The organism is Burkholderia savannae (genome assembly GCF_001524445.2).
GTDB classification, from domain to species: Bacteria; Pseudomonadota; Gammaproteobacteria; order Burkholderiales; family Burkholderiaceae; genus Burkholderia; species Burkholderia savannae.
In genome coordinates this window covers 2689596-2745664 of record NZ_CP013417.1, presented here as the reverse complement: position 1 = coordinate 2745664, position 56069 = coordinate 2689596, and the positions used below count along the sequence as shown (strand labels likewise).

Here is a 56069-nt window from a genome sequence, read left to right as displayed (position 1 = left end):
TCGGACGGCGACACGGGCGTCGGCGCGGCGGGCGGCGTGACGGCGCCCGTCGTCGTCGACGCCGCAGCGGGCGTCGCGGCGGGCCCGCTGGCCGCCGGCGGCGCGGTGCTCGCGGCGGAGGCGCTTGCCGGATGGCGGTCGTGCGCGTTGACGAGCCGGTTGATGTCGCGATCGGTCTTGCCGGTGGGCGGCGCGCTGACGACGGTCGGCCGGCGCCGGCGCTCGGCCGCCGCGAGCTTCTCCTTCTGCTCGGGCGACAGCTGCTGGTAAGCCGTCCACGCCTTCTCGCGGGCCTGCGCGGACAACAGGTCCTTCGACACCAGGTAGTTCTCGCGCGCGACGCGGCGCTGCTCGGGCGTCATCCGGACCCACTCGGTCATCCGTTCCTGCAGGCGCTTTTGCGCTTCAGGCGACATCTTCGGGAAGCGCGCCGCGATCTTCAGCCATTTGCGCTTGCGCTCGTCGCTGAACGAATCCCATTGATTCGCGAACGGCGCGAGCGCGACGTGCTGCTGCGGCGTGAGGCGCGCCCAGGAGAGCGGGCTCGACGGCGGCAGCGGCGGGAAGTCGGTCGATAGCGCGCTCGCGGCCGACGCGATCGCCGGCGCGCTCGCCGCCGCCACCGCGGCCGGTTGTGGGTGAAAGCGCGGGTAGGTGGCGGCGTACGCGACGACGAGCGCGATCACGCAACCGAAAAAGACAGCCAATCCCCGTTTTTGACTCACCCGTGCGTTCCTCTTCTTGATGCGTTGGCGTTAGTGAGTGTGCGAAAGATACGCGTTGAACCCGTGGTCGAGATACGCGTTGAGAGGCAGGTTGTCGCTCAGCATCGCGGCGTCGATGTCCGCGAGCTCCGCGGTGCGCTGCATGTCTTCCCAGTACGCGATGCCGACGAGGCCCGCGAGCAGCAGCGCGAGCGGCCACGCGCGGGCGAGCCGGCGCGCGAGCGACTGGCGGCGCGGCTCGTCGGGCGGGCGCAGCTCGAGCGTGCCGGCGCTGCCGGCGAGCGCCGGCACGAGCACGATCGCGGCATCGGGCTTCTTGCGCGCGAGCGCGGCGCGGCGCGCGGCGGCGAGCCGCTCCGTCGTCGCGGCGGGCAGCGAGGCCGCACGCTCGTCGAGCGCGCGGCGCACCTTGAGGGCGAATTCGAGTTCTTCTTTCGTTACGGGAGCGGAGCTCATAGCGTGATTCCTTTGGCCTTGAGCGCCAACGCCAATGTGTGAGTGGCCCGGGAGCAGTGCGTCTTGACGCTGCCTTCCGAACACCCCATGGCGGCGGCTGTCTCGGCGACATCCATATCCTCCCAATAACGCATCAGGAAGGCTTCCCGTTGACGCGCCGGAAGCTTCTGGATTTCATCGTCGATGAGGGCGAGCACCTGCTCGCGCTCGAGCCGCGTCTCGCCGCTCTCTACGCCGTCGCCGTCCGCCGATTCGAGCGTCTCGAGCGGGTCGAACTCGTCGTCGTCGGTGTTGTTCAGCGACGAGAACAGGCTGACCCAGGTGTTGCGCACCTTTTGTCTGCGGAAATAGTCGTGGATCGCGTTCTGGAGAATCCGCTGAAAAAGCAGCGGCAGCTCGGCGGCCGGGCGCTCGCCGTATTTCTCCGCGAGCCGGATCATCGCGTCCTGCACGATGTCGAGCGACGCGTCGTCGTCGCGCACCGCGTATGCAGCCTGCTTGAACGCGCGCCTTTCGACGCCCGCCAGAAAGTCCGCGAGTTCCTTGTCTGATGCCATTCCGTGAAGGTCTGCGCTGCGTTCTTGCGGCGTGAAAAGATCGGAAAAAATTCGTAAAACCCGCGGATGCTAACAAATTTTCGCGGCGCAGGGCATCCTGTTCGGGCTGTCAGGCTGCCGAAACGCGCGTGCGCGACGGTTCGCCGCCGGCGTTGGCCGGGCGCTTGCCGCCGTTGCGACGAGACGATTGATGCGCCGCGGGATTTTCCGCTTGACCGCCTGCCGGGGACCTGCTATCGTTGCCAGTTCGCAACATAAGTGATGGTCACATTTGAGGCTGGCCCATGAAGCCCGCCTTTCAACTGGACGCGCCGCTTGAACCCGAGCCACAAGCCCGGCAGAGAGCACCCGATCAATTTTTTGCCGAAAATTCGAAAGGTCCAAGATGAACATGCCCAGCGCGGAATTCTCCACGTCGGAATCCCTTTCCCCTCAGAAAACCGGCTCCATCGGCGCCACCGTGCTCATGAAGGCACTGGCCGACGAAAACGTCGAATTCATCTGGGGCTACCCTGGCGGCTCGGTCCTCTACATCTACGACGAGCTGTACAAGCAAGACAAGATTCAACACGTGCTCGTGCGCCACGAGCAGGCGGCCGTGCACGCCGCGGACGCGTATTCGCGCTCGACGGGCAAGGTCGGCGTGTGCCTCGTCACGTCCGGCCCGGGCGTCACGAACGCGGTGACGGGCATCGCCACCGCCTACATGGATTCGATTCCGCTCGTCGTGATCAGCGGCCAGGTGCCGACCGCGGCGATCGGCCAGGACGCGTTTCAGGAGTGCGACACCGTCGGCATCACGCGTCCTTGCGTGAAGCACAACTTCCTCGTGAAGGACGTGCGCGAGCTCGCGGAAACCGTCAAGAAGGCGTTCTACATCGCGCGCACCGGCCGGCCCGGTCCCGTCCTGATCGACATTCCGAAGGACGTGTCGAAGACGCCGTGCGAGTACGAGCCCGTCAAGAGTGTGTCGCTGCGCTCCTACAACCCGGTCACGAAAGGCCACTCGGGGCAGATCCGCAAGGCGGTGTCGCTCCTTTTGTCCGCGAAGCGTCCGTACATCTACACGGGCGGCGGCATCATTCTCGCCGACGCGTCGCGCGAGCTGAACCAGTTCGCCGATCTGCTCGGCTATCCCGTCACGAACACGCTGATGGGGCTCGGCGGCTATCGCGCGTCGGACAAGAAATTCCTCGGCATGCTCGGCATGCACGGCACGTACGAAGCGAACATGGCGATGCAGCACTGCGACGTGCTGATCGCGATCGGCGCGCGCTTCGACGACCGCGTGATCGGCGATCCGGCGCACTTCGCGTCGCGTCCGCGCAAGATCATTCACATCGACATCGACCCGTCGTCGATTTCAAAGCGCGTGAAGGTCGACATTCCGATCGTCGGCGACGTGAAGGAAGTGCTGAAGGAGCTGATCGAGCAGTTGCAGACGGCCGAGCACGGCCCCGACACCGAAGCGCTCGCGCAGTGGTGGAAGGACATCGAAGCCTGGCGCGCGAAGGACTGCCTGAAGTACGACCGTGAAAGCGAGATCATCAAGCCGCAGTACGTGGTCGAGAAGGCGTGGGAGCTGACGGACGGCAACGCGTTCGTGTGTTCCGACGTCGGCCAGCACCAGATGTGGGCCGCGCAGTTCTACCGCTTTAACAAGCCGCGCCGCTGGATCAATTCCGGTGGCCTCGGCACGATGGGCTTCGGCCTGCCGGCGGCGATGGGTGTGAAGATGGCGCACCCGGACGACGACGTGCTGTGCATCACGGGCGAGGGCTCGATCCAGATGTGCATCCAGGAGCTGTCGACTTGCTTGCAGTACGACACGCCCGTGAAGATCCTGTCGCTGAACAACCGCTACCTCGGCATGGTCCGCCAGTGGCAGCAGATCGAATACAGCAAGCGCTATTCGCATTCGTACATGGATGCGCTGCCGGATTTCGTGAAGCTCGCCGAGGCGTACGGCCACGTCGGCATGCGCATTGAAAAGACCGCGGACGTCGAGCCGGCGCTGAAGGAAGCGCTGCGCCTGAAGGACCGCACCGTGTTTCTCGACTTCCAGACCGATCCGACCGAAAACGTCTGGCCGATGGTCCAGGCCGGCAAGGGCATCACCGAGATGCTGCTCGGATCGGAAGACCTGTAACGGCGCGACGCGCGCCCGGTGCGCGGGCGGCCGCCTTCACGAAGGGCGGCGCGGCACGCGGCGGTGCGCGGCGCAGGCTAATCGACACGGATATATTCTGGAAGAAGCGAACATGAGACACATCATTTCCGTCCTGCTGGAAAACGAACCGGGCGCGCTGTCGCGCGTGGTCGGTCTGTTCTCCGCACGCGGCTACAACATCGAAACCTTGACGGTGGCGCCGACCGAAGACCAATCGCTGTCGCGCCTGACCATCGTTTCCATCGGCTCCGACGACGTGATCGAACAGATCACGAAACATCTGAACCGCCTGATCGAGGTGGTGAAAGTGGTGGACCTGACCGACGGTGCACACATCGAGCGGGAGCTGATGCTCATCAAGGTGAGGGCAGTGGGCAAGGAGCGCGAAGAAATGAAGCGGATGGCGGACATTTTCCGCGGCCGCATCATCGACGTGACCGAGAAGACCTACACGATCGAATTGACGGGTGCGAGCGACAAGCTCGACGCATTCATTCAGGCGCTGGACGCGGGCTCGATTCTCGAGACCGTGCGCACCGGCAGCTCGGGCATCGGTCGAGGCGAGCGCATTCTGAAGGTGTGACGCCGCCGCGCCGAACGAGCCGGGTGCGCCGTCAGAGCCCGGCTTCACTCACGAATTTCACTGAATCAGCGAAGGAACAATCATGAAAGTTTTCTACGACAAGGACGCCGACCTCTCCCTCATCAAGGGCAAGCAGGTGACGATCATCGGTTACGGCTCGCAAGGCCATGCGCACGCGCTGAACCTGAAGGACAGCGGCGTGAACGTGACGGTCGGCCTGCGCAAGGGCGGCGCGTCGTGGAGCAAGGCCGAGAACGCCGGCCTCACGGTCAAGGAAGTCGCCGAAGCCGTGAAGGGCGCCGACGTCGTGATGATGCTGCTGCCGGACGAGCAGATCGCCGCCGTCTACGCGCAGGAAGTGCATGCGAACGTCAAGCAAGGCGCGGCGCTCGCGTTCGCGCACGGCTTCAACGTCCACTATGGCCAGGTGATCCCGCGCGCGGATCTCGACGTGATCATGGTCGCGCCGAAGGCGCCGGGCCACACGGTGCGCGGCACGTACGCGCAGGGCGGCGGCGTGCCGCACCTGATCGCGGTCGCGCAGGACAAGTCGGGCGCGGCGCGCGACATCGCGCTGTCGTACGCGGCGGCGAACGGCGGCGGCCGCGCCGGCATCATCGAAACCAACTTCCGCGAAGAGACGGAAACCGACCTGTTCGGCGAGCAGGCCGTGCTGTGCGGCGGCACCGTCGAGCTGATCAAGGCGGGTTTCGAGACGCTCGTCGAAGCGGGCTACGCGCCGGAAATGGCGTACTTCGAGTGCCTGCACGAGCTGAAGCTGATCGTCGACCTGATCTACGAAGGCGGCATCGCGAACATGAACTACTCGATCTCGAACAACGCCGAATACGGCGAGTACGTGACGGGCCCGCGCGTCGTCACGGAAGAGACGAAGAAGGCGATGAAGCAGTGCCTGACCGACATCCAGACGGGCGAATACGCGAAGAGCTTCATCCTCGAGAACAAGGCGGGCGCGCCGACGCTGCAGTCGCGCCGCCGCCTGACGGCCGAGCACCAGATCGAGCAGGTCGGCGCGAAGCTGCGCGCGATGATGCCGTGGATCGCGAAGAACAAGCTGGTCGACCAGTCGAAGAACTAAGCTGCGCGACCCATCCGGCGCCCCGAATCGGGGGCCGACGTCAAAAAGCCGCCCGAAGGCACCGGAGCCGAGGGCGGCTTTTGCTATCCTACGGGCTTTGCAATTCATCGAAGAACGAACCATGAACTATCCTCATCCGATCATCGCGCGCGAAGGCTGGCCGTTCATCGCGATCGCGGCCGTCGTCGCGCTGTTGATCCACGCCGTTGGCGGGTTCGGCCTCGCTTGGCCGTTCTGGCTGCTGCTCGTCTTCGTGGTCCAGTTCTTCCGCGATCCGCCGCGGCCGATTCCGACGCAGGCGAACGCGGTGCTGTGCCCGGCCGACGGCCGCATCGTCGCGGTCGAGACGGCGCACGATCCGTATGCGAATCGCGAAGCGCTGAAGATCAGCGTGTTCATGAACGTGTTCAATGTCCATTCGCAGCGCTCGCCCGTCGACGGCGCGGTGCAGAAGGTCGAATATTTCCCGGGCGCGTTTCTGAACGCCGCGCTCGACAAGGCGTCGGCCGAGAACGAGCGCAACGCGGTCGTGATCCAGACGGGGGCGGGCCACACCGTGACGGCCGTGCAGATCGCGGGCCTCGTCGCCCGCCGGATTCTCTGCTACGTGCGCGCGGGCGAGCCCGTGACGCGCGGCCAGCGCTACGGCTTCATCCGCTTCGGCTCGCGCGTCGACGTGTATCTGCCGAAGGGCAGCCGCGCGCGCGTGTCGATCGGCGAGAAGGTGTCCGCATCGTCGACGATCCTCGCCGAACTGCCCGAACAACAGTAATCGGGAAGGCGTATCGATGGCCGCATTCAAACCGCGCCGGCCGCGCAACGGCAACGCTCCGTGGCCGAGGTCGTTTCGTCACAACAAATCGGTCGCGCAGGACGTCGCGCCCGTCGAGAGCCGGCGCGCCGCGCGCCAGCAGTTCCTGAGGACGCGCGGCATCTATCTGCTGCCGAACGCGTTCACGACGGCCGCGCTCTTCTGCGGCTTCTTCGCCGTCGTGCAGGCGATGAACGTGCGCTTCGAAACCGCGGCGATCGCGATCTTCGCCGCGATGGTGCTCGACGGGATGGACGGCCGCGTCGCGCGCATGACGCACACGCAGAGCGCGTTCGGCGAGCAGTTCGACAGCCTGTCCGACATGGTGTCGTTCGGCGTCGCGCCCGCGCTCGTGATGTACGAGTGGGTGCTGAAGGATCTGGGCCGCTGGGGCTGGCTCGCCGCGTTCGTCTACTGCTCGGGCGCCGCGCTGCGCCTCGCGCGCTTCAACACGAACATCGGCGTCGTCGACAAGCGCTTCTTCCAGGGGCTGCCGAGCCCGGCCGCCGCGGCGCTGATCGCGGGCTTCGTGTGGCTCGCGACCGACAACCGCGTGCCGATGAAGCTCGGCTGGCTGCCGTGGGTCGCGTTCGCGCTGACGGTCTACGCGGGCGTGACGATGGTGTCGAACGCGCCGTTCTACAGCGGCAAGGCGCTCGACGTGAGGCACCGGGTGCCGTTCGCGGCGATCCTGCTCGTCGTCGTCGCGTTCGTGCTCGTGTCGTCCGATCCGCCGCTGATGCTGTTCGGCCTGTTCGTGCTGTACGGATTGTCCGGCTACGTGTTCTGGGCCTATATGGCCGTGCGCGGCCGCGCCAATCCGGCGCGCTCGTCGCAGCGGGAGCACTGACGCGCGCTTGCGCGCCGGAATGAGCCCGGTTCGCGCCCGGTTCCTGCCGGAAGCGCACCCGAGACGGCGGCCCGCGGGGCCGCCGTTTTGTTGCGCGAGTCTTGCCCGGGCGGCGCGCGGCGCGGTGTTCCGGCCCTCGGAAAGCCGCCGATTGCGCGCGGCCGGGAATGCCGCTATATTCGACGCCATGACCGCATTTTCCCGCCTCTCCCTTCTTCTAGCCGGTGCGCCGCTACGCGCGCTAGCGCTAGCGCGCCTGCCGCGCTGACCGTTTTCGCCCTCCGTCGAGCTTCGTCTGCTGTCTAGCGTCGCCTGCGGTGGCGGCGCGAGCTTCATCACGTGTGTTTCCCCATTCGACACCTGGAGTCCCCATGACAGACAAGCTGATCATTTTCGACACGACGCTGCGCGACGGCGAGCAATCGCCCGGTGCGTCGATGACGAAGGAAGAGAAAATCCGCATCGCGAAGCAGCTCGAGCGCATGAAGGTCGACGTGATCGAAGCCGGCTTCGCGGCCAGCTCGAACGGCGATTTCGACGCGATCCAAGCGATCGCGTCGCAAGTGAAGGACAGCACGATCTGCTCACTCGCGCGCGCGAACGACAAGGACATCCAGCGCGCGGCCGACGCGCTCAAACCTGCGGACAGCTTCCGGATTCACACGTTCATCGCGACGTCGCCGCTGCACATGGAGAAGAAGCTGCGGATGACGCCCGACCAGGTGTACGAGCAGGCGCGTCTCGCGGTGCGCTTCGCGCGCAAGTTCACCGACAACATCGAGTTCTCGCCGGAAGACGGCAGCCGCTCCGACATGGATTTCCTCTGCCGCGTGCTCGAAGCGGTGATCGCCGAGGGCGCGACGACGATCAACATCGCGGATACGGTCGGCTACGGCGTGCCGGAGCTGTACGGCAACCTCGTGAAGACGCTGCGCGAGCGCATCCCGAACTCGGACAAGGCGATCTTCTCGGTGCACTGCCACAACGATCTGGGGATGGCGGTCGCGAACTCGCTCGCCGGCGTGAAGATCGGCGGCGCGCGCCAGGTCGAATGCACGATCAACGGCCTCGGCGAGCGCGCGGGCAACACGTCGCTCGAGGAAATCGTGATGGCCGTGAAGACCCGCAAGGACTATTTCGGTCTCGAGCTCGGCATCGACACGACGCAGATCGTGCCGGCGTCGAAGCTCGTGTCGCAGATCACCGGTTTCGTCGTGCAACCGAACAAGGCGGTCGTCGGCGCGAACGCGTTCGCGCACGCGTCGGGCATCCACCAGGACGGCGTGCTGAAGGCGCGCGACACGTACGAGATCATGCGTGCGGAAGACGTCGGCTGGACCGCGAACAAGATCGTGCTCGGCAAGCTGTCGGGCCGCAACGCGTTCAAGCAGCGCCTGCAGGAGCTCGGCGTGTCGCTCGACAGCGAAACCGAGTTGAACGCCGCGTTCGCCCGCTTCAAGGATCTCGCCGACCGCAAGGCCGAGATCTTCGACGAGGACATCATCGCGATCGTCACCGAGGAGGAATCGGCGCTCGCGCACGAGCACGAGCACTACAAGTTCGTGTCGCTCGCGCAGCGCTCGGAGACGGGCGAGCGGCCGCAGGCGAAGGTCGTGTTCGCGGTCGACGGCGACGAAGTGGCGGGCGAGGCGAGCGGCAACGGTCCCGTCGACGCGACGTTCAACGCGATCGAGACCGAAGTCGGCAGCGGCGCCGAGCTGCTGCTGTATTCGGTCAACGCGATCACGACGGGCACGCAGGCGCAGGGCGAAGTGACGGTGCGCCTGTCGAAGAGCGGGCGGATCGTCAACGGCGTCGGCACCGATCCGGACATCGTCGCGGCGTCGGCGAAGGCGTACATCGCCGCGCTCAACAAGCTGTATTCGAACGTCGACAAGCTGAATCCGCAGCGCGCGTGACGCGCGATACGCGAGCGCGGCGGCATCGCCGCCGTGCCGCGAACGAACGACGCCCCGCGGGCCGATGGCCTCGCGGGGCGTTTTTTTTACTGCGCGACGGGCCGGCGCATGCCGGCCGGCCCAGGCGCTTACTGCGTCGTCGGGCTGCGGAAGAACGAGCGCAAGCCGCCGCCGCGCGCGTGCTGAACCTGGCGCCGGTAATCGACCGTGATCTCGCGCAGCGGCGCTTCCGCGACGAACGCGTCGATCATCTCGCGCACGTCGTGGTCGATGTAGTCGGCGCGGGTCGCGTCGATGATGACGACCGCGCGATCCGGAATCTGCGCGAGATATTGCTTGATCTGCACCTTGCCGAGGAACGACACGTCCTTGCGGAACGACAGCAGATAGTGGTCGTCGTGCTGCGCGAGCGTCGCCGGGCTGCGCAGATTCGCGCACGCGACGGCCAGCACGCAGCACGCGAGGCCGAGCGCGATGCCGGCGAGGAGGTCGATCGCGAGCACGCCTGCGATCGTCACCGCGAAGGGCAGGAATGCACCCGGGCCCTGCTTCGCGACCGACGTGAAGAGCGCCGGCTTCGCGAGCTTGAAGCCCGTGTGGATCAGGATCGCCGCGAGGCTCGCGAGCGGGATCAGGTTCAGCAGCCCGGTGAGCGCGAACACGCTGACGACGAGCATCATGCCGTGCACGATCGCGGACATCCGGCTTTGCGCGCCTGCATTCACGTTGACCGAGCTGCGCACGATCACCGACGTGATCGGCAGGCCGCCGATCGCGCCCGCGACGAGGTTGCCGATGCCTTGCGCCTTCAGCTCGCGATTCGGCTGCGACGGCCGGCGTTTCGGATCGATCTGCTCGACCGCTTCGAGGCTGAGCAGCGTCTCGAGGCTTGCGACGACGGCAATCGTGATCGCGATGCGCCACACGTCCGGGCTCAGCAGGTACGCGAAGTTCGGGCCGAGGTCGACGGTCTTCAGCGCATTGCCGAGCGCGGCGAACGAAGCGAGCTCGGGCAGCGCGACCCGGTGCTCGGCGGGCGGCGCGAAATTCGGCGAGACGAAGCCGAGCAGAACCGTGGCGCCGATGCCGAGGATCACGACGGCGAGCGGCGCGGGCACGAGGCGCACGAACGCGAAGCGGCGCATCGCGCGGGTCTCCCACACGGCGAGGAGCGCGAGCGACGCGAACGCGATCGCGCTCGACGCGAGCACCGCGTGGCCCGGTGAGTCGCCGTCGCCCGACAGGCCGAGCGCGAACGGCATCTGCTTGACGATGAGCAGGATGCCGATGGCGGCGAGCATGCCTTTGATCACGGGCGACGGCACGTATGCGGCGAACCGGCCGGCCTTCAGGAGACCGAAGCCGAACTGGATCACGCCTGACAGCAGCACGGCGAGCAGGAACGCCTGGAAGCTGCCAAGCTGCGCGATGCCGTCGACGACGATCACGACGAGGCCCGCGGCGGGGCCGCTGACGGATAGCGGCGAGCCGCTCAGCACGGCGACGATGAGGCCGCCGACGATGCCGGACACGAGGCCCGCGAACGGCTCGACGCCGGATGCGTTGGCGATTCCGAGACAGAGCGGCAGCGCGACGAGGAACACGACGGTGCCGGCCACGAAGTCGCGCGGAAACGTGGAAAAGTAAGCGCGTAGATTCTTCATAGTGAACGGAGAAAAACGGGTTGAGGCTTGAGTGCGTGCGGCGGTGCGGGCCTATCAGGCGGCCGCCGCTTCTGCGCGTTCGGCTTGCGGCGCCGGTTCGGCGGCCGCGTAGCCGGACGCGAGTTCCTTGAGACGCCCGTCGGCGAGCGAGAAGATCCAGCCGTGCACGAGCGGGGCGGGATCGGCGTCGCGGATGATCGGCGAGCTGCGCAGCAGGCGGACCTGCTCGAGCACGTTGAGCTCGGCGAGCCGGTCGGCGGCCTGGTCGGGCGGCACGCCGTCGAGCTCCGCGCGATGGCGGCCGGCGAGCGCGCACAGCGGCGCGATCCGGCGGTTCACGTGCGGCAGCTCGTGCGACGGCGGCAGCAGCGACGCGCGCACGCCGCCGCAGCCGTAGTGCCCGCAGACGATCACGTGATCGACCTTCAGCACCTTGACCGCGTACTCGAGCACGCTCGCGCAGTTGTCGTCGTCGGGCTGGAAGATGTTCGCGATGTTTCGGTGAACGAATAGTTCGCCTGGCGCGCTCTGCGTGATGGTTTCGGCCGGCACGCGGCTGTCGGCGCAGCCGATCCACAGCACGCGCGGATTCTGGCCGCGCGACAGCGTGTCGAAGAAGTCGGGCGAGCGCTCGGACGTCTCGCTGGCCCAGGCGATATTGGCGACGAGCATGCTTTTCGGGCGATTCATTGAGGATTCCTTCTTATGCGTGCGGTAGCGGCGACGCAAACATGCATCGGCGCGGAACCATTGGCTTTCTAAATTGAAAGGTTGTTGTGTGTGATATTAGGGGGAACTTGTAATCGGAAGTTCAATTTGAAATATTCTGTTGCAATTTATTTTCAGGGATAGGGCGATTGCACCAACCGTGAAAAGCAAACGGCTGGAAAGAGTGCATGTCGCACCGAAATGGGCGTGAGACGCCCGTCCAGCGGGGATGGGGCGGCAGGGGATTTTTGGGATTTTGATTTCATCGACGCGATAACCACGATATTGCCGCGTCATGAAAGATGACAAAAATTTTAAAAAGCTAATCTGAAAATGATAAAAAAGTCATTTAAGAGCCCGCGTGCATTAAATGACTTCCCGAAAGGGGGGCGCCGGCCGGGCGGCCGGCGGCGGGGGATCAGAACAGCGAGCGGCGGTCGGGATCGTGCAGCGGATCGGGCGTCTTCTGCGTGAGGCGCAGGATGCCGTTGTCGTCGAAGTAGAAGCTGTAGAGCATGTACCAGACGTTGTCTTCGAGGTAGCGATAGGTCCAGACTTCGCGCTTCATCAGCGGAAAGTACGACGTCTCGACCGGACGGCCGAAGTTCACGAGCACGTCGGTCTTGGTCCACTTGCCGATCTCGGCGCGGTAGAACTCGAGCGGTTGCAGCACCTGCCGAACGTTGACGATCCTGCCGTGAGCGTCGATGTCGGCGGCCGTCGTGACCTCGCCCATCGGCTGGGTCGGCCACATCAGGCGTTTGCCGCCGTTCGGCAGATCGTAGACTTCGCGCGGCGGCCCCATCCGAGCGACGATCGCCGACGAATCCTCTCCGGCGCGAAACTGCTGCCACGGCTGCGCGCAGCCGGCGAGAAGCGCCGCCGCGCAAGCGAACAGAACCGGGAGACGAGCGAGCATACGTTTCTCCATGAGGCGGGGATGGCGACGTTTTATCACGGCGGGCCACCGCGTGCGCGTACCGGCCCGGAAAAGTTTGCGCGGCCCGGCATCCGCGGCGGAACGGCGCGGCGAAAGCGATGCCGCGGTTTCGGGCGGCCTCCGGAGCCGAGGGCGGGCGCGGCGGGCCGCGGCCGAGGCGTTGTCCAGCCGACCGTTCGGACGGTCGATGTCCGCCGGCATTCCTCGCGTCGTGCGCTCGTGCGGCTTGCCGGCCCGCCGGGCGCTCGCCTATGATCCAGCGCTCGACGAACCGACTGCGCAGGAAATCACGCAATGTCTTCCTATTGGATGCGTTTTGCCGCCGCCGCCTCGGCGGCGCTTTCATTGGCGATGCCGTTGCCCGCGTCGGCCGGCGCGACGGGCGAGCCGATCCGGATCGCGCTCGTCGAGGGGGTGTCGGGACCGTTCGCGAACGCGGGCGCGGCGGTCGAGCGCAATCTGCGCTTCGGCGTCGAACGCGTCAACGCGCAAGGCGGCGTGCGGCTGCGCGACGGCGTCCATCCGCTCGAACTCGTCGTGCTGGACAGCAAGGGCGGCGTCGAGGAAGCGCTCGTCCAACTGCGCGCCGCGACCGACAAGGGGATCGGTTTCGTCGCGCAGGGCAACGGCTCGGCCGTCGCGGCGGCGCTCGTCGCCGCGCTCGATAAGCACAACGTCCGCGATCCCGGGCATCGCGCGCTGTTCCTCAACTATTCGGCTGACGATCCCGCGCTGACGGGGCGCGATTGCAGCTTCTGGCACTTCCGCTTCGACGCGCATGCCGGTATGCGAATGGATGCGCTTGCCGACGTGCTCGCGCGCGACCGCGCGGTGGGGAAGGTTTATCTGCTGAATCAGGACTACAGTTTCGGGCGCGACGTCAGCGCGCTCGCGCGTGCCGCGTTGAGCGCGCGGCGTCCGGACATCGCGATCGTCGGCGACGAGTTTCATCCGATCGGGCGCGTGAAGGATTTTTCGCCGTACGTCGCGAAGATTCGTGCGAGCGGCGCGGACGCGGTCGTCACGGGCAACTGGGGCAACGATCTGACGCTGCTCGTGCGCGCGGCGCGCGAGCAGGGGCTCGCGACGAAGTTCTACACGTTCTACGGCAACAGCCTCGATGCGCCGGCCGCGCTCGGCGACGCGGGCGTGAAGCGCGTGCTCGCCGTGGCCGATTGGCACCCGAATGCGGGCGGCGCGCAGTCCGACGCGTTCTACCGGGCGTTCCGCGCGCGTTTCCCGGCGCCGCGGGACGACTATCCGGTGCGGCGGATGAGCGAGATGATCGAGATGCTGGCCGCGGCGATGACGCGCGCGGGCTCGGCCGATCCGGTCGCCGTCGCGAAGGCGCTCGAGGGAATGCGGTACGACGACGGATTCCATCCGGCGCAGATGCGCGCGGCCGATCATCAATTGATTCAACCCCTTTATGTGATCGAAATGGACCGCGTCGGCGCGCCGGGCGTGCGTTTCGACAACGCGGGCTCGGGCTACGGCTTCCGGACGGTGCTCGAGCTGCCGCCCACGCGGGGCGCGGCGTCCGCCGCTTGCCGTATGAAACGCCCGTGAAAGGCGGGCTTCGCCGGCCGAGCGACCTGTGCTACAATTTGCGCCGGTTGTAAATCACGGCACGGCCTTTCTTCCGTGTCCGCCTGTTCAGTCGAAAGGAAATCAAATGTCTGTTGCTGATATCAAGAAGTCGGAAGTCGTTGCTCAGTTCGCGCGCGGCACCAACGATACGGGCTCGCCCGAAGTGCAGGTCGCGCTGTTGACGGCGCGCATCACGGAACTGACGGGTCACTTCAAGACCCACGCGAAGGATCACCACAGCCGCCGCGGCCTGCTGCGCATGGTGAGCCGCCGTCGCAAGCTGCTCGACTACCTCAAGGGCAAGGATGCCGACCGTTACCGCGCGCTGATCGAGAAGCTGGGTCTGCGTAAGTAATCGGGGCGTTGCTCGCCTCAGCAAGATGCCTGTGTCAGTCTGCTGATACAGGCATTTTGTTTTTTCGCGGCATGCACGATGCTTGCCGCCGGGCTGTCGAAGCCCACAACCGGCCAGGCGCACAAGGGTTGAGCTTTGTGTCATTCCAGCGCGCTGTTCGCGTCCCGCTCGACGCCGGGCGGCGAGCACGGCGCTGGAATGGCATAAAAAACACACCTCTTCCCATGTGGCCCGGTCGCGCTGCCGCCGTGCCGGCTTTGTCCGCGCACGGCGTCCGATAACGAACGAAAGGAGCGACCATGTCTCTGTTCAACAAAGTCGTGAAGGAATTCCAATGGGGCCAGCACAAGGTGCGCCTCGAAACCGGCGAGATCGCGCGCCAGGCTAGCGGCGCCGTGCTCGTCGATATCGAGGACACCGTCGTCCTCGCGACCGTCGTCGGCGCGAAGTCGGCGAAGCCGGGCCAGGATTTCTTCCCGCTCACCGTCGACTACATCGAGAAGACCTACTCGGCAGGCAAGATCCCGGGCGGCTTCTTCCGCCGCGAAGGCCGTCCTTCGGAGCACGAAACGCTGACCTCGCGCCTCATCGACCGTCCGCTGCGCCCGCTCTTCCCGGAAGGCTTCTATAACGAAGTGCAGGTCGTGATTCACGTGCTGTCGGTGAACCCGGAAATCCCGGCCGACATCCCGGCGCTGATCGGCGCATCGGCCGCGCTCGCCGTGTCCGGCCTGCCGTTCAACGGCCCGGTCGGCGCCGCGCGCGTCGCATACGTGAACAACGAATACGTGCTGAACCCGACGCGCGAGCAGATCAAGGCGTCGCGCCTCGACCTCGTCGTGGCGGGCACGGAGCGTGCGGTGCTGATGGTCGAATCGGAAGCGGAGCAACTGCCTGAAGACGTGATGCTCGGCGCGGTCGTGTTCGGCCACGAACAGATGCAAACCGCGATCGACGCGATCCACGAGCTCGTGCGCGAAGGCGGCAAGGCCGAGTGGGACTGGCAGCCGGTGCCGAAGGACGAGGCGCTCAACGCACGCGTGACCGAGCTCGCCCAGCCGGAACTGCTCGCCGCTTACCAGATCCGCGACAAGCAGGCGCGTTCGACGAAGCTGAAGGAAGTGTACGCAGCGACGTCGGCGAAGCTGGAAGAAGAAGCGACGGCGGCCGGCACGGTCGCGGCCGACAAGGCAACGGTCGGCAACATCCTGTTCGACCTCGAGGCGAAGATCGTTCGCGGCCAGATCCTGAGCGGCGAGCCGCGCATCGACGGCCGCGACACGCGCACTGTGCGCCCGATCGAGATCCGCACGGGCGTGCTGCCGCGCACGCACGGCTCGGCGCTGTTCACGCGCGGCGAGACGCAGGCGCTCGTCGTCGCTACGCTCGGCACGAAGGGTGACGAGCAGATCATCGACGCGCTCGAAGGCGAGTACCGCGAGCGCTTCATGCTCCACTACAACATGCCCCCGTTCGCGACCGGCGAAACGGGCCGCGTCGGCTCGCCGAAGCGCCGCGAAATCGGCCACGGCCGCCTCGCGAAGCGCGCGCTCGTCGCGTGTCTGCCGAGCGCCGACGAATTCGGCTACTCGATCCGCGTCGTGTCGGAAATCACCGAATCGAACGGTTCGTCGTCGATGGCGTCGGTGTGCGGCGGCTGCCTCGCGCTGATGGACGCCGGCGTGCCGATGAAGGCGCACGTCGCGGGCATCGCGATGGGCCTGATCCTCGAAGGCAACAAGTTCGCGGTGCTCACCGACATCCTCGGCGACGAAGATCACCTCGGCGACATGGACTTCAAGGTGGCCGGCACGGCCGACGGCGTGACCGCGCTGCAGATGGACATCAAGATCCAGGGCATCACGAAGGAAATCATGCAGGTCGCGCTCGCGCAGGCGAAGGAAGGCCGCATGCACATCCTCGGCAAGATGAAGGAAGCGGTCGCCGGAGCGAACACGCAGCTGTCGGAATTCGCGCCGCGCATGATCACGATCAAGATCAACCCGGAAAAGATCCGCGACGTGATCGGCAAGGGCGGCTCGGTGATCCGCGCGCTGACCGAAGAGACCGGCACGACGATCGACATCTCGGATGACGGCGTCGTGACGATCGCGAGCACGAACAGCGAAGGCATGGCCGAAGCGAAGAAGCGCATCGAGAACATCACGGCCGAGATCGAAGTCGGTCAGGTGTACGAAGGCACCGTGCTGAAGCTGCTCGATTTCGGCGCGATCGTGAACCTGCTGCCGGGCAAGGACGGTCTGCTGCACATCTCGGAGATCGTCAACGAGCGCGTGAAGGACATCAACGACTACCTGAAGGAAGGCCAGCAGGTGAAGGTCAAGGTGATCCAGACAGACGAAAAGGGTCGCGTGCGTCTGTCGGCCAAGGCGCTGCTGAACGAGGCGGCGGCTCAGACGGACACGCCGCCGCAGCAGTAAGCGGCGACGCAACGGCCGGCAGCGCGAAGGCGCGCCGGCCGTTTTTCATAGGATGGACCGGTTTGCGGAGCGCGCATCGCGTGCGCAAACCCGTCACGATCTTGGAGCGACGTGCATGAAAGCGATCGAAATCACCGAATTCGGCGCGCCCGACGTGCTGAAGCTGACGGAGCGGCCGCAGCCGGAGCCGAGGCGCGGCGAGGTGCTGATCAAGGTGGCGGCGTCCGGCGTCAACCGTCCGGACGTGTTCCAGAGAAAGGGCGCTTATGCGCCGCCTCCCGGCGCATCGGATCTGCCGGGCCTCGAGGTCGCCGGCGAGATCGTCGGCGGCGATCTTTCCGACCCCGCGGCGAACCCGTTCGGCCTGAAGCTCGGCGACCGCGTTTGCGCGCTGCTCGCGGGCGGCGGCTACGCGCAATACGTGGCCGCGCCGCTCGCGCAGTGCCTGCCGGTGCCGAGCGGATTGACCGACGTCGAGGCCGCCTCGTTGCCGGAAACGTTCTTCACCGTGTGGAGCAACGTGTTCGATCGCGCGCAACTGGGTGCGGGCGAAGGCGGCGCGCAGGAGACGCTTCTCGTGCAGGGCGGCTCGAGCGGCATCGGCGTGACGGCGATCCAGATCGCGCATGCGCGCGGTTTTCGCGTGTTCGCGACGGCGGGCACCGACGACAAGTGCCGCGCATGCGAGAAGCTCGGCGCGGAGCGCGCGATCAACTACAAGACCGAGGATTTCGTCGAGGTCGTGAAGTCGCTCACGCACGATCGGGGCGTCGACGTGATCCTCGACATGGTCGCGGGCGCGTACGTGCCGCGCGAGCTGACGGCGCTTGCCGACGGCGGCCGGCTCGTCGTGATCGCGCTCCTCGGCGGGGCGAAGTCGGAGATCAACCTCGCCGAGATCCTGCGGCGGCGTTTGACGATCACGGGCTCGACGCTGCGGCCGAGGCCCGTCGAATTCAAGGCGCGCATCGCCGCGCAGCTGAAGGCGCATGTGTGGCCGCTCATCGAGGACGGGCGCGTGAAGCCCGTCGTCTATCGAGCGCTGCCGGCCGCGCAGGCCGCGGACGCGCATGCGCTGATGGAGAGCAGCGAGCACGTCGGCAAGATCGTGCTCGATTGGGGTGCGAACGCTTGACATCGGTCGTTTGACCGGTTCTCGAGCGCCGCAGTAAAATCGCGAGTTCGCTTCGCCAGATGAACACGACGCCCGGCTTCGGTGCGTCCACGACGAGACAAACGATGTCGAAACAAAGAATCAAGCGGGTGATCGGCAACTGGAAGATGCACGGTCGCCTGAGCGGCAACCAGGCGTTGCTGAACGAAGTCGCGCAGGGCGCGCAAGCGGTGGGCGATAACGTCGGCATCGGCGTGTGCGTGCCGTTCCCGTACCTCGCGCAAGCGCGGGCGCAGCTTCAGGGCGGCCGCGTCGCGTGGGGTGCGCAGGACGTGTCCGCGCACGAGCAGGGCGCCTACACCGGCGAAGTCGCGGCAGGCATGGTGGCGGAGTTCGGTGCGGCTTACGCGATCGTCGGGCACTCGGAGCGCCGTGCGTATCACGGTGAATCGAACGAGACCGTCGCGGCGAAGACGCAGCGCGCGCTCGCTGCGGGTCTGACGCCCGTCGTGTGCGTCGGCGAGACGCTCGCCGAGCGCGAGGCGGGCGCGACCGAGCCGGTCGTCGGCGCGCAACTCGACGCGGTGCTCGCGGCGCTGTCCTCGGACGAGGCGGCGCGCATCGTCGTCGCGTACGAGCCCGTCTGGGCGATCGGCACGGGCAAGAGCGCGACGGCCGAGCAGGCGCAGCAGGTGCACGCGTTCCTGCGCGCACGGCTCGCGGCGAAGGGGGCGGCGCACGTGTCGCTGCTGTACGGCGGTAGCGTGAAGGCCGACAACGCGGTCGAACTGTTCGGCCAGCCCGATATCGACGGCGGCCTGATCGGCGGCGCGTCGTTGAAGAGCGGCGATTTTCTGGCGATCTGCCAGGCAGCGCAGTAAGCGTTCGCACGACGCGGGCGCGCGAAGAATAGCGGGGCGGCCGGCGGGTGCGCCGATTGCTTGAAACCAAACAGGTGAATGTATATGCCGTACTTGAAAGTCTTGATTATCGTGGTCCAACTGCTGTCCGCGCTCGGCGTGATCGGCCTCGTGCTGCTGCAGCATGGCAAGGGCGCGGATATGGGTGCCGCGTTCGGCAGCGGGGCGTCGGGCAGTCTCTTCGGTGCGACGGGCTCGGCGAACTTCCTGTCGCGCACGACGGCCGTTCTGGCGACGATCTTCTTCGTCGCGACGCTCGCGCTGACGTACCTCGGCTCGTACAAGTCGGCGCCGTCGGTCGGTGTGCTCGGTGCGGCTCCCGCGCCCGCGGCGTCGTCGGTTGCGGCATCGCAGGCGCCCGCGGCATCCGCGCCGGCCGCCGTGTCGGCCGCGTCCGCGCCTGGTCAGGACGTGCCGAAATAAATTCAAAAAATTCGCGCTTGTGCGTTGAACAATTTGAGGAAGCGGGTTAGAATTTAAATCTTGAAGCGATTCGCGGGATACAAAGTTCTTCCCGGGTTGCATGCAGTGCCGACGTGGTGAAATTGGTAGACACGCTATCTTGAGGGGGTAGTGGCGAAAGCTGTGCGAGTTCGAGTCTCGCCGTCGGCACCAAAGTTACTCAATGCCAGCCGCTTCGTGTGGCTGGCATTTTTCATTTCTGGGCTACCCTTGCGCTCGGCTTGGGTTCTCCGGTAGTCCGAAATGATCCTTTCCCCGGAACGGTGTTATTCTCCGGAACGCTCGGAACCAACCAATAGAGGATAGCCTTGAACCTCGCAGCCTATTACCCCGTCTTGTTGTTCCTCCTGGTGGGCACTGGTTTAGGTATAGCGCTGGTCAGCATCGGCAAGATCCTCGGTCCCAACAAGCCCGACAGCGAGAAGAACGCGCCCTACGAGTGCGGCTTCGAGGCGTTCGAGGACGCGCGCATGAAGTTCGACGTGCGCTACTACCTCGTTGCGATTCTGTTCATCATCTTCGATCTCGAAACCGCGTTCCTGTTTCCGTGGGGCGTTGCCCTGCGCGAGATCGGCTGGCCCGGTTTCATCGCAATGATGATTTTCCTGCTCGAATTCCTGCTCGGCTTTGCCTATATCTGGAAGAAGGGCGGCCTCGACTGGGAGTGACGGGCTAATCGCCGGTTTGCATGGGCGGCCACGCGTCGCCGCCTGTCTGGAGTGGAAAGCAAATGAGTATCGAAGGGGTCTTGAAGGAAGGGTTTGTCACCACGACGGCTGACAAGCTGATCAACTGGACGCGTACCGGCTCGCTGTGGCCGATGACGTTCGGGCTCGCGTGCTGCGCAGTGGAAATGATGCATGCGGGCGCCGCCCGCTACGACCTCGACCGGTTCGGCGTCGTGTTTCGTCCGAGCCCGCGTCAATCCGACGTGATGATCGTCGCGGGTACGCTCTGCAACAAGATGGCGCCCGCGCTGCGTCGCGTCTACGACCAGATGGCCGAGCCGCGCTGGGTGATCTCGATGGGGTCGTGCGCGAACGGCGGCGGCTACTACCACTACTCGTATTCGGTGGTGCGCGGCTGCGATCGGATCGTGCCCGTCGACGTCTACGTGCCGGGCTGTCCGCCGACCGCCGAGGCGCTCGTCTACGGTGTGATCCAGCTGCAGGCGAAGATCCGCCGCACGAGCACCATCGCCCGTCAATAAAGCATCGAGCACCCCACAACATGGCAAGCAAAATCGAGACCCTCAAGGCGAACCTCGAAGCCGCGCTCGGCGCGCGCGTGGTGAGCCTCGTAGAAGCGGTTGGCGAGCTCACGCTCGTCGTGAAGGCGAACGATTATTTCGAAGTCGCGAAGCAACTGCGCGACGATCGCTCGCTCGGCTTCGAGCAACTGATCGACCTCTGCGGCGTCGACTATCAAACCTACGGCGACGGGGCCTACGAAGGGCTGCGTTTTGCCGCCGTCCTGCACCTGCTGTCGGTCGCGAACAACTGGCGCCTGCGCGTGCGCGTGTTCGCGCCCGACGACGATCTGCCGATCGTGTCGTCGGTCGTCGATGTCTGGAGTTCGGCGAACTGGTACGAGCGCGAAGCGTTCGACCTCTACGGCATCGTGTTCGAAGGCCACCCGGACTTGCGCCGCATCCTCACCGACTACGGCTTCATCGGTCACCCGTTCCGCAAGGATTTCCCGGTTTCCGGCTACGTCGAAATGCGTTACGACCCGGAAGAGAAGCGCGTCGTGTACCAGCCGGTGACGATCGAGCCGCGCGAAATCACACCGCGCGTGATCCGCGAGGATCGCTATGGCGGTCTGAAACATTGAGAGGGCGTCATGGCTGAAATCAAGAACTACACGCTCAACTTCGGTCCGCAACACCCGGCGGCGCACGGCGTGCTGCGCCTCGTGCTTGAGCTCGACGGCGAAGTGATCCAGCGCGCCGATCCGCACATCGGCCTGTTGCATCGGGCGACCGAGAAGCTTGCCGAAAACAAGACGTTCATCCAGTCCGTGCCGTACATGGATCGTCTCGACTACGTGTCGATGATGGTGAACGAACACGGCTACGTGCTCGCGATCGAGAAGCTGCTCGGCATCGACGTGCCGGAGCGCGCGCAGTACATTCGCGTGCTGTTCGACGAAATCACGCGCGTGCTGAACCACCTGATGTGGATCGGCGCGCACGCGCTCGACGTGGGCGCGATGGCGGTATTCCTCTATGCGTTCCGCGAGCGCGAAGATCTGATGGACGTGTACGAGGCCGTGTCCGGCGCGCGCATGCACGCCGCGTACTATCGCCCGGGCGGCGTCTATCGCGATCTGCCGGACGCGATGCCGCAGTACAAGGCGTCGAAGATCCGCAACGAGAAGGCGCTCGCGAGGATGAACGAAGCGCGCCAGGGCTCGGTGCTCGACTTCATCGACGACTTCTTCACGCGCTTCCCGAAGTGCGTCGACGAATACGAAACGCTCCTGACCGACAACCGGATCTGGAAGCAGCGTCTCGTCGGCATCGGCGTCGTGACGCCGGAACGTGCGCTGCAGCTCGGCCTGACGGGTCCGATGATCCGCGGCTCCGGCATTGCATGGGATCTGCGCAAGAAGCAGCCGTATGAAGTGTACGACCGCCTCGACTTCGATATCCCGGTCGGCGTGAACGGCGATTGCTACGACCGTTATCTCGTGCGTGTCGAGGAAATGCGCCAGTCGACGCGTATCGCGAAACAGTGTATTGAGTGGCTTCGTAAGAATCCCGGTCCAGTGATCACCGACAATCACAAGATCGCGCCGCCGTCGCGTGTCGGCATGAAGACGAACATGGAGGATCTGATCCACCATTTCAAGCTCTTCACGGAAGGTTTTCACGTGCCCGAAGGCGAGACGTATGCGGCCGTCGAGCACCCGAAGGGCGAGTTCGGCATCTATCTCGTGTCGGACGGCGCAAACAAGCCGTATCGCCTCAAGATCCGTGCACCGGGCTACGCCCATCTGTCCGCGCTCGACGAAATGGCGCGCGGGCACATGATCGCCGACGCCGTCACGATCATCGGTACGCAGGACATCGTGTTCGGCGAAGTCGACCGCTGACGGTCGCGCCGCTCGCGGGCCCGGCCGGGCCGCGCGCGGCGAGTCACACGCGGCGCGCGCCTCGGGCTCGCCGTCGCAACAAGCTGTCAACAGTGAGCGCCAGGTCTGCCGCATCGGTCATGCGGCAGGTTGTTCGTGCGGTAGGAATTGAAAGAGTCGTGTCTGAAAATGATCTCAGCTGAAGGCCTGAAAGAAATCGATCGAGCGATCGCGAAGTACCCCGCCGATCAGAAACAGTCCGCTGTGATGTCGGCGTTGGCCGTCGCTCAGGAAGAGCATGGCTGGCTGTCGTCCGAACTGATGCAGTTCGTCGCGGACTATCTCGGCATGCCGGCCATTGCGGTCCAGGAAGTCGCGACGTTCTACACGATGTACGAGCTCGCGCCCGTCGGCAAGCACAAGATCACGCTCTGCACGAACCTGCCGTGCCAGCTCGGGCCGCACGGCGGCGCCGAAGCGACGGCCGACTATCTGAAGCAGAAGCTCGGCATCGATTTCGGCGAGACGACGCCCGACGGCAAGTTCACGCTGAAGGAAGGCGAGTGCTTCGGCGCGTGCGGCGATGCGCCGGTGCTGCTGCTCAACAACCACAAAATGTGCAGCTTCATGAGCCGCGAGAAGATCGACCAGCTGCTTGAGGAGCTCTCGAAATGACGTCCCTCCACGATCGTCACATCAAACCGCTGATCCTCGCCGGCCTCGACGGCGAGAACTGGCATCTCGAAGACTACGTCGCGCGCGGCGGCTACAAGCAGCTGCGCCGCATCCTCGAAGAAAAGATTCCGCCCGAGCAGGTGATTGCCGACGTGAAGGCGTCGGGGCTGCGCGGCCGCGGCGGCGCGGGTTTCCCGACCGGCCTGAAGTGGAGCTTCATGCCGCGTCAGTTCCCGGGCCAGAAGTATCTCGTCTGCAATTCGGACGAAGGCGAGCCGGGCACGTTCAAGGATCGCGACATCCTGCGCTGGAATCCGCACGCGCTGATCGAAGGCATGGCCATCGGCGCATACGCGATGGGCATCACCGTCGGCTACAACTACATCCACGGCGAGATCTTCGAAGTGTATCGGCGCTTCGAAGCGGCGCTCGAGGAAGCGCGCCGCGCGGGCTTCCTCGGCGAGAAGATCATGGGCTCGGATTTCTCGTTCCAGCTGCACGCGCACCATGGTTACGGCGCGTACATCTGCGGCGAGGAAACCGCGCTCCTCGAATCGCTCGAAGGCAAGAAGGGCCAGCCGCGCTTCAAGCCGCCGTTCCCGGCGAGCTTCGGCGTCTATGGCAAGCCGACCACGATCAACAACACCGAGACGTTCGCCGCGGTGCCGTTCCTGCTCGCAGTCGGTCCGCAGAATTATCTCGAGATGGGCAAGCCGAACAACGGCGGCACGAAGATCTTCTCGGTATCGGGCGACGTCGAGCGTCCGGGCAACTATGAAGTGCCGCTCGGCACGCCGTTCGCGACGCTGATGGAGCTCGCGGGCGGCATGCGCGGCGGCAAGAAGATCAAGGCGGTGATTCCGGGCGGCTCGTCGGCGCCGGTGATTCCGGGCGACATCATGATGCAGACCGATCTGGACTACGACTCGATCGCGAAGGCGGGCTCGATGCTCGGCTCCGGCGCGGTGATCGTGATGGACGAGACGCGCTGCATGGTGCGTTCGCTCCTGCGCCTGTCGTACTTCTATTACGAAGAGTCGTGCGGCCAGTGCACGCCGTGCCGCGAAGGCACGGGCTGGCTGTACCGCGTCGTGAACCGCATCGAGCACGGCGAAGGCCGCCAGGAAGACCTGGATCTGCTGAACTCGGTCGCGGAGAACATCATGGGCCGCACGATCTGCGCGCTCGGCGACGCGGCGGCGATGCCGGTGCGCGGGATGCTCAAGCACTACTGGGACGAGTTCGCGTACCACGTCGAGCATAAGCGCTGCATGGTCGGCGGCCACGCGCACGCGGCCGCGGCCTGACGGCGCAACCCGATTGCAGAATTCGAGCGCCCGGTCGAGCGGACGCGGGCGAGCGGTAATAGGTTAAGGACCATTCACCATCATGGTTGAACTTGAAATAGACGGCAAGAAGGTCGAGGTGCCCGAAGGCAGCATGGTGATCCAGGCTGCGCACAAGGCGGACACGTACATTCCTCACTTCTGCTATCACAAGAAGCTGTCGGTTGCGGCCAACTGCCGGATGTGTCTCGTCGAAGTCGAGAAGATGCCGAAGGCCGTGCCCGCGTGCGCGACGCCCGTCTCGGCCGGCATGATCGTCCATACGCAATCCGACAAGGCCGTGAAGGCGCAGCAGTCGGTGATGGAGTTCCTGCTCATCAACCATCCGCTCGACTGCCCGATCTGCGATCAGGGCGGCGAATGCCAGCTGCAGGATCTCGCGGTCGGCTACGGCAAGTCGACGTCGCGTTATGCGGAAGAAAAGCGCGTCGTGTTCCACAAGGACGTCGGCCCGCTCATCTCGATGGAAGAGATGTCGCGCTGCATCCATTGCACGCGCTGCGTGCGCTTCGGCCAGGAAATCGCCGGCGTGATGGAGTTCGGCATGCTGGGCCGCGGCGAGCATTCGGAAATCACGACGTTCGTCGGCAAGACGGTCGACTCCGAGCTGTCGGGCAACATGATCGACCTGTGCCCGGTCGGCGCGCTGACGAGCAAGCCGTTCCGCTACAGTGCCCGCACGTGGGAGCTGTCGCGCCGCAAATCGGTGAGCCCGCACGATTCCGTCGGCGCGAACCTCGTCGTGCAAGTGAAGAACAACCGCGTGATGCGCGTGCTGCCGTTCGAGAACGAAGCCGTCAACGAGTGCTGGATCTCGGACAAGGACCGCTTCTCGTACGAAAGCCTGAACAGCGACGAGCGCCTGACCAAGCCGATGATCAAGCAGGGCGGCGAGTGGCGCGAAGTCGACTGGCAGACCGCGCTCGAATACGTCGCGCGCGGCCTGAAGGGCATCAGCGACGACCACGGCGCGTCCGCGCTCGCCACGCTCGCGAGCCCGCACAGCACGGTCGAGGAACTGTTCCTGCTCAAGCAGCTCGCGCACGAGCTGAAGACGCCGAACGTCGACTTCCGTCTGCGTCAGACCGATTTCTCCGCGGCCGCGCAAGGCGCGCCGTGGCTCGGCATGCCGATCGCCGATCTGTCGGATGTCGATGCCGCGCTCGTCGTCGGCTCGTTCCTGCGTCGCGATCATCCGCTCTTCGCGGCGCGTCTGCGCCAGGCGGCGAAGAGCGGCGCGAAGCTGCACCTGCTGCACGCGACGGGCGACGACGCGCTGATCCCCACCGCGCAACGCATCGTCGCCGCGCCGTCGGCATGGCTCGACACGCTTGCGGGCATCGCGGCCGCCGTCGCGCAGGCGCGCGGCGTCGCGCTGCCGGACGCGCTCGCGGGCGTCGACGCGTCGGCCGCGGCGCAAGCGGTCGCGCAATCGCTCGTCAACGGCGAGCGCCGCGTCGTGCTGCTTGGCAACAGCGCGGTCCAGCATCCGCAATTCGCGCAGATCCACGCGATCGCGCAGTGGATCGCGGACAACACGGGCGCGACGCTCGGCTTCCTGACGGAAGCGGCGAACACGGTCGGCGCGCACCTCGTCGGCGCGCTGCCGGGCGCGAACGGCCTGAACGCGCGCGACGCGTTCGCGCAGCCGCGCAAGGGCTACGTGCTCCTGAACGTCGAACCCGAATTCGACACCGCCGATCCGGCGCAGGCGATCGCCGCGCTGAAGCAGGCGGAGACGGTCGTCGTGCTGTCGCCGTTCAAGTACGGCCTCGATTACGCGGACGTGCTGCTGCCGATCGCGCCGTTCACCGAGACGGCCGGCACGTACGTGAACGCGGAAGGCCGCGCGCAGTCGTTCAACGGCGTCGTGCGTCCGCTCGGCGACACGCGCCCCGCGTGGAAGGTGCTGCGCGTGCTCGGTAGCCTGCTCGGCCTGCCGAACTTCGAATACGAGACGTCGGAAGAAGTGCGCCTCGCCGCGCTCGGCGACGGCGAGATCGCGCCGCGCCTGTCGAACAAGACCGCGGCGGCGCCGGCGCGCGCGGCCGCGAAGGCGGCCAACGGGGGCCTCGAGCGCCTCGCCGACGTGCCGATCTATCATGCCGACGCGCTGTCGCGCCGCGCGGGCGCGCTGCACCTGACGGCCGCCGCGAAGACGGCGCACAAGGTGGGCCTGCCCGCCGCGCTGTTCGACAAGCTCGGTCTGAAGAACGGCGACGCGGTGCGCGTGCGCCAGGGCGATCGCACGGTGCAGTTGCCGGCCGTGCGCGACGAGAATCTTGCGGAAGCCGTCGTTCGCGTGTCGGCGGCCACGCCTGCCGGCGCAGCGCTCGGCAGCCTGTCCGGTGAACTGGTGGTGGAGAAGGCGTAAATGAGCTTGTTCGATACGATCAACTCGGGCGGAGCCCAGCTTCTCGGCGTCGCATGGCCGACGGTGTGGGCGCTCGTGCGCATCCTCGTCGTCGCCGTCGCGATCCTGCTGAGCGTCGCGTACCTGATTCTGTGGGAGCGCAAGCTGATCGGCTGGATGCACGTGCGTCTCGGTCCGAACCGCGTCGGCCCTGCGGGCCTCTTGCAGCCGATCGCCGACGTGCTGAAGCTGCTGCTGAAGGAAGTGATTCATCCGACGGCCGCGAGCCGCTGGCTGTATCTGATCGCGCCCGTCATGACGGTCGTGCCGGCGTTCGCCGTGTGGGCGGTGATCCCGTTCCAGGCGGGCGCGGTGCTCGCGAACGTCAACGCGGGGCTGCTGTACGCGATGGCGATCTCGTCGATCGGCGTCTACGCGGTGATTCTCGCCGGCTGGGCGTCGAACTCGAAGTACGCGTTCCTCGGCGCGATGCGCGCGGCCGCGCAGATGGTGTCGTACGAAATCTCGATGGGCTTCGCGCTCGTGCTCGTGCTGATGACGGCGGGCAGCCTGAACCTGTCGGAGATCGTCGGCTCGCAGCAACACGGCTTCTTCGCGGGCCACGGCGTCAACTTCCTGTCGTGGAACTGGCTGCCGCTGCTGCCCGTCTTCGTCATCTATTTCATCTCGGGCATCGCCGAGACGAACCGCCACCCGTTCGACGTGGTGGAAGGCGAGTCGGAAATCGTCGCGGGTCACATGATCGACTACTCGGGGATGGCGTTCGCGCTGTTCTTCCTCGCCGAGTACATCAACATGATCGTGATCTCGGCGCTTGCGGCGACGCTGTTCCTCGGCGGCTGGGATGCGCCGTTCGAATTCCTGTCGTTCATTCCGGGCATCTTCTGGCTGGTGCTGAAAGTCTTCGCGCTGCTGTCGGTGTTCATTTGGGCCCGTGCGACGTTCCCGCGCTACCGCTACGACCAGATCATGCGCCTCGGCTGGAAGGTATTCCTGCCGGTCTGCGTGATCTGGGTGATCGTGGTCGGTTTCTGGATGATGTCGCCGCTGAATATCTGGAAATAAGGGGCGGACGAAATCATGACGGCAATCCAACATTTTTTTAAGACCTTCTTCCTGACCGAGCTGCTGAAGGGGCTCGCGCTGACGGGGCGCTACACGTTCAAGCGCAAGTTCACCGTGCAGTTCCCCGAGGAGAAGACGCCGATTTCGCCGCGCTTTCGCGGGCTGCACGCGCTGCGCCGCTACGAGAACGGCGAGGAGCGGTGCATCGCGTGCAAGCTGTGCGAAGCGGTGTGCCCGGCCATGGCGATCACGATCGAATCGGAGACGCGCGCGGACAACACCCGCCGCACGACGCGCTACGACATCGACCTGACGAAGTGCATCTTCTGCGGTTTCTGCGAGGAGAGCTGCCCAGTCGATTCGATCGTCGAGACGCAGATCCTCGAATACCACGGCGAGAAGCGCGGCGATCTGTACTTCACGAAGGAAATGCTGCTCGCGGTGGGTGATCGCTACGAGAAGGAGATCGCGGCCGCGAAGGCCGCCGATGCGCGGTATCGCTAATCCGATGCGCCGGCCCGGGAGCGGGCCGGCAAGCTGCGGCGAAGCCGCGGCACGCCCGGCGGTGCCAGCCAACCGCGCCTGACAATGGCCTAATGATGAACCGGTAATCATGGACTTCACGACCGTACTCTTCTACATCTTCTCGCTGCTCCTCGTGGTGTCGGGGCTGAAGGTGATCACTTCGCGCAACCCGGTGGCGTCTGCGCTCTTCCTCGTGCTCGCGTTCTTCAACGCGGCCGCGATCTGGATGCTGCTCGAGGCCGAGTTCCTCGCGATCCTGCTGGTGCTCGTCTACGTGGGCGCGGTGATGGTGCTGTTCCTCTTCGTCGTGATGATGCTCGACATCAACGTCGACGTGTTGCGCCGAGACTTCAAGCGCTTCGTGCCGATGGCGACCGTGATCGGCGCGATCATCGTCGTCGAGACGGCGCTGATCCTCTGGCGCGGCTACGGCGCGACGGCCTCGCCCGTGCGCGACATGGCCGCGGGCGCGCTCGCCGGCATGCCGAACACGAAGCTGATCGGCAAGGTCATCTACACCGACTACATCTTCGCGTTCGAAATCGCGGGGCTCGTGCTGCTCGTCGCGATCATCGCCGCAGTCGCGCTGACCGCGCAGAAGGGCAAGGACAGCAAGCGCCAGCGCGTGTCCGAGCAGGTGAAGGTGCGCCGCGAGGATCGCGTGCGCCTCGTGAAGATGCAAGCCGACAAGCCGCAGCCGGAAACCGCCGCGAGCGACGCCGCGTCGGGCGGGAACAACGGCTAAGCGGAGGAGAAGAATCTATGTTGACCTTGGCTCATTACCTCGTGCTCGGCGCGATCCTGTTCGCGATCGCGATCGTCGGGATTTTCCTGAACCGCCGCAACATCATCATCATCCTGATGGCGATCGAACTGATGCTGCTCGCGGTGAACACCAACTTCGTCGCGTTCTCGCACTACCTGGGCGACGTGCACGGCCAGATCTTCGTGTTCTTCGTGCTGACCGTCGCCGCAGCGGAAGCCGCGATCGGCCTCGCGATTCTGGTGACTCTGTTCCGTAAGCTCGACACGATCAATGTCGAGGATCTCGATCAGCTCAAAGGTTAATTTCAGGCAACGCTGTTATGTCAACGACACTCAATGAAAACCTGCTGCTGGCGATTCCGCTCGCTCCGCTGGCCGGCTCGCTGATTGCGGGGCTGTTCGGCAACGCGGTGGGCCGCAAAGGCGCGCACCGCGTGACGATTCTCGGCGTCGCGATCTCGTTCATCCTTTCCGCGATGGTGTTCTTCCAGGTGCTGGACGGCGCGAGCTACAACGCGACCGTCTACGAATGGATGAACGTCGGCTCGCTGAAGCTCGAGGTAGGCTTCCTCGTCGACACGCTGACCGCGATGATGATGGTGGTCGTCACGTTCGTGTCGCTGATGGTGCACGTCTACACGATCGGCTACATGTCGGAAGAGGACGGCTATCAGCGCTTCTTCTCGTACATTTCGCTCTTCACGTTCTCGATGCTGATGCTCGTGATGAGCAACAACTTCCTGCAGCTGTTCTTCGGCTGGGAAGCGGTGGGGCTCGTGTCGTACCTGCTGATCGGCTTCTACTTCACGCGTGAGAGCGCGATCTACGCGAACATGAAGGCGTTCCTCGTGAACCGCGTCGGCGACTTCGGCTTTTTGCTCGGCATCGGCCTCATCCTCGCGTACGCGGGCTCGATGAACTACGGCGAAGTGTTCGCGAAGCGCGCGGAACTCGCGGCGCTGCATTTTCCGGGCACCCAGTGGGGCCTGCTGACCGTCGCGTGCATTTGCCTCTTCATCGGCGCGATGGGTAAATCCGCGCAGTTCCCGCTGCACGTGTGGCTGCCCGACTCGATGGAAGGCCCGACGCCGATCTCCGCGCTGATTCACGCGGCGACGATGGTGACGGCCGGCATCTTCATGGTCACGCGCATGTCGCCGCTCTTCGAGCTGTCCGACGCCGCGCTGTCGTTCATCACGGTGATCGGCGCGATCACGGCGCTCTTCATGGGCTTCCTCGGCATCGTCCAGAACGACATCAAGCGCGTCGTCGCTTACTCGACGCTGTCGCAGCTCGGCTACATGACGGTCGCGCTCGGCGTGTCCGCGTACCCGGTCGCCGTGTTCCACCTGATGACGCACGCGTTCTTCAAGGCGCTCCTGTTCCTCGGCGCGGGCTCGGTGATCATCGGCATGCACCACGATCAGGACATGCGCAACATGGGCGGCCTGCGCAAATACATGCCGATCACGTGGATCACGTCGCTCGTCGGCTCGCTCGCGCTGATCGGCACGCCGTTCTTCTCGGGCTTCTACTCGAAGGACTCGATCATCGACGCGGTGAAGCTGTCGCACCTGCCGGGCTCGGGCTTCGCGTATTTCGCGGTCGTCGCGAGCGTGTTCGTCACCGCGCTGTATTCGTTCCGGATGTACTTCCTCGTCTTCCACGGCGAAGAGCGCTTCCGTCATCCGAAGGAATTCGGCAACAACCACGGCGCCGAATCGGCCGCGCATCACGGCCATGATGATGACCATGGTCACGGCCACGCGCACGAACCGCACGAAACGCCTTGGGTTGTCTGGCTGCCGCTCGTGCTGCTCGCGATTCCGTCGGTCGTCATCGGTGCGATCGCGATCGGCCCGATGCTGTACGGCGACTTCTTCCAGCACGGCGTCGCGTTCGACAAGGTGATCTTCATCGGCCAGAACCACCCGGCGCTCGCCGAGATGGCGGAGGAGTTCCACGGCTGGGCGGCGCTCGGTCTGCATTCGATCTCGTCGCTGCCGCTCTGGTTCGCGCTCGCGGGCGTCGTCGTCGCGTGGTTCCTGTACCTGAAGCGCCCGGATCTGCCGGCCGCGATCCGTCGCGCGTTCGGCCCGATCTACACGCTGCTCGACAACAAGTACTACATGGACAAGATCAACGAGGTCGCGTTCGCGAAGGGTTCGGTCGCGATCGGCCGCGGTCTGTGGAAGGAAGGCGACGTCGTGGTGATCGACGGCCTCGTCAACGGCAGCGCGCGCTTCATCGGCTGGTTCGCCGGCGTGATCCGCTTCCTCCAATCCGGTTACATCTATCACTACGCGTTCGCCATGATCATCGGCATGCTGGGGCTCCTGACCCTGTTTGTAACGCTCGGCGGCAAATAAGGCGGGGACGACTAATGCACTCTTTTCCGATTCTCAGTACCGCGATCTGGTTGCCGATCGTCTTCGGCCTCATCGTGCTCGCGGTCGGCTCCGACAAGAATCCGGGCGCGGCGCGCTGGATCGCGCTGATCGGCTCGCTCGCCGGCCTCGCCGTCACGATCCCGCTGATCACGGGCTTCGACTCGAGCACCGCCGCGCTGCAGTTCGTCGAGCAAACGAGCTGGATCGAACGTTTCAACATCACGTATCACCTGGGCGTCGACGGCATCTCGATGTGGTTCGTCGTGCTGACCGCGCTCATCACGGTGATCGTCGTGATCGCCGGCTGGGAGGTGATCACCGAGCACGTGTCGCAGTATCTCGCCGCGTTCCTGATCCTCTCGGGGATCATGATCGGCGTGTTCTCGTCGGCTGACGGCCTGCTGTTCTACGTGTTCTTCGAGGCGACGCTGATTCCGATGTACATCATCATCGGCGTGTGGGGCGGCCCGAACCGCGTGTACGCGGCGTTCAAGTTCTTCCTGTACACGCTCGCCGGCTCGCTGCTGATGCTGGTCGCGCTGATCTACCTGTACACGGAAACGCATTCGTTCGACCTGGCTACGTGGCAGAACGCGAAGATCGCGATGACGCCGCAGGTGCTGCTCTTCATCGCGTTCTTCCTCGCGTTCGCGGTGAAGGTGCCGATGTGGCCGGTGCACACCTGGCTGCCGGACGCGCACGTGGAAGCGCCGACGGGCGGCTCGGTCGTGCTGGCCGCGATCATGCTGAAGCTCGGCGCATACGGTTTCCTGCGCTTCTCCCTGCCTATTACGCCGGACGCGAGCCACTTCTTCGCGCCCGTCGTGATCGCGCTGTCGCTGATTGCGGTGATCTACATCGGCCTCGTCGCGATGGTGCAGGCGGACATGAAGAAGCTCGTCGCATATTCGTCGATCGCGCACATGGGCTTCGTCACGCTCGGCTTCTTCATCTTCAACCAGCTCGGCGTCGAAGGCGCGATCGTCCAGATGATCTCGCACGGCTTCGTGTCGGGCGCGATGTTCCTTTGCATCGGCGTGCTGTACGACCGCGTGCACTCGCGCCAGATCGCCGATTACGGCGGCGTCGTCAACGTGATGCCGAAGTTCGCCGCGTTCGCGATGCTGTTCTCGATGGCGAACTGCGGCCTGCCGGGCACGTCGGGTTTCGTCGGCGAGTTCATGGTGATCCTCGCCGCCGTCCAGTTCAATTTCTGGATCGCGTTCGGCGCGGCGTTCACGCTGATTCTCGGTGCGGCGTACACGCTGTGGATGTACAAGCGCGTGTACTTCGGCGCGGTGGCGAACGATCACGTTGCGAAGCTGAAGGACATCAGCCGCCGCGAATTCACGATGCTCGCCGTGCTCGCCGCGTTCACGCTGCTGATGGGCCTTTATCCGAAGCCCTTTACCGACGTGATGCACGTTTCCGTGGAAAACCTCCTCTCCCACGTCGCGCAGTCGAAACTGCCGCTGGCCCAGTAAGCCCGAGCGGAGGATACAAAGATCATGCAAAACGCACCTATGAATGTCCTGTTGCCTGATGCGCTGGTGATGGTCGCCATCGTCGTCGCGTGGCTGAACGACACCTTCGTCGGCGCGGCCGGCCGCCGCCTCACGTATCTGATCGCGGTCGTCGCGTCGGCCGCGGCGGGCGTGTGGTTCGCGCTGCAAGCGCTCGACCCGCAGCAGTACTACTTCTTCTCGCGGATGGTCGTCGTCGATTCGTTCGCGAGCGCGATGAAGGCGGTGGTGTCGATCGGCTTCGCCGTGACGCTCGTCTACTCGCGCAGGTATCTCGAGGATCGCGACCTGTTCCGCGGCGACGTGTTCCTGCTCGGCATGTTCTCGCTGCTCGGCCAGCTCGTGATGATCTCGGGCAACAACTTCCTGACGCTGTACCTCGGCCTCGAGCTGATGTCGCTGTCGCTGTACGCGGTGATCGCGCTGCGCCGCGACGCGGCGCAATCGAGCGAAGCGGCGATGAAGTACTACGTGCTCGGCGCGCTCGCCTCGGGTTTCGTGCTGTACGGGATCTCGATGCTGTACGGCGCGACGGGTTCGCTCGAGCTGAACGAAGTGCTGAAGGCGGTCGCATCGGGCCGCATCAACGACGCGGTGCTGCTGTTCGGCGTGATCTTCATCGTCGCGGGCGTTGCGTTCAAGCTCGGCGCGGTGCCGTTCCACATGTGGGTGCCGGACGTCTACCAGGGCGCGCCGACCGCGATGACGCTCTTCGTCGGCGGCGGCCCGAAGGTCGCGGCGTTCGCGTGGGGCCTGCGCTTCCTCGTGATGGGCCTGTTGCCGCTCGCGGTCGATTGGCAGGAAATGCTCGTGATCCTCGCGGCGCTGTCGCTCATCGTCGGCAACATCACCGGCATCGTCCAGCGCAACATCAAGCGGATGCTCGCGTACTCGGCGATCTCGAACATGGGCTTCGTGCTGCTCGGCCTGCTCGCGGGCGTCGTCAACGGCAATCCGGCGTCGGCGGCGAGCGCGTACAGCTCGGCGATGTTCTACATGATCGTCTACCTCGTGACGACGCTCGGCTCGTTCGGCGTCGTGATGCTGCTCGCCCGTCGCGACTTCGAAGCCGAAACGCTCGACGACTTCAAGGGTCTCAACAAGCGCAGCCCGGTGTTCGCGTTCGTGATGATGGTGATGATGTTCTCGCTCGCCGGCATTCCGCCGGCGGTCGGCTTCTACGCGAAGCTCGCAGTCCTCGAGGCGACGGTCAACGCCGGCCTCACGTGGCTCGCCGTGCTTGCCGTCATCACGTCGCTGTTCGGTGCGTTCTACTATCTGCGCATCGTCAAGCTGATGTACTTCGACGCGCCGCAGGACACGACGCCGATCGCGGGCGACGCGTGCAAGCGCGCGATCCTCGTGCTGAACGGCCTCGCCGTCGTCGTGCTCGGCATCGTGCCGGGCCCGCTGATGACGGTCTGCCTGCAGGCGATCAGCCACACGCTGCCGCTGTAATGTCGGCGGCCGGCTGGTTCATCGTGCTGTTGGCGCTCGCCGGCGCCAACTTGCCGTTCCTGAATCAGCGCCTGTTCGCCGTCGTGCCGCTCAAGAGCGGGGCGACGGCGAAAAAGAGCGCATGGCTGCGGATCGGCGAGCTGATCGTGCTGTATTTCGTCGTCGGCGCGCTGGGCTTCTGGCTCGAATCGCGCGCCGGCAACCGCTTCGAACAGGGCTGGCAGTTCTACGCGATCACCCTCAGTCTTTTCGTGGTGTTCGCGTTTCCCGGCTTCACGTTCCAGTATCTCGTCAAACGGCGCTGACGGCGTAGGCCGTCGCGCCCCACTGCGGAGCCGCCGATGGCCGACTTGCCGAATCACGACGCCACCCTCACCGAAACTTGCATCGAAAGCGAAGCCGTCTACGACGGCTCGTTCCTGAAGGTCAGGCGCGATACGGTGCGCCTGCCCGACGGCAAGCATGCGACCCGCGAATACGTGACGCATCCGGGCGCCGTGATGGTCATTCCGCTCTTCGACGACGGCCGTGTGCTGATGGAGAGCCAGTACCGCTATCCGATCGGCAAGGTGATGGCCGAATTTCCGGCGGGCAAGCTCGATCCGGACGAAGGCGCGCTCGCATGCGCGGTTCGCGAGCTGCGCGAGGAAACCGGCTATAGCGCGCGCGAGTACGTGTTCCTCACGCGAATTCATCCGATCATTTCGTATTCGACGGAATTCATCGACGTCTATCTCGCGCGCGGCCTGACGGCGGGCGAGCGCAAGCTCGACGACGGCGAGTTCCTTGAGACGTTCACGGCGACGTTGCCGGATCTGCTCGAATGGGTGCGCACCGGCCGGATCAGCGACGTCAAGACGATCATCGGCACGATGTGGCTGGAGAAGGCGATGTCCGGCGCGTGGCCGCTCGGCGACGCGATCCGGCCATAAAGTCGGGCCGAGCGGGACATTTTGCGAAGGGATACAATCGGTGCGACGGTTCGCTCGATCGCGTCCTTTTTCGAACTGAATTTAGCACGATCGTTCAAAAAATTTCCATTTGCGATACACTGGCAGCACGCCCTGATTCAGCATGAAGGTCCTCGATTTACAGTGCCCGCAAGGCCATCGGTTCGAAGGCTGGTTCGCGTCGGCCGATGAGTTCGAAGCGCAGTTGTCCCGCAAGCTGGTCGAATGCCCGGTTTGCGGTGCGACCGAGGTCAGCCGCATGCCGTCCGCGCCGCGCCTGAATTTGTCGGGTGCGACGCAGGCGCAGCCGGTCGATCCGCGCGAACTGCAGGCGCAGGCGATGCGTGCGCTGCGCGAGGTGCTCGCGAAGACCGAGAACGTGGGCGAGCGCTTCGCCGAGGAAGCGCGGCGCATTCACTACAACGAAGCGCCCGCGCGCAACATTCGCGGCGTGACCACGCCCGAAGACGCGCAAGCCTTGGCCGAAGAGGGCATCGACGTGATGCCGCTGCCGGTTCCCGCCGCGCTGAAAGAGCCTTTGCAGTGATCGATCGCTGATCGCTGTGCGGCCGCAGGCGGCCGCCGGCGCGGTCAGAGGAGACACTGCGCATGGATCTCGATTATTCCCCCGCCGACGACGCGTTCCGCGCCGAAGTCCGCGCCTGGCTCGAGGCGAATCTGCCTCGCGCGCTGCGCGACAAGGTTCTCAACCACAAGCGTCTGAATCGCGACGATTTCGCGAGCTGGCACCGGCTGCTCGGTGCGCGAGGCTGGTCCGCTTCCGCGTGGCCCGCCGAGTACGGCGGTCCCGGCTGGAACGCGACGCAGCGCCACATCTGGGACGAGGAGTGCGCGCGAATCGGCGCGCCGCCCGTGCTGCCGTTCGGCGTGTCGATGGTCGCGCCGGTACTGATGAAGTACGGCAGCGAAGCGCAAAAGCGCCACTATCTGCCGCGAATTCTCGACGGCACCGACTGGTGGTGCCAGGGCTACTCGGAGCCCGGCTCGGGCTCGGATCTCGCGTCGCTGCGCACGCGAGCCGAACGCCGCGGTGATCATTACGTCGTCAACGGCCAGAAGACCTGGACGACGCTCGGCCAGTACGCCGACATGATGTTTTGCCTCGTGCGCACCGATCCCGAAGCGAAGAAGCAGGAAGGGATCTCGTTCCTGCTGATCGACATGAAATCGCCCGGCATCACCGTGCGCCCGATCATCACGCTAGACGAGGATCACGAAGTCAACGAAGTGTTCTTCGAGGACGTGAAGGTGCCCGTCGAGAATCTCGTCGGCGAGGAAAATCGCGGCTGGACCTATGCGAAGTATCTGCTCGGGCACGAGCGCAGCGGGATCGCGCGCGTCGGCGCGTCGAAGCGCGAGCTCGATTTCCTCAAGCGCATCGCGTCGCGCGAGCGCAAGAACGGCAAGCCGCTCATCGCCGATCCCGTGTTCGCCGCGAAGATCGCCGCGCTCGAGATCGAGCTGATGGCGCTGGAAGTGACGGTGCTGCGCGTCGTCAGCAGCGAGGCGAGCGGGCGCGGGCCGGGGCCCGAGGCGTCGATGCTGAAGATCAAGGGCACCGAGATCCAGCAGGCGCTGACCGAGCTGATGGTCGACGCGATCGGGCCGCTCGCCGCGCCGTTCGACGCGCCGTTCCTCGAAGGCGAGCGCGAGCACAGCGTCGCGGGCGACGACGACGCGGCGCCGCTCGCCGCGTATTACTTCAACTACCGCAAGACGTCGATCTACGGCGGTTCGAACGAAATCCAGAAGAACATCATCGCGCAGATGATTCTCGGACTGTGAGGAGCGCCGCCATGAACTTCACCTTCAGCGAAGAACAACAGCAATTCGCGGACGCGCTGCGCCGCTATCTCGACGAGCGCTACGGCTTCGACGCGCGGCGCGCGATCGTCCATTCGGACGCGGGCGTATCCGCCGACCAGTGGCGCGCGTTCGCCGAGCTCGGCCTTACCGCGCTGCCCGTGCCCGAAGCGCACGGCGGCTTCGGCGGCGGCGCCGTCGACATGCTCGTCGCGACGCAGGAGCTCGGGCGCGCGCTCGTCGTCGAGCCCTATTGGGCGACGGCGGTCGGGATCGAGGCGGTGCGCGTCGCGGGCTCGGGCGGCGGCGAGGACGCCGCGCTCCTCGAGCGTGTCGCGCAGGGCGACGCGAAGCTCGCGGTCGCGTTCCACGAGCCGCACGCGCGCCACGATCTGTTCGCGATCGAGACGACCGCGCGGCCCGACGGCGAAGCATTCGTGCTGAGCGGCGTCAAGTCGGTCGTCCGGCACGGCGCGCAGGCGGACGTGCTGATCGCGCCCGCGCGGCTGCCGAACGGCGCGATCGGTCTGTTCGCCATCGCACGCGGCGCGGCGGGCGCGGACGTCGTCGACTACCGGACGATCGACGGCCAGCGCGCGGCGACGATCCGCCTGTCGAACACGCCCGCGCGCGCGCTCGCGGGCGGCGAGCGTGACGCGGCCGCACTCGAGCGGATCGCGGATTACGGGATCGTGCTGTTGTGCGGCGAAGCGATCGGCGCGCTCGACGCGCTCAACCGCGCGACGCTCGACTATACGAAGACGCGCCAGCAGTTCGGCGTGCCGATCGCGCGCTTCCAGGCGCTGCAGCACCGGATGGTCGACATGCTGATCCACGCCGAGCAGGCGCGCTCGCTCACGTATCTCGCGGCGGTGCGCTACGCGAGCGACGATGCGAACGCGCGCCGCAAGGCGGTGTCGGCGGCGAAGGTCCGCGTCGGCCAGGCCGCGCGCTTCGTCGGCCAGCAGGCAGTGCAACTGCACGGCGGGATGGGCGTCACCGATGAAGTCGCGGCCGCGCATCTGTTCAAGCGCCTGTCGATCATCGAAACGACGCTCGGCGACGTCGATCATCACCTCGCACGCTTTGCGTCGCTGCCGGATTTCGCGGCGCTGCAGGATGCCTGAGCGGGCGGCGCCCCCCGCCCGTTTCATTTCACGGAGAAGCTCGATGGGTATCAGTTACGAAGACCTGGAAGTCGGCGGCAGCACTGAAGTCGGCAAGCATCGATTCACGGACGACGAGATCGTCACGTTCGCTCAGGCGTACGATCCGCAACCTTTTCACGTCGACTCGGAAGCGGCGAAGGCGTCGATGTTCGGCGGGCTCGTCGCGAGCGGCTGGCACACGTGCTCGGTGTTCATGGGCATGCTCGTGCGCAACGTGCTGCAGGGCTCGACGAGCATGGGCTCGCCCGGCATCGAGGAGATCCGCTGGATCAAGCCGGTGCGCGCGGGCGACACGATCACGATGTACAGCAAGGTCCTCGACAAGCGGCTGTCCGCGAGCCGGCCGGATCGCGGGATCGTGACGACCGAATGGGAGGGCGTCAACGAAGCGGGCGAGACCGTCATCACCGTGCGCTCGAAGGTGATCTTCGGGTTGCGTTCGCCGCAGGGGGGCGCATGACGGCGGGCGCGAGCGATCCGCCGCTCGTCGCGTCGGCCGATGCGCTGCGCGCGCGGGTCGGCGGGGCGCCGCTCGCGAGCGGCTGGATCGACGTCGGCCAGGCGCGCGTCGACCGGTTCGCCGCCGCGACGGACGATCATCAGTGGATCCACGTCGATCCCGAGCGCGCCGCGCGCGAGTCGCCGTTCGGCGGCCCGATCGCGCACGGCTTCCTTACGCTGTCGCTGATTCCGGCGCTGATGACGGACACGCTGCGCTTCGAGCAGCGGATGGGCGTGAACTACGGCCTGAATCGCGTGCGCTTCCTGAAGCCGGTGCCGGTCGGCTCGCGCGTGCGTGCGCTCTTCGCGCTGAAGGAGACGGGGCCGGCGAAGCAGGGCGGCGTGCAGGCGGTCTGGGCGGTGTCGGTGGAGGTCGAGCTGGGCGGCGAGCCGGTGCCGGCCTGCGCGGCCGAGTTCATCACGCTGCATTATTTCTGAGCGGGGTTCGCGCGGCGCAGGTGAGTGTGGTTTGACGCACGGACATGCGACCTTTCGGAAACATATCGTGCCCTTACAACGATCAGGAAGGGGACGATGATGAACCGATCACAGCGGGTTCTCGCCGTATGCGCCGCCGCGTGGGCGCTCGCCGCCGGCGGCACGGCGCGGGCATGGGCCGCGCCCGCCGACGTCACTGTCTATCCGGCGGGCAATGGCGGCGACCAGGCCGACGCGCTGCAACGGGCGCTCGATGCGTTGCAGACCGGCCAGCGCCTCGTGCTCGCGCCGGGGCAGTACGCCGTCGGGCGTTCGCTGATCGTGAGGAACACGCAGGTCGTGGTGTCCGGCTACGGCGCGACGCTCGTCGCGACGAACGACGCCGACCAGACCATCGAGATGCGCGGCCAGAATTCGACGCTCGTCGGCGTCACGCTGGTCGGCACGGGCACGACGCGGCTGTCGACGCCGGAATCGGCGAAGGTGGACGTGACGGGCGCGGGCGTTCAGGTGCTCGACGTCACGGTGCGCGGCGGCGCGAGCGCGGGCATCTTCGTGTTCGGCGGCGCGGACGTCGCCATTGTCGGCAACACCGTCCAGGACACGCTGGCCGACGGCATCCACGCCACGTACGGTTCGCGCAACGTGCTGGTGCGCGACAACACGGTGCGCAACACCGGCGACGACATGGTCGCGGTCGTCAGCTACCAGGCGGACGGCAAGCTCAGCAGCAACGTGCTGATCCAGAACAACAAGCTGCTCGGCAACTACTGGGGGCGCGGCGCGACCGTGGTCGGCGGAGCGGACGTGACGATCACCGGCAACACGGTGCAGAACGTGCAGAAGGCCGCCGGAATCCTCGTGGGGCAGGAGGACGGCTGGAACACCTACGATGCGCGCAACGTCATCGTGTCGAACAACACGGTGTCGGAGATCGAATTGCCCGATCCGAACAACACGCGCTCGCCGGCCTACATGGCCGCGATCGACGTCAACACCTGGTCGGGCAAGGCGACGGGCGTGTCCGTGACCGACAACCGGATTTCCCGAGTCCAGTACGCCGGCATACGAGCGCTCGGCAACGTCTGCCAGTTGCGCGTGTCGCGCAATGCGCTCGCGTCGATCGGCGACACGCCGATCGCGTTGCAGCAGGCGCCGGGCTGCGCGGCGGGCCAGATCGTGTGCGTGGCGAATACGCTCGACGGCGCCGCACTCGCGTCGCCGGCAGGGTGCTCGGCGACGGACGGCTTGACGATCACCGGAGCGAACGTCGCGCGCCTGCCGCAGGTGCGCGAGTACTTGCGGCAGGCGCCGACGTCGTCCGCGGCGAAGGCGGGCGCCGTCGCATCGGGCGTGCGAGGGGCCGGCGCTTAGCGGCTTTGGTCCGCGCGTGGATTGCCGCCCATTCGCGGTGGCGCATCGCGGTTCTTTCCGCGACGGACGTGTGGGGCCGCGCGTTGCGTCGGCGCGGGAGCCGGAGTGGACGCGGCGCGTCGCGGCGGCGTCGAGGGACGGTGGCGGGGCGGCCGCGCGCATGGCCCGCCGGGTGTTCGCTTCGCGGCGCGAAGCCCGCCTCAGGCGGGCGGCGGCGCGTGACGTGCGAGCTCGAGCTTCGCGATCGCGTTGCGATGGACCTCGTCCGGCCCGTCCGCGAAACGCAGCGTGCGGGCCGACGCGTACGCATACGCAAGCGGGAAGTCGTCGCTGACGCCGCCGCCGCCGTGCGCCTGGATCGCCCAGTCGATCACCTGGCACGCCATGTTCGGCGCAACCACCTTGATCATCGCGATCTCGCCGCGCGCGCCCTTGTTGCCGACGGTGTCCATCATGTACGCGGTCTTCAGCGTGAGGAGCCGCGCCTGTTCGATCATGCAGCGCGCTTCGGCGATCCGCTCCTGCGTGACCGTCTGCGCGGCGACCGGCTTGCCGAACGCGATCCGCTCCGACGCACGCCGGCACATCAGCTCGAGCGCGCGCTCCGCGAGCCCGATGAGCCGCATGCAGTGATGGATGCGGCCCGGCCCGAGCCGGCCCTGCGCGATCTCGAAGCCGCGTCCTTCGCCGAGCAGCAGGTTCGACGCCGGCACGCGCACGTTCTCGAGCGTGATCTCCATGTGGCCGTGCGGCGCGTCGTCGTAGCCGAACACGTTGAGCGGCCGATGCACGGTGACGCCGGGCGCCTCCGACGGCACGAGGATCATCGATTGCTGCGCGTGGCGGGGCGCGTCGGGGTCCGTCTTGCCCATCACGATATAGAGCTTGCAGCGCGGATCGCCCGCGCCCGACGACCACCACTTGTGACCGTTGATCACGTAGTCGCCGCCGTCGCGCTCGATGCGGGTCCGGATGTTCGTCGCATCCGACGACGCGACTTCGGGCTCCGTCATCAGGAACGCCGAGCGGATCGCGCCGTCGAGGAGCGGCTCGAGCCACGCCGCCTTGTGCGCGTCGGTGCCGTAACGCTCGAGCGTCTCCATGTTGCCGGTGTCGGGCGCGTTGCAGTTGAAGACTTCGGGCGCCCACGGCACACGGCCCATGATTTCGCAAAGCGGCGCGTACTCGAGATTCGTGAGACCCGCGCCGCGCGTCGAAGCGGGCAGGAACAGGTTCCACAAGCCCGCCGCGCGCGCCTTCGGCTTCAGCGTCTCGATCAGCTCCACCGGCTGCCATGCGTTGCCGGCGCGCCGGTTGCGCGCGATCTCTTCGTGGAACGCGCGCTCGTTCGGATAGATGTGCTCGTCGAAGAACGCGTTGAGCCGCGCGCGCAGCGCGTCGACTTTCGGGGAGTAATCGAAATGCATGGCTGCCTCGCTGGTCGGTCGGTTCGGTGAGGGAAGGGCGCGCCGCTAACGCGTGCGCTGCGCGTAGCGCCACGCAAGCTCGGCCATCGGCCGCGCGCGCCGGCCGGCATCGAGCGCCTGCGCGCTCGATGCGGTGCCGTCGACGACGCGCTTCATGATGCCTTGCAGGATCGCCGCGATCCGGAACATGTTGTATGCGAGATAGAAGTTCCAGTTCTCGGGAATCGTGAGGCCCGTGCGCTCGCAGTAACGCGCGACGTAATGCGTTTCGTCGGGAATTCCGAGCGCCGGCAGATCGAGCCCCGCGATGCCGCGAAAGCTCTCCGGCGCGACGTGCCACGCCATGCAGTGATACGCGAAGTCGGCGAGCGGATCGCCGAGCGTCGACAGTTCCCAGTCGAGCACGGCGAGCACGCGCGGCGCGTGCGGATCGAAGATCAGGTTGTCGAGCCGATAGTCGCCGTGCACGATCGACACGCGCGCGTCGGTTTCGGCTTCCGGGCGCAGATGCCGCGGCAGCCAGTCGATCAGCCGGTGCATCGCGTCGATCGGCTCGGTCTCCGACGCGAGGTACTGCTTGCTCCAGCGCGCGATCTGGCGCGCGAGATAGTTGCCGGCCTTGCCGTAGTCGGCGAGCCCGACCGTGTGCGGATCGATCGAATGCAGCGCGGCGATCACGCGGTTCATTTCGTCGTAATGGCGGCCGCGCTCGGCGGGCGTCATGCCGGGCAGCGACGGGTCCCACAGCACGCGGCCGTCGACGAACGCCATCACGTAGAACGCGCGGCCGATCACGCTTTCGTCGTCGCAAAGCGCGAGCATCCGCGCGACGGGCACGTCCGTGCCCGCGAGCGCGGCCATTACCCGATACTCGCGCTCGATCGCGTGCGCGGACGGCAGCAGCTTCGCCGCGGGCGCGGGTTTCGCGCGCAGCACGTAGCTGCGCGCGGGCGTGACGAGCTTGAACGTCGGATTCGACTGGCCGCCCTTGAACTGCTCGACGGAAAGCGGGCCGGCGAAGCCGTCGACGTGCTTCGCGAGCCACGCGGCGAGCGCGTCGGCGTCGAAGCGCTGCGCGTCGCCGACGGGGCGCGTGCCTTCGAATGCGGCGTAATCGGTCGGCTTGGACTGCGGATCGTGCTCGGCTGCCATCGTCTCCTCCGGGGCCGTTCGACGCGCCTACTCGCGCGTGCTCTGCAAGAACTGGTGGTACAGCACTTCCATCGTCGTGTTGCGCATGTCGCGGTGCAGTGCCTCGGGCGGCGAATAGTTGACGAGCCGCACGACCCAGTCGTCGTCGCGCTCGCCGACGTCGAGCGCGTTGATGCAGCCCGCCGACTGTGACAGCGTGCCGATGAAGAGCCGATGCCCGGGCACCGTCGCATGCGAGAGCAGCGCGCAATTCACGCCGCCGTGCAGCACGAGCAGCACCGTGTCCCACGACGGATTCGCGCGCAGTGCGGCGAGCGGCGGCAGCACGCGGTCGATCAGCTCGCCGATCGTCTCGCCGCCGAGAAAGCGCGTGTGCTCGGCGACGATGCCGTCGAGCACGCGCAGGAACGCGGCTTCCTGTTCCTCGGGCGGGATGTCGGCGAGAAAGCCGCCGCGGATCTCTCGCCACGCGGGCTCGATATCGATGTCGAGCTGCTGGCCGGCCTCGGCAAGCACGCGCTGCGCGGTCTCGATCGTGCGCGGCAGGCCGCTCGTGATCACGCGGTCGAAACGCACGTTCTGCTCGGCGAACGCGCGCCCGGCGGCGCGCGCTTGCATGCGGCCGCGCTCGTTGAGCGGCACGGCGTCCTGGTCGAACGGGCGGCCGCTCGCATCGAAATAGGTGACGTCGCCGTGGCGCATCAGATAGATGCGGCGGCGCTTCGGCAATTGATAGGGCATGGGTGGACGTTAGCGTTTGTAGATAGGAGCGCGCTTGTCGAGGAACGCGGTGATGCCTTCGAGCGCGTCCGCATGGTGCAGCGACGCGACGAAGTGATCGCGCTCGGCGGCGAGATGCGCGGCGAGCGGCTGCGTCTGCGCGTCGGCGATCAGCGATTTGATCCGCGCGAGCGCGTTCGGCGACATCCTGCCGAGCTCGTCGGCCCACGCGATCGCCTCGTCGCGCGCGGCGCCCGGCTTCGTCAGGCGGTTCACGACGCCGAGCGCATGCAGCCGCGTTGCGGCGGCCGGCTTGCCCTCGAACAGGATCTCGGCCGCGAGCGCGCGGGGCAGCGCGCGCGCGAGGAACCACGAGCCCCCGCCGTCGGGCGTGAGCGCGACGCGTGCGTACGACATCACGAACTTCGCGTCGTCGGCGGCGACGAGGAGATCGCACGCGAGCGCGAGCGAGAAGCCCGCGCCGGCCGCCGCGCCCTCCACGGCGGCGATCACGGGCTTCGTCACCGTGTTGATCGCGGTGACCCATTCGCCGAGCAGATCGATGCTCGCCGCCTGCACGGCGGGCTCCTTCGCGCGATTGTCGAGCAGCCGGTTCAGGTTGCCGCCCGCGCAGAAAAAGCGGTCCGCGCCGGTCAGCACGACCGCGCGGATCGACGGATCGCGCTCGGCGGTATTGAGCGCCTCGAGGCCGGCCGCGTACATGTCGGGGTGAAGCGCGTTGCGCGCGCCGGGGTTGGACAGCGTGAGGACGAGCGTCGATTCGCTTTCCGGCGGGCGCGACGCGAGCAGTTCTGCGCTCATGCGGTGAGTCTCCTTGAATGCGACAGGCGTCGGGCGCGATGCGCCGCGCTCGCGCGCCGCGCGGGCGGACATCGTCCCGGCCGGCTTGGCCGGCATGTTTTGAAGCGGCGCTCGAAACGCGCGGCGCGTTTCGAAGTTGCTTTAGACTAGCATGAACGTGCTTTTCGGCGTCACGCCGACCGACGCGCGGGATACATCGCGCGCGGCCCTTTTCCCATGAAGAAGGAGACTTCGATGCTGCGGCTCTGTGGCTTACCGTTGTCCAACTATTACAACAAGGTCAAGTTCGTACTGCTCGAGCACGACATTTCGTTCGACGAAACGCTCGTCAAGCTGCCGATCGATGATCCCGCGCTGTTCGTCGACACGCCGCTCGGCAAGGTGCCGTATCTGCTCACCGAGCACGGCGCGATCAGCGAATCGCAGGCGATCGTCGAATACCTCGCCGCGATCCATCCCGACAAGCGCATCTTTCCGGCCGATCCGTTCGCGGCGGCGAAGGCGCGCGAGATCACGGCCGTGCTCGAGCTGTATCTCGAATGGAACGTGCGCGAGCTGTTTCCGCAGGCGTTCTTCGGCGGCCAGGTGAGCGACGGCACGAAGGCGCACGTCGAGAAGCGCATGCCGCGCGCGCTGGACGGTTTCAAGCGGCTCGCGAAATTCTCGCCTTACGTGCTCGGCGACGCGTTCTGCATCGCCGATATCGCCGCGTTCATCCATTTGCCGGTCGTCGCGCTCGCGACGAAGGCTGTCTACGGCCGCGATTTCGTCGCCGACGCGGGGATCGACTGGAAGTCGTACGTGAAGCGCATCGAGGAGGCGCGGCCGGCCGCGAAGCGCGTGAGCGAAGAGCGCAAGGCGTTCATCGCGGGGCTCGCGAAGGATAGCTGACGCGACGACGGGCGTGATGGGGGCGTGATGCGGGCGCGACGCGCGAAGGCGGTTCGCCGTCGCGCGCGTCGCGTGTCCTTGCCGCGTCGCGCGCGGCGGCGCGAGCCGTTGGGCCGCTCGAGCGCGCGCGGAGCACGGACGATTGCGGCGACGCGCGCGAAAGTCGCGCACGCGCCGGATCGTCGTGACTTACAAGCGTGCGAGCCGTTCGAGCGCGGTCGCGAGCGTTGCCTCGCGCTTCGCGAAGCAAAAGCGCACGACGCCCGATTCGTGCGGCTCGTGATAGAACGCCGACACCGGAATCGCGGCGACGCCGATCTCGGCTGTCAGCCATTTCGCGAATTCCGCCTCGGGCAAATCGCTGATCGCCGAATAATCGACGCACTGGAAATACGTGCCCGCGCACGGCAGCAACTTGAAGCGCGTGTTCGTGAGCCCGGCCCGGAAGAAGTCGCGCTTTTTCTGATAGAACGCGGGCAGCGTCAGGTACGGCTCGGGGTCGCGCAGGTATTCGGCGATGCCGAACTGCATCGGCGTGTTCACCGTGAACACGTTGAACTGGTGCACCTTGCGGAACTCGGCCATCAGCGGCGCGGGCGCGGCGACGTAGCCGATCTTCCAGCCCGTCACGTGGAACGTCTTGCCGAAGCTCGACACGACGATGCTGCGCGCCGCGAGCTCCGGATGGCGGGCGACGCTTTCGTGTCGCGCGCCGTCGTAGACCATGTGCTCGTAGACCTCGTCGGACACGATCAGCAGATTGGTGCCGCGCACGATGTCCTCGAGCGCGCGCATGTCCGTTTCGCGCCACACGGTGCCCGTCGGATTGTGCGGCGTGTTGATCAGGATCGCGCGCGTCTTCGGCGTGATCGCCGCGGCGAGCTTGTCGAACGGAATCGCATAGTCGGGCGCGTCGAGCGTGACGAACACGGGCGTCGCGCCCGCGAGCGCGATCGACGGCAGATAGCTGTCGTAGGTCGGCTCGACCACGATCACTTCGTCGCCCGGATGCACGGCGCAAAGGATCGCGGTCAGGAGCGCCTGCGTCGCGCCCGCCGTCACGGTGATTTCGGTCGCGGCGTCGTAGCGGCGGCCGTAGAGCCGCTCGATCTTGTCCGCGATCGCCTCGCGCAGCGGCGCGACGCCCGCCATCGGCGGATACTGGTTGTGGCCGTCGCGCATCGCGCGCGCGACCGCGTCGACGATGCGAGGATCGCAATCGAAATCGGGGAAGCCCTGGCCGAGGTTGACCGCGCCTTTTTCGGCGGCGAGCGCGCTCATGACCGTGAAGATCGTCGTGCCGACGTCGGGCAGGCGGGAGAGGAGAGTGGGCGTAGTAGGCATGTCGTGCGGTGCGTTCATCGTGGCTTGCGCGAAAAGTGTCGGGGCGGCGCGTCGCTCATGCCGGCTCGGATGCGTCGGCTGCGAGCGCGCTGGCCGCGAACGGCGCGGGCTGCGCGATCCGGAATCCGAAATCGCGCTCGGTGCGGCGTGCGAGCTTCAGAAGCGCGCGGTCCTTCGATATGAGCCAGTCGGCGCGCGCCGCGTAGGCGAGTTCGAGGAATTTCTGGTCGTCGCGATCCTTGCACTTCGGCAGCGGGCGTGGCGGCGCGTCTTCGGCGGGCGATGCCGCCGCCGCGTCGCCTGACGGCGGCGCGCTCGCGCGGCGCGTTTGCGCGTCCGGCGCGTGCCGGCCGTCCGGTCCGCCCGGCGCATTCCGGGCATCGGGTGCGTGCGCGGGCGATGCGGCCGCCGACGCGCCGTCGGCGTTCGTCGCGGCTGACCCGCGCGATTCGCGCGATTCGCCGCGATCGGGCCCCGCGACGCGCTCCGACAGGCGCGCGAGCGCCGCGAGCGCGGCCGCCTTGTCGACCGCGCGCGCCTTGAACTGCGGGTAGTCGAGCACGCGTTCGAGCTCGACCAGGCAGCGGACGTCGATGAGCGCCGTGATGGCGCCCGTTTCAAGGGCATCGCGGATCGGGCGGGCGGCGGGGTCGTCGAACACGAGGATGTCGATCCAGACATTCGAATCGAGCACCACGCGACGACCGGCGCGGGAAGCGTCGGGGCTGGGCATTCGTTACAATCGGTGGTTTTCGTCTGATTGCGCGGCACGGCGTGCCGGCGAGCCCCTATGATAATCGTTCTCTCCCCGGCGAAATCGCTCGACTACGAAACCCCGCCTCACGTTCGCACCCACACGCTGCCCCAGTTCGCCGACGACGCGGCCGAGCTGATCGGCGAGCTGCGCCGCCTGTCGCCGCAGCAGATCGGGACGCTGATGAGCATTTCCGATCCGCTCGCGCGCCTGAATTTCCAGCGCTACGCGGAGTGGTCGCGCACGTCGACGCCCGCTAACGCGAAGCAGGCGGTGCTCGCGTTCAACGGCGACGTCTACGAAGGCTTCGACGCGCGCTCGCTGTCGGCCGACGATCTCGACTACGCGCAGCGGCACGTGCGTGTGCTGTCGGGGCTCTACGGGCTGTTGCGGCCGCTCGACCTGCTGCAGCCGTACCGGCTCGAAATGGGCACGCGCTTCGCGAACGCACGCGGCAAGGATCTGTACGCGTTCTGGGGCGGGCGGATCACGCAGGCGCTGAACGCCGAGCTGAAGTCGCGCGACGGCGCGTCGCGCGTGCTCGTCAATTGCGCGTCGGCCGAGTACTTCAAGTCGGTGAGGCCGAAGCTGCTCGATGCGCGCGTCGTCACGCCGGTGTTCGAGGACTGGAAGGACGGCCGCTACAAGATCATCAGCTTCCACGCGAAGCGCGCGCGCGGGCTGATGGCGCGCTACATCGTCGAAGGGCGGATCGGCGCGCCCGACGCGCTGAAGGATTTCGCGTCGGAAGGCTATGCGTTCGACGAAGCCGCGTCGAACGACGACACCTACGTGTTTCGCCGGCGCGTCGGCGCTTGAATTCTCGGCGGCCGGGCAAGCCGGCCGCGACGCACATCCGGCGGCCCGGCGCGGCCGCCGCAACCAGGAGATGCCATGACTCTCTCGATCACGAGCAATTTCGACGCGGGCGCGATCGATGTCCTGTCGTGCGAGCGCGCGGATGCGATCCGGCTGCGCGTGCGCGGCGACAATCGCGCCGAGTTCGCGCAGTGGTTCTATTTCCGCCTGACGGGCGCGCGCGGCGAGCGCTGCGTGATGACGTTCGAGAACGCGGACGCGTGCGCGTATCCGGCCGGCTGGCGCAACTATCGCGCGGTCGCGAGCTACGACCGGGTCAACTGGTTTCGCGTGCCGACTTCGTTTGACGGCCAGGTGCTGACGATCGACCATACGCCCGATTTCGACAGCGTCTATTACGCGTACTTCGAGCCGTACAGCGAAGAGCGGCATTCGGAATTTCTCGGCGCGGTTCAGCAGATGCCGCACGCGAACGTCGTCGAGCTGGGCCGCACCGTCGAAGGGCGGCCGATGTCGCTCGTCGTGCTCGGCACGCCCGACGAAGCGGGCGTCGCGAAGAAGAAGGTGTGGATCATCGCGCGCCAGCATCCGGGCGAATCGATGGCGGAATGGTTCGTCGAAGGGCTCGTGAAGCGGCTTGTCGGCTGGGGCGACTGGTCGGGCGATCCGGTCGCGCGCAAGCTCTACGATCGCGCGACGTTCTACATCGTGTCGAACATGAATCCGGACGGCAGCGTGCGCGGCAACCTGCGCACGAACGCCGCCGGCGCGAACCTGAATCGCGAATGGATGGAGCCCGACGCCGAGCGCAGCCCCGAGGTGCTCGTCGTGCGCGACGCGATTCATGCGATCGGCTGCGATCTCTTCTTCGATATCCACGGCGACGAAGATCTGCCGTACGTGTTCGCGGCCGGCTCGGAGATGCTGCCGGGCTTCACCGAGCAGCAGCGTGTCGAGCAGTGCGCGTTCATCGGCGCGTTCAAGCGCGCGAGCCCCGATTTCCAGGACGAGCACGGCTATCCGCCCGGCAAGTACAAGGAAGATGCGCTCAAGCTCGCGTCGAAGTACATCGGCCATCGGTTCGGCTGCCTGTCGCTCACGCTCGAGATGCCGTTCAAGGACAATGCGAACCTGCCCGACGAGCACGTCGGCTGGAACGGCGCGCGCAGCGCGTCGCTCGGTGCGGCGATGCTGGGCGCGATTCTCGAGCACGTGCAGACGTTCGCCTGAGCGCGCGCTTGCGCGTGTGAGGGGCGCGCGTTCGAGCGGATTCGGGCGCGCATGAAAAAGCCGGAGCGCGACGCCGCACTCCGGCTTTTTTGTCGGGCCGATGGCGGCCGAGCGCGACGCGGCGCCAGACGCCTCTATCGGCCGTGCGGTCGTCCGTGGGGGCGTCCGTGCGGTCGCGCGGCCCGACCTCCGATCGGAGGCTTCACGACTTTCGCGTCGACCGCTTCTTCACGGTTTTCTTCGTCGCGCCGGACTTCTTCGTCGACGCCGACCGTTTGCCGCTCTTGCCCGTGGCTTTCGCCTTGATCTTGCCTTTGCCCGAGTGCGCGCGAAGCTTTTTCTTCGACGACGTCGCGCGCTCGACGCGCGGCTTCGCGGGCGGCACGGGATCGTTCCAGCTGAACGCGAGCATCTGCGTGCCGACGTAGCCGCAGCGGAACTTCAGGTGCTCCGGCTCGCCGCCGCTGCTGCGCACGCCGAGGCCCTCGACGGTCACGATGTTGTCGACCTTCACGCGCTGCTTGCCTTCGTCGAACGAATCGTTCCAGGGCGTGATCGATGCGTTGCCGCTGTCGAACGCGTTCGGCGGAAATTCGACATGGTCGAAGGCGCTCGACGTGCCGGCGATGAAGTTGCCGTGCGCGGCGCAGTCCGCGACGAGCGGATCGGCATGCATTTCGTTGACGTACTTGTTGATGAGTTCGGCGCGTTGATCGAGCAAGTCGGCGAACGCGGGCGCGGCAAACGTGAGCGACAGGCCCGCGACACAGGCCGTCAGCTTGCCGAGCGCGCCGAGCAGGCGATGCGAGGCGGGAAAGCTGTCCATCTAGAAGGTATGAGATAAGCGCGATAGAGACACCAGGCACATGAGATGCCCGATGAAGAGCAGGGTTCCATCTTAGCGTAATTTTCCGGCGCGGCAGTAGAGCGGTTGTCCGCATGGCCGAGCGCGCACGCGTCGGCGCGCCTGCCGTCAGACGGCCAAGCTCATGCGCGCGGCCCGCCGAGCCGATAGCGGCGCACGTCGGAGGTCGTGACCCACGCGGGCCGGTAGACCGCGATCAGCGCGGTCGCCATGCCGGTGAACCACGCTTCGCCGAGCGCGAGCAGCAATGCGTTGAGCGCATAGCCGGATGGCACGACGACGAGCGTGCCTTCGGCTAGCGCGATCTGCACCCCGGCCGCCGCGGCCGCGACGACGCCCACGGCGATCGCCGGCGATACGAAGCCCTGGCCGACGATGAGCGCGGGCAGGTTGTGCGGCAGCCACGCGAGCGCGGCGCGCTGCAGCAGCGTCGACACCGCGACGGGCAGCGCGCCGTATACGAGATAGGTGAGTCCGACGCCTTGCCACGTCGCGTCGAACACGACGGCCGCGACGCCGATCACGGCGGCCATCCCGACGAGCGCGAGGGTCCAGTCGAACAGCGTGACGAGCAGCGTCGCGCCGAGCAGATGCATGACGAGGCCGTCGTCGAGCCACGCATTGGATGCCCATAGCACCGCGATCGTGGTCACGAGCGCGAGCCACACGTGCTGCAGCGTCGCATCCTGCAAACGGCCGAACGGGCGCTTCCACAGCGCGAGGGCGAGCAGGGCCACGGCGGCGATCCAGCCACCGACAGCGACCCAGAACGGAAGCGGCGTGTAGAGGAAACCCATGTTTTTATATTACTCGTTGAATACGAAAGATGGGAATGGATTCACCCTCTACACGGGTTTTACCGGCTATTCGTTCGCTTTGAACGGCGCGGGCGGTTCGGCCGCGACGAGCGGCTCGGCAGACGATTCGTTTTCTGCGACAAGCGGGTACTTGTGCTGCGGTTTCGCCACGCGCAGCGGCACGGGGCCGGCCGCGCCGTGCACGGGCTTCGGCGAGCTGTCGCGCGCGGACAGCAGCACTTCGAGATGCGGCGGTAGCCAGCCGTTGTAGATCGCGACCGCGGCGGCGCGATTTGTCGCACCCAGTTGCTGGAAGATGCTGGCCAGATGAATCTTGACGGTGCCTTCGCTGATGCCTAGCGTGCGCGCGATCATTTTGTTCGTGCTGCCCATGTGGACGAAACGCATGATCTGCGCCTGGCGCGGCGACAGCAGGCTGCACGGCGAGCGCTTCCTGCGCGGGAGCTGGCTCACGATCGCATCGACGCGGCCGTCCCTCGCACGTGAGGCCGGCTCGGTGAGGTTGAGCGCGCTCGGCGGGACGTAGCGCCCGCCGAGCAGCACCATTTCCAGCGCGAGAACGATGAGGTGCGGGCGCGTCGAACGTGGAATGACGCCGAGCACGCCGGCGTCGAAGAGCGCCTGCGCGTGCTCGGGTGACGCGTCGTCGGTGAGCGCGGCGACGGGCGTCGGCGCGCAGGCCTGACAAAGCGCGTGCAGGTCGCCGAGCCGCTTGATGTCCTGCCAGTCGACCGCGATCAAGTCGAAGCCCTGTTGTTTGATGAGCTGCTGTGCCTGCCGCCAGTCCTTGGCGTCGTTGTAGCCGGCATGCCGGTCGATTTGACGCAGCAGGGTTTTCAAGCCGTCACGACGCTCAGCGTCAGAATTAAGCACCAGAAACCTCATGTAATGCCTCCGCTTATCCGATTGATCGAGAAAACGACGAGTGCCATCTCCGCAATAATGACAAATACATTACAAAATGTCGGCCTAGCTGAAAGTCATAAGAAAAATTCAGACAAGCAAAAACGCGAAGGCCGCCTCGAGCGGGTGCTCGAGGCGGCCTTCGGCTGACTTTTCGCGCCGGTCGGCGCGGCGCTTTAGTGGAAATGCGGCTGCGCGGGCGTCGCGTCCTCCGGCATCTCCGCGTGGACGATTTCGCCGAGCGGGTCCGCGTACAGCGGGACGCCGCAATCGTCGCAGTATTCGGGTTCGAAACGGCCGGCGTGGCGCCTGATGTCGGTCACGCCCGCTTCCTTCAGCAGCGAAGCGATTTCTTCGAGCGGCCCGTCGGCGGGCGATTCGGCTTCGAGCGTCGCTTCGTCGACCGGCGTCTCGCCGTTCTCGCGGCCATAGAGCGGCCAGACGACGCCATAGATGACATCGTTGCTGCCGCGGCGAGTGAATGCGACGCGATATTCGTCGATCCGGCGCTCGCCGAAGCCGGCGATCACGGCGCGCAGTTCCTGCGGCGCGGCGCCGATCGTGTCGAACAGATAGCGGATCGCGGTGCGCACGGTATGCGGACGGATTCGCTCGTCTGCGTCGCGGCACGCGGAGTAGTACGCGTCGGGCAGCAGGCTCTCGAATTCGCAGCCGGGCAGCGCGGCGGACAGGTTGACGCCGCCTTGCGCGGCCCATTGCTCGAGGCATTGGCCGCGCTCGATGCGCGAACCGTGCTCTTCCTCCTGCCAGCGGAAGAGCGGGGCGCCGGCGGGCGCGGCCACGACGGCGAGCAGGAAGCGCGGATCGGCGAGAATCGGCGACGTTTCGGGCAGGTCGCCGAAGCTCAGCTTGACCGGATGGTTGCCGAGCGCCGCGTGCGCGAGTTGCTGGGCGAGGCGATAAGTCTCGACGTGATGGCGCGGCAACTGGTCGATGCTGTAGAGAAAGGGAGCCATCGCGACGAGCGTGTCTTGCGCGAGCACGTGCGCTTGCAAATGGGTGCGCAACACGTCGGCGATCTCGGTCTTGAGCGAGCCCGACGGAATCATGTAGCGGGTCCACGCGAGCACTGGGACGGCGACGAGGAGCGCTTCGTACGGCTTGCCGTCGTGCTCGACGGACAGCGATTCGCTGTGCGTCTCGGCCATGTCGGCGAGAGCGCCGTAGGCGTCCGGATGATTCTGCTGGAGATGATCGAGCGCGGCATCGAGTGTGGTCTGATTGCCGTTGCGGACGATCTTTGCGAGCAAGGCGTCGAGCTTGGCTTCCCAGAAGCGATCTTCGACGCGGCTGCCGGACGCAAACAGCGCGAGCGACAGACCGACCAGTTTGTCGGCATCGGGAGGGAGGCGTTTAGCGGTTCGCTGGCGCATAGATTGACATGGTTGGATGCGAGGAACCTGTCATTTTAGTCCGTTCCGCGTTTGTTCTGCGGTTTGCCGGCCTTCTGGCAGTCTTCTGTATAGAAAATATGCGAGGGCGCTCGGAGTGTGAATCTATGAGGGACAAAAAATTTATCGAAACCCCCTTGCGGGGTACGGAGCTTATGCCTACAATCACGCCTCTTTCGCGCCAAGCCGAACGCGGCGCGAGAGGGGAAGCGGGAAGTTCCGATGCCGAGGTGGTAAGGTCGAAGCGGTAGCCGGCCGGCGGCACGGAAAGGTGATCAGGGCGGAGCGCGACGCGGTAGTAAAAAAGTTGTTGACGCGCTGCGAATAAGTGATCATAATCTCGTTTCTCTGCTGCAGACAACGCAGCGCTGCTGAGAAGGCGGCAGAAAGTAGTGAAGTCTTCTCGCAGATGTGCTCTTTAACAATGAACAGCCGATAAGTGTGGGCGCTTGATGGAAGCGGGCGATCCTTGGATCGCAAGCAAAAGTATCAAGAGTCTCACACTAAAGTAAGTCAGGTTTATGGAGCAATTCATATACCTGTCAGCTTTGAGTGAGCGACCGGTTGGAAACAACCGAAAACAGTAACAGGAATTGAACTGAAGAGTTTGATCCTGGCTCAGATTGAACGCTGGCGGCATGCCTTACACATGCAAGTCGAACGGCAGCACGGGTGCTTGCACCTGGTGGCGAGTGGCGAACGGGTGAGTAAAACATCGGAACATGTCCTGTAGTGGGGGATAGCCCGGCGAAAGCCGGATTAATACCGCATACGATCTACGGATGAAAGCGGGGGACCTTCGGGCCTCGCGCTATAGGGTTGGCCGATGGCTGATTAGCTAGTTGGTGGGGTAAAGGCCTACCAAGGCGACGATCAGTAGCTGGTCTGAGAGGACGACCAGCCACACTGGGACTGAGACACGGCCCAGACTCCTACGGGAGGCAGCAGTGGGGAATTTTGGACAATGGGGGCAACCCTGATCCAGCAATGCCGCGTGTGTGAAGAAGGCCTTCGGGTTGTAAAGCACTTTTGTCCGGAAAGAAAACCTTTGGGCTAATACCCTAGGGGGATGACGGTACCGGAAGAATAAGCACCGGCTAACTACGTGCCAGCAGCCGCGGTAATACGTAGGGTGCGAGCGTTAATCGGAATTACTGGGCGTAAAGCGTGCGCAGGCGGTTTGCTAAGACCGATGTGAAATCCCCGGGCTCAACCTGGGAACTGCATTGGTGACTGGCAAGCTAGAGTATGGCAGAGGGGGGTAGAATTCCACGTGTAGCAGTGAAATGCGTAGAGATGTGGAGGAATACCGATGGCGAAGGCAGCCCCCTGGGCCAATACTGACGCTCATGCACGAAAGCGTGGGGAGCAAACAGGATTAGATACCCTGGTAGTCCACGCCCTAAACGATGTCAACTAGTTGTTGGGGATTCATTTCCTTAGTAACGTAGCTAACGCGTGAAGTTGACCGCCTGGGGAGTACGGTCGCAAGATTAAAACTCAAAGGAATTGACGGGGACCCGCACAAGCGGTGGATGATGTGGATTAATTCGATGCAACGCGAAAAACCTTACCTACCCTTGACATGGTCGGAATCCTGCTGAGAGGCGGGAGTGCTCGAAAGAGAACCGGCGCACAGGTGCTGCATGGCTGTCGTCAGCTCGTGTCGTGAGATGTTGGGTTAAGTCCCGCAACGAGCGCAACCCTTGTCCTTAGTTGCTACGCAAGAGCACTCTAAGGAGACTGCCGGTGACAAACCGGAGGAAGGTGGGGATGACGTCAAGTCCTCATGGCCCTTATGGGTAGGGCTTCACACGTCATACAATGGTCGGAACAGAGGGTCGCCAACCCGCGAGGGGGAGCCAATCCCAGAAAACCGATCGTAGTCCGGATTGCACTCTGCAACTCGAGTGCATGAAGCTGGAATCGCTAGTAATCGCGGATCAGCATGCCGCGGTGAATACGTTCCCGGGTCTTGTACACACCGCCCGTCACACCATGGGAGTGGGTTTTACCAGAAGTGGCTAGTCTAACCGCAAGGAGGACGGTCACCACGGTAGGATTCATGACTGGGGTGAAGTCGTAACAAGGTAGCC

The 56069-nt window shown here is 65.8% G+C and carries 53 protein-coding genes, 1 tRNA gene and 1 rRNA gene (2 of these 55 cut by a window edge); 39 read left to right on the top strand and 16 right to left on the bottom strand.

Annotation, left to right across the window (positions count from 1 at the left end):
* The 3 genes in view from WS78_RS13560 to WS78_RS13550 are tightly spaced (at most 30 nt apart) and all read right to left on the bottom strand, a layout consistent with a single transcriptional unit that may run on beyond the window.
* On the bottom strand, positions 1 to 725 hold the 5' portion of the coding sequence (locus tag WS78_RS13560) for a DUF3106 domain-containing protein (protein ID WP_059574630.1). 28 nt of this gene lie to the left of the window's left edge; the window shows 725 of its 753 coding nt (coding positions 1-725); the start codon lies at positions 723 to 725; the stop codon falls past the left edge of the window.
* A gap of 30 nt (positions 726 to 755) precedes the next feature.
* A complete protein-coding gene (locus tag WS78_RS13555) occupies positions 756 to 1181 on the bottom strand; it encodes a DUF3619 family protein (protein WP_038747303.1) in 426 nt (141 codons plus the stop codon).
* Entirely contained in the window at positions 1178 to 1738 is a 561-nt protein-coding gene (locus WS78_RS13550; protein ID WP_038747300.1) for an RNA polymerase sigma factor, read from the bottom strand. The genes WS78_RS13555 and WS78_RS13550 overlap by 4 nt, the downstream gene beginning before the upstream one ends.
* A 385-nt stretch (positions 1739 to 2123) precedes the next feature.
* On the opposite strand from WS78_RS13550, the gene WS78_RS13540 reads away from it, so the two are divergent.
* The 6 genes from WS78_RS13540 to WS78_RS13510 all read left to right on the top strand — a co-directional run bounded on the left by WS78_RS13540 (position 2124) and on the right by WS78_RS13510 (position 9170).
* Positions 2124 to 3887, top strand: a complete 1764-nt coding sequence (locus WS78_RS13540) for an acetolactate synthase 3 catalytic subunit (RefSeq protein WP_059574629.1) — start codon at positions 2124 to 2126, stop codon at positions 3885 to 3887.
* A 112-nt stretch (positions 3888 to 3999) separates the two neighbouring features.
* Positions 4000 to 4491: an acetolactate synthase small subunit gene (gene ilvN, locus WS78_RS13535; protein ID WP_004186134.1), complete on the top strand. Its 492-nt coding sequence runs from the start codon at positions 4000 to 4002 to the stop codon at positions 4489 to 4491.
* Positions 4492 to 4573: 82 nt separating this feature from the next.
* Positions 4574 to 5590 (top strand): ketol-acid reductoisomerase, encoded by a 1017-nt coding sequence (ilvC, locus tag WS78_RS13530; protein ID WP_038747295.1) that lies wholly within the window; start codon positions 4574 to 4576, stop codon positions 5588 to 5590.
* Positions 5591 to 5711: 121 nt separating this feature from the next.
* Positions 5712 to 6362 (top strand): phosphatidylserine decarboxylase, encoded by a 651-nt coding sequence (locus WS78_RS13525; protein ID WP_038747292.1) that lies wholly within the window; start codon positions 5712 to 5714, stop codon positions 6360 to 6362.
* Positions 6363 to 6378: 16 nt separating this feature from the next.
* Positions 6379 to 7251, top strand: coding sequence for a CDP-diacylglycerol--serine O-phosphatidyltransferase (pssA, locus tag WS78_RS13520; RefSeq protein WP_038747289.1), 873 nt, complete (start codon positions 6379 to 6381; stop codon positions 7249 to 7251).
* Positions 7252 to 7622: 371 nt separating this feature from the next.
* Complete coding sequence (locus WS78_RS13510) at positions 7623 to 9170, top strand: 2-isopropylmalate synthase (protein ID WP_038747284.1); 1548 nt, start codon at positions 7623 to 7625, stop codon at positions 9168 to 9170.
* A gap of 128 nt (positions 9171 to 9298) precedes the next feature.
* Here WS78_RS13510 and WS78_RS13505 read toward each other — a convergent pair whose 3' ends face one another.
* The 3 genes from WS78_RS13505 to WS78_RS13495 form a co-directional block, all read right to left on the bottom strand.
* A complete protein-coding gene (locus tag WS78_RS13505) occupies positions 9299 to 10834 on the bottom strand; it encodes a SulP family inorganic anion transporter (protein WP_059574627.1) in 1536 nt (511 codons plus the stop codon).
* 54 nt (positions 10835 to 10888) lie between these two features.
* Positions 10889 to 11524: a carbonic anhydrase gene (locus WS78_RS13500; protein ID WP_038747279.1), complete on the bottom strand. Its 636-nt coding sequence runs from the start codon at positions 11522 to 11524 to the stop codon at positions 10889 to 10891.
* 436 nt (positions 11525 to 11960) lie between these two features.
* Positions 11961 to 12473 (bottom strand): hypothetical protein, encoded by a 513-nt coding sequence (locus WS78_RS13495; protein WP_038747277.1) that lies wholly within the window; start codon positions 12471 to 12473, stop codon positions 11961 to 11963.
* Between the two features lie 303 nt (positions 12474 to 12776).
* Here WS78_RS13495 and WS78_RS13485 point away from each other — a divergent pair, with 303 nt between their 5' ends.
* The 29 genes from WS78_RS13485 (at position 12777) to WS78_RS13340 (ending at position 40816) form a co-directional block, all read left to right on the top strand.
* Positions 12777 to 14051 (top strand): branched-chain amino acid ABC transporter substrate-binding protein, encoded by a 1275-nt coding sequence (locus WS78_RS13485; protein ID WP_059574624.1) that lies wholly within the window; start codon positions 12777 to 12779, stop codon positions 14049 to 14051.
* Between the two features lie 106 nt (positions 14052 to 14157).
* Positions 14158 to 14427, top strand: a complete 270-nt coding sequence (gene rpsO / locus WS78_RS13480; protein WP_038747271.1) for a 30S ribosomal protein S15 — start codon at positions 14158 to 14160, stop codon at positions 14425 to 14427.
* Between the two features lie 299 nt (positions 14428 to 14726).
* Positions 14727 to 16868, top strand: a complete 2142-nt coding sequence (pnp, locus tag WS78_RS13470; RefSeq protein WP_038747269.1) for a polyribonucleotide nucleotidyltransferase — start codon at positions 14727 to 14729, stop codon at positions 16866 to 16868.
* Between the two features lie 115 nt (positions 16869 to 16983).
* Positions 16984 to 18003, top strand: a complete 1020-nt coding sequence (locus WS78_RS13465; protein ID WP_059574622.1) for an NAD(P)H-quinone oxidoreductase — start codon at positions 16984 to 16986, stop codon at positions 18001 to 18003.
* 59 nt (positions 18004 to 18062) lie between these two features.
* Positions 18063 to 18863, top strand: coding sequence for a triose-phosphate isomerase (tpiA, locus tag WS78_RS13460; RefSeq protein WP_197419469.1), 801 nt, complete (start codon positions 18063 to 18065; stop codon positions 18861 to 18863).
* Between the two features lie 84 nt (positions 18864 to 18947).
* Positions 18948 to 19325, top strand: a complete 378-nt coding sequence (gene secG, locus WS78_RS13455) for a preprotein translocase subunit SecG (protein ID WP_038747374.1) — start codon at positions 18948 to 18950, stop codon at positions 19323 to 19325.
* Between the two features lie 107 nt (positions 19326 to 19432).
* A tRNA-Leu gene (locus tag WS78_RS13450) sits at positions 19433 to 19517 on the top strand.
* A 155-nt stretch (positions 19518 to 19672) separates the two neighbouring features.
* Positions 19673 to 20032 (top strand): NADH-quinone oxidoreductase subunit A, encoded by a 360-nt coding sequence (locus WS78_RS13445; RefSeq protein WP_004186624.1) that lies wholly within the window; start codon positions 19673 to 19675, stop codon positions 20030 to 20032.
* A 62-nt stretch (positions 20033 to 20094) separates the two neighbouring features.
* Complete coding sequence (locus WS78_RS13440; protein ID WP_004186402.1) at positions 20095 to 20574, top strand: NuoB/complex I 20 kDa subunit family protein; 480 nt, start codon at positions 20095 to 20097, stop codon at positions 20572 to 20574.
* 20 nt (positions 20575 to 20594) lie between these two features.
* On the top strand, positions 20595 to 21197 hold the full coding sequence (locus WS78_RS13435; protein ID WP_038747263.1) for an NADH-quinone oxidoreductase subunit C: 603 nt from the start codon (positions 20595 to 20597) through the stop codon (positions 21195 to 21197).
* 9 nt (positions 21198 to 21206) lie between these two features.
* Positions 21207 to 22460 carry an NADH-quinone oxidoreductase subunit D gene (locus WS78_RS13430; protein ID WP_038747262.1) on the top strand — a complete coding sequence of 418 codons (1254 nt, stop codon included), beginning with the start codon at positions 21207 to 21209 and terminating at the stop codon, positions 22458 to 22460.
* Between the two features lie 168 nt (positions 22461 to 22628).
* A complete protein-coding gene (nuoE, locus tag WS78_RS13425) occupies positions 22629 to 23114 on the top strand; it encodes an NADH-quinone oxidoreductase subunit NuoE (protein WP_038747259.1) in 486 nt (161 codons plus the stop codon).
* Entirely contained in the window at positions 23111 to 24421 is a 1311-nt protein-coding gene (gene nuoF / locus WS78_RS13420; RefSeq protein WP_038747256.1) for an NADH-quinone oxidoreductase subunit NuoF, read from the top strand. Before nuoE ends, nuoF begins: the two co-directional genes overlap by 4 nt.
* A gap of 82 nt (positions 24422 to 24503) precedes the next feature.
* Positions 24504 to 26834 (top strand): NADH-quinone oxidoreductase subunit NuoG, encoded by a 2331-nt coding sequence (gene nuoG, locus WS78_RS13415; RefSeq protein WP_038747253.1) that lies wholly within the window; start codon positions 24504 to 24506, stop codon positions 26832 to 26834.
* Positions 26835 to 27899: an NADH-quinone oxidoreductase subunit NuoH gene (nuoH, locus tag WS78_RS13410; RefSeq protein ID WP_038747250.1), complete on the top strand. Its 1065-nt coding sequence runs from the start codon at positions 26835 to 26837 to the stop codon at positions 27897 to 27899. It abuts the gene before it with no gap.
* 15 nt (positions 27900 to 27914) lie between these two features.
* The gene (gene nuoI / locus WS78_RS13405; RefSeq protein ID WP_038747248.1) at positions 27915 to 28403 is read left to right on the top strand and encodes an NADH-quinone oxidoreductase subunit NuoI; all 489 of its coding nucleotides are present in this window, start codon (positions 27915 to 27917) and stop codon (positions 28401 to 28403) included.
* Positions 28404 to 28512: 109 nt separating this feature from the next.
* The gene (locus WS78_RS13400) at positions 28513 to 29169 is read left to right on the top strand and encodes an NADH-quinone oxidoreductase subunit J (protein ID WP_038747247.1); all 657 of its coding nucleotides are present in this window, start codon (positions 28513 to 28515) and stop codon (positions 29167 to 29169) included.
* A gap of 17 nt (positions 29170 to 29186) precedes the next feature.
* Positions 29187 to 29492, top strand: a complete 306-nt coding sequence (nuoK, locus tag WS78_RS13395; protein WP_004185739.1) for an NADH-quinone oxidoreductase subunit NuoK — start codon at positions 29187 to 29189, stop codon at positions 29490 to 29492.
* 17 nt (positions 29493 to 29509) lie between these two features.
* Positions 29510 to 31558 carry an NADH-quinone oxidoreductase subunit L gene (gene nuoL, locus WS78_RS13390; protein WP_059574620.1) on the top strand — a complete coding sequence of 683 codons (2049 nt, stop codon included), beginning with the start codon at positions 29510 to 29512 and terminating at the stop codon, positions 31556 to 31558.
* A 14-nt stretch (positions 31559 to 31572) separates the two neighbouring features.
* Positions 31573 to 33063 (top strand): NADH-quinone oxidoreductase subunit M, encoded by a 1491-nt coding sequence (locus WS78_RS13385; RefSeq protein ID WP_038747244.1) that lies wholly within the window; start codon positions 31573 to 31575, stop codon positions 33061 to 33063.
* Positions 33064 to 33102: 39 nt separating this feature from the next.
* Complete coding sequence (nuoN, locus tag WS78_RS13380; RefSeq protein WP_059574618.1) at positions 33103 to 34560, top strand: NADH-quinone oxidoreductase subunit NuoN; 1458 nt, start codon at positions 33103 to 33105, stop codon at positions 34558 to 34560.
* Positions 34560 to 34865 (top strand): DUF2818 family protein, encoded by a 306-nt coding sequence (locus tag WS78_RS13375; RefSeq protein ID WP_059574616.1) that lies wholly within the window; start codon positions 34560 to 34562, stop codon positions 34863 to 34865. The genes nuoN and WS78_RS13375 overlap by 1 nt, the downstream gene beginning before the upstream one ends.
* A gap of 36 nt (positions 34866 to 34901) precedes the next feature.
* Positions 34902 to 35492, top strand: coding sequence for an NUDIX domain-containing protein (locus tag WS78_RS13370; protein WP_038747238.1), 591 nt, complete (start codon positions 34902 to 34904; stop codon positions 35490 to 35492).
* A gap of 142 nt (positions 35493 to 35634) precedes the next feature.
* Positions 35635 to 36057 carry a DUF1178 family protein gene (locus WS78_RS13365; RefSeq protein WP_059574614.1) on the top strand — a complete coding sequence of 141 codons (423 nt, stop codon included), beginning with the start codon at positions 35635 to 35637 and terminating at the stop codon, positions 36055 to 36057.
* 62 nt (positions 36058 to 36119) lie between these two features.
* Complete coding sequence (locus tag WS78_RS13360; RefSeq protein ID WP_038747232.1) at positions 36120 to 37316, top strand: acyl-CoA dehydrogenase family protein; 1197 nt, start codon at positions 36120 to 36122, stop codon at positions 37314 to 37316.
* Positions 37317 to 37327: 11 nt separating this feature from the next.
* On the top strand, positions 37328 to 38461 hold the full coding sequence (locus WS78_RS13355) for an acyl-CoA dehydrogenase family protein (protein ID WP_038747229.1): 1134 nt from the start codon (positions 37328 to 37330) through the stop codon (positions 38459 to 38461).
* A gap of 43 nt (positions 38462 to 38504) precedes the next feature.
* Complete coding sequence (locus tag WS78_RS13350) at positions 38505 to 38963, top strand: MaoC family dehydratase (protein ID WP_038747227.1); 459 nt, start codon at positions 38505 to 38507, stop codon at positions 38961 to 38963.
* A complete protein-coding gene (locus WS78_RS13345; protein ID WP_059574612.1) occupies positions 38960 to 39442 on the top strand; it encodes a MaoC family dehydratase in 483 nt (160 codons plus the stop codon). The genes WS78_RS13350 and WS78_RS13345 overlap by 4 nt, the downstream gene beginning before the upstream one ends.
* 96 nt (positions 39443 to 39538) lie before the next feature.
* A complete protein-coding gene (locus tag WS78_RS13340; RefSeq protein ID WP_059574610.1) occupies positions 39539 to 40816 on the top strand; it encodes a right-handed parallel beta-helix repeat-containing protein in 1278 nt (425 codons plus the stop codon).
* A 200-nt stretch (positions 40817 to 41016) separates the two neighbouring features.
* Here WS78_RS13340 and WS78_RS13335 read toward each other — a convergent pair whose 3' ends face one another.
* The 4 genes from WS78_RS13335 to WS78_RS13320 are packed head-to-tail and all read right to left on the bottom strand — an operon-like array spanning position 41017 to position 44937.
* Positions 41017 to 42243, bottom strand: coding sequence for an acyl-CoA dehydrogenase family protein (locus WS78_RS13335; protein ID WP_059574608.1), 1227 nt, complete (start codon positions 42241 to 42243; stop codon positions 41017 to 41019).
* Positions 42244 to 42288: 45 nt separating this feature from the next.
* On the bottom strand, positions 42289 to 43395 hold the full coding sequence (locus WS78_RS13330) for a phosphotransferase (RefSeq protein ID WP_038747218.1): 1107 nt from the start codon (positions 43393 to 43395) through the stop codon (positions 42289 to 42291).
* 27 nt (positions 43396 to 43422) lie between these two features.
* On the bottom strand, positions 43423 to 44136 hold the full coding sequence (locus WS78_RS13325) for a histidine phosphatase family protein (RefSeq protein WP_059574606.1): 714 nt from the start codon (positions 44134 to 44136) through the stop codon (positions 43423 to 43425).
* Positions 44137 to 44145: 9 nt separating this feature from the next.
* Positions 44146 to 44937, bottom strand: coding sequence for an oxepin-CoA hydrolase, alternative type (locus tag WS78_RS13320; RefSeq protein ID WP_038747368.1), 792 nt, complete (start codon positions 44935 to 44937; stop codon positions 44146 to 44148).
* Positions 44938 to 45171: 234 nt separating this feature from the next.
* On the opposite strand from WS78_RS13320, the gene WS78_RS13315 reads away from it, so the two are divergent.
* The gene (locus WS78_RS13315) at positions 45172 to 45828 is read left to right on the top strand and encodes a glutathione S-transferase (RefSeq protein ID WP_059574833.1); all 657 of its coding nucleotides are present in this window, start codon (positions 45172 to 45174) and stop codon (positions 45826 to 45828) included.
* A gap of 189 nt (positions 45829 to 46017) precedes the next feature.
* Here the strand turns inward: WS78_RS13315 and WS78_RS13310 are convergent, their stop codons facing one another.
* Both WS78_RS13310 and WS78_RS13305 read right to left on the bottom strand, forming a co-directional pair.
* The gene (locus WS78_RS13310) at positions 46018 to 47190 is read right to left on the bottom strand and encodes a pyridoxal phosphate-dependent aminotransferase (protein ID WP_059574604.1); all 1173 of its coding nucleotides are present in this window, start codon (positions 47188 to 47190) and stop codon (positions 46018 to 46020) included.
* A 37-nt stretch (positions 47191 to 47227) separates the two neighbouring features.
* Positions 47228 to 47869 carry a PIN domain-containing protein gene (locus WS78_RS13305; protein ID WP_059574602.1) on the bottom strand — a complete coding sequence of 214 codons (642 nt, stop codon included), beginning with the start codon at positions 47867 to 47869 and terminating at the stop codon, positions 47228 to 47230.
* 93 nt (positions 47870 to 47962) lie between these two features.
* Between WS78_RS13305 and yaaA the strand changes: the two genes are divergently transcribed.
* Together yaaA and WS78_RS13295 are read left to right on the top strand one after the other, a co-directional pair.
* Entirely contained in the window at positions 47963 to 48745 is a 783-nt protein-coding gene (gene yaaA / locus WS78_RS13300; RefSeq protein ID WP_059574600.1) for a peroxide stress protein YaaA, read from the top strand.
* Between the two features lie 75 nt (positions 48746 to 48820).
* A complete protein-coding gene (locus WS78_RS13295) occupies positions 48821 to 49975 on the top strand; it encodes a M14 family metallopeptidase (RefSeq protein ID WP_059574598.1) in 1155 nt (384 codons plus the stop codon).
* Positions 49976 to 50177: 202 nt separating this feature from the next.
* Here WS78_RS13295 and WS78_RS13290 read toward each other — a convergent pair whose 3' ends face one another.
* The 4 genes from WS78_RS13290 to WS78_RS13275 all read right to left on the bottom strand — a co-directional run bounded on the left by WS78_RS13290 (position 50178) and on the right by WS78_RS13275 (position 53955).
* Positions 50178 to 50801: a BspC domain-containing protein gene (locus WS78_RS13290; RefSeq protein WP_038747201.1), complete on the bottom strand. Its 624-nt coding sequence runs from the start codon at positions 50799 to 50801 to the stop codon at positions 50178 to 50180.
* Positions 50802 to 50962: 161 nt separating this feature from the next.
* Positions 50963 to 51637 (bottom strand): energy-coupling factor ABC transporter permease, encoded by a 675-nt coding sequence (locus WS78_RS13285; RefSeq protein ID WP_038747199.1) that lies wholly within the window; start codon positions 51635 to 51637, stop codon positions 50963 to 50965.
* Positions 51638 to 51703: 66 nt separating this feature from the next.
* Positions 51704 to 52543, bottom strand: coding sequence for a helix-turn-helix transcriptional regulator (locus WS78_RS13280; protein ID WP_038747197.1), 840 nt, complete (start codon positions 52541 to 52543; stop codon positions 51704 to 51706).
* 194 nt (positions 52544 to 52737) lie between these two features.
* On the bottom strand, positions 52738 to 53955 hold the full coding sequence (locus tag WS78_RS13275; protein ID WP_038747194.1) for a DUF2863 family protein: 1218 nt from the start codon (positions 53953 to 53955) through the stop codon (positions 52738 to 52740).
* Between the two features lie 613 nt (positions 53956 to 54568).
* Between WS78_RS13275 and WS78_RS13255 the strand changes: the two genes are divergently transcribed.
* Positions 54569 to 56069: ribosomal RNA gene (locus WS78_RS13255) — 16S ribosomal RNA — on the top strand; it runs 32 nt beyond the window's last position.

Excerpts from the sequence above, each read along its gene's own strand:
- WS78_RS13555 (WP_038747303.1), bottom strand. The coding sequence starts at position 1,181 with ATGAGCTCCGCTCCCGTAACGAAAGAAGAACTCGAATTCGCCCTCAAG.
- WS78_RS13550 (WP_038747300.1), bottom strand. The coding sequence starts at position 1,738 with ATGGCATCAGACAAGGAACTCGCGGACTTTCTGGCGGGCGTCGAAAGG.
- WS78_RS13540 (WP_059574629.1), top strand. The coding sequence starts at position 2,124 with ATGAACATGCCCAGCGCGGAATTCTCCACGTCGGAATCCCTTTCCCCT.
- ilvN (WP_004186134.1), top strand. The coding sequence starts at position 4,000 with ATGAGACACATCATTTCCGTCCTGCTGGAAAACGAACCGGGCGCGCTG.
- ilvC (WP_038747295.1), top strand. The coding sequence starts at position 4,574 with ATGAAAGTTTTCTACGACAAGGACGCCGACCTCTCCCTCATCAAGGGC.
- WS78_RS13525 (WP_038747292.1), top strand. The coding sequence starts at position 5,712 with ATGAACTATCCTCATCCGATCATCGCGCGCGAAGGCTGGCCGTTCATC.
- pssA (WP_038747289.1), top strand. The coding sequence starts at position 6,379 with ATGGCCGCATTCAAACCGCGCCGGCCGCGCAACGGCAACGCTCCGTGG.
- WS78_RS13510 (WP_038747284.1), top strand. The coding sequence starts at position 7,623 with ATGACAGACAAGCTGATCATTTTCGACACGACGCTGCGCGACGGCGAG.
- WS78_RS13505 (WP_059574627.1), bottom strand. The coding sequence starts at position 10,834 with ATGAAGAATCTACGCGCTTACTTTTCCACGTTTCCGCGCGACTTCGTG.
- WS78_RS13500 (WP_038747279.1), bottom strand. The coding sequence starts at position 11,524 with ATGAATCGCCCGAAAAGCATGCTCGTCGCCAATATCGCCTGGGCCAGC.
- WS78_RS13495 (WP_038747277.1), bottom strand. The coding sequence starts at position 12,473 with ATGGAGAAACGTATGCTCGCTCGTCTCCCGGTTCTGTTCGCTTGCGCG.
- WS78_RS13485 (WP_059574624.1), top strand. The coding sequence starts at position 12,777 with ATGTCTTCCTATTGGATGCGTTTTGCCGCCGCCGCCTCGGCGGCGCTT.
- rpsO (WP_038747271.1), top strand. The coding sequence starts at position 14,158 with ATGTCTGTTGCTGATATCAAGAAGTCGGAAGTCGTTGCTCAGTTCGCG.
- pnp (WP_038747269.1), top strand. The coding sequence starts at position 14,727 with ATGTCTCTGTTCAACAAAGTCGTGAAGGAATTCCAATGGGGCCAGCAC.
- WS78_RS13465 (WP_059574622.1), top strand. The coding sequence starts at position 16,984 with ATGAAAGCGATCGAAATCACCGAATTCGGCGCGCCCGACGTGCTGAAG.
- tpiA (WP_197419469.1), top strand. The coding sequence starts at position 18,063 with ATGAACACGACGCCCGGCTTCGGTGCGTCCACGACGAGACAAACGATG.
- secG (WP_038747374.1), top strand. The coding sequence starts at position 18,948 with ATGCCGTACTTGAAAGTCTTGATTATCGTGGTCCAACTGCTGTCCGCG.
- WS78_RS13440 (WP_004186402.1), top strand. The coding sequence starts at position 20,095 with ATGAGTATCGAAGGGGTCTTGAAGGAAGGGTTTGTCACCACGACGGCT.
- WS78_RS13435 (WP_038747263.1), top strand. The coding sequence starts at position 20,595 with ATGGCAAGCAAAATCGAGACCCTCAAGGCGAACCTCGAAGCCGCGCTC.
- WS78_RS13430 (WP_038747262.1), top strand. The coding sequence starts at position 21,207 with ATGGCTGAAATCAAGAACTACACGCTCAACTTCGGTCCGCAACACCCG.
- nuoE (WP_038747259.1), top strand. The coding sequence starts at position 22,629 with ATGATCTCAGCTGAAGGCCTGAAAGAAATCGATCGAGCGATCGCGAAG.
- nuoF (WP_038747256.1), top strand. The coding sequence starts at position 23,111 with ATGACGTCCCTCCACGATCGTCACATCAAACCGCTGATCCTCGCCGGC.
- nuoG (WP_038747253.1), top strand. The coding sequence starts at position 24,504 with ATGGTTGAACTTGAAATAGACGGCAAGAAGGTCGAGGTGCCCGAAGGC.
- nuoH (WP_038747250.1), top strand. The coding sequence starts at position 26,835 with ATGAGCTTGTTCGATACGATCAACTCGGGCGGAGCCCAGCTTCTCGGC.
- nuoI (WP_038747248.1), top strand. The coding sequence starts at position 27,915 with ATGACGGCAATCCAACATTTTTTTAAGACCTTCTTCCTGACCGAGCTG.
- WS78_RS13400 (WP_038747247.1), top strand. The coding sequence starts at position 28,513 with ATGGACTTCACGACCGTACTCTTCTACATCTTCTCGCTGCTCCTCGTG.
- nuoK (WP_004185739.1), top strand. The coding sequence starts at position 29,187 with ATGTTGACCTTGGCTCATTACCTCGTGCTCGGCGCGATCCTGTTCGCG.
- nuoL (WP_059574620.1), top strand. The coding sequence starts at position 29,510 with ATGTCAACGACACTCAATGAAAACCTGCTGCTGGCGATTCCGCTCGCT.
- WS78_RS13385 (WP_038747244.1), top strand. The coding sequence starts at position 31,573 with ATGCACTCTTTTCCGATTCTCAGTACCGCGATCTGGTTGCCGATCGTC.
- nuoN (WP_059574618.1), top strand. The coding sequence starts at position 33,103 with ATGAATGTCCTGTTGCCTGATGCGCTGGTGATGGTCGCCATCGTCGTC.
- WS78_RS13375 (WP_059574616.1), top strand. The coding sequence starts at position 34,560 with ATGTCGGCGGCCGGCTGGTTCATCGTGCTGTTGGCGCTCGCCGGCGCC.
- WS78_RS13370 (WP_038747238.1), top strand. The coding sequence starts at position 34,902 with ATGGCCGACTTGCCGAATCACGACGCCACCCTCACCGAAACTTGCATC.
- WS78_RS13365 (WP_059574614.1), top strand. The coding sequence starts at position 35,635 with ATGAAGGTCCTCGATTTACAGTGCCCGCAAGGCCATCGGTTCGAAGGC.
- WS78_RS13360 (WP_038747232.1), top strand. The coding sequence starts at position 36,120 with ATGGATCTCGATTATTCCCCCGCCGACGACGCGTTCCGCGCCGAAGTC.
- WS78_RS13355 (WP_038747229.1), top strand. The coding sequence starts at position 37,328 with ATGAACTTCACCTTCAGCGAAGAACAACAGCAATTCGCGGACGCGCTG.
- WS78_RS13350 (WP_038747227.1), top strand. The coding sequence starts at position 38,505 with ATGGGTATCAGTTACGAAGACCTGGAAGTCGGCGGCAGCACTGAAGTC.
- WS78_RS13345 (WP_059574612.1), top strand. The coding sequence starts at position 38,960 with ATGACGGCGGGCGCGAGCGATCCGCCGCTCGTCGCGTCGGCCGATGCG.
- WS78_RS13340 (WP_059574610.1), top strand. The coding sequence starts at position 39,539 with ATGATGAACCGATCACAGCGGGTTCTCGCCGTATGCGCCGCCGCGTGG.
- WS78_RS13335 (WP_059574608.1), bottom strand. The coding sequence starts at position 42,243 with ATGCATTTCGATTACTCCCCGAAAGTCGACGCGCTGCGCGCGCGGCTC.
- WS78_RS13330 (WP_038747218.1), bottom strand. The coding sequence starts at position 43,395 with ATGGCAGCCGAGCACGATCCGCAGTCCAAGCCGACCGATTACGCCGCA.
- WS78_RS13325 (WP_059574606.1), bottom strand. The coding sequence starts at position 44,136 with ATGCCCTATCAATTGCCGAAGCGCCGCCGCATCTATCTGATGCGCCAC.
- WS78_RS13320 (WP_038747368.1), bottom strand. The coding sequence starts at position 44,937 with ATGAGCGCAGAACTGCTCGCGTCGCGCCCGCCGGAAAGCGAATCGACG.
- WS78_RS13315 (WP_059574833.1), top strand. The coding sequence starts at position 45,172 with ATGCTGCGGCTCTGTGGCTTACCGTTGTCCAACTATTACAACAAGGTC.
- WS78_RS13310 (WP_059574604.1), bottom strand. The coding sequence starts at position 47,190 with ATGAACGCACCGCACGACATGCCTACTACGCCCACTCTCCTCTCCCGC.
- yaaA (WP_059574600.1), top strand. The coding sequence starts at position 47,963 with ATGATAATCGTTCTCTCCCCGGCGAAATCGCTCGACTACGAAACCCCG.
- WS78_RS13295 (WP_059574598.1), top strand. The coding sequence starts at position 48,821 with ATGACTCTCTCGATCACGAGCAATTTCGACGCGGGCGCGATCGATGTC.
- WS78_RS13290 (WP_038747201.1), bottom strand. The coding sequence starts at position 50,801 with ATGGACAGCTTTCCCGCCTCGCATCGCCTGCTCGGCGCGCTCGGCAAG.
- WS78_RS13285 (WP_038747199.1), bottom strand. The coding sequence starts at position 51,637 with ATGGGTTTCCTCTACACGCCGCTTCCGTTCTGGGTCGCTGTCGGTGGC.
- WS78_RS13280 (WP_038747197.1), bottom strand. The coding sequence starts at position 52,543 with ATGAGGTTTCTGGTGCTTAATTCTGACGCTGAGCGTCGTGACGGCTTG.
- WS78_RS13275 (WP_038747194.1), bottom strand. The coding sequence starts at position 53,955 with ATGCGCCAGCGAACCGCTAAACGCCTCCCTCCCGATGCCGACAAACTG.